This window comes from Streptomyces sp. NPDC059994, from assembly GCF_042737755.1.
In the GTDB taxonomy this organism is placed as follows: domain Bacteria; phylum Actinomycetota; class Actinomycetes; order Streptomycetales; family Streptomycetaceae; genus Streptomyces.
Window position 1 is genome coordinate 57,672 of record NZ_JBHWUR010000017.1, and the last position, 51,822, is coordinate 109,493.

At 72.5% G+C, this 51,822-nt stretch carries 51 protein-coding genes, 1 tRNA gene and 2 pseudogenes (1 of these 54 cut by a window edge); 28 read left to right on the forward strand and 26 right to left on the reverse strand.

The features are described 5' to 3' along the window. Positions 1–701, forward strand: partial view of an aldehyde dehydrogenase family protein gene (locus tag ACFWA7_RS12130; protein WP_385535592.1) — the 3' portion only. The gene continues 694 nt to the left of window position 1, outside the view; only the last 701 of its 1,395 coding nucleotides appear in the window; the start codon falls outside the window, past its left edge; it ends in the stop codon at positions 699–701. Between the two features lie 65 nt (positions 702–766). Continuing rightward, positions 767–1,846 carry a Zn-dependent alcohol dehydrogenase gene (locus ACFWA7_RS12135; protein WP_385822625.1) on the forward strand — a complete coding sequence of 360 codons (1,080 nt, stop codon included), beginning with the start codon at positions 767–769 and terminating at the stop codon, positions 1,844–1,846. Here the strand turns inward: ACFWA7_RS12135 and ACFWA7_RS12140 are convergent. The 3 genes from ACFWA7_RS12140 to ACFWA7_RS12150 all read right to left on the reverse strand — a co-directional run bounded on the left by ACFWA7_RS12140 (position 1,843) and on the right by ACFWA7_RS12150 (position 4,339). Beyond that, positions 1,843–2,862 (reverse strand): DMT family transporter, encoded by a 1,020-nt coding sequence (locus ACFWA7_RS12140; protein ID WP_385822627.1) that lies wholly within the window; start codon positions 2,860–2,862, stop codon positions 1,843–1,845. The two genes, ACFWA7_RS12135 and ACFWA7_RS12140, sit on opposite strands and share 4 nt — an antisense overlap. Before the next feature lie 76 nt (positions 2,863–2,938). Beyond that, the gene (locus ACFWA7_RS12145) at positions 2,939–3,634 is read right to left on the reverse strand and encodes an ArsR/SmtB family transcription factor (RefSeq protein ID WP_385535588.1); all 696 of its coding nucleotides are present in this window, start codon (positions 3,632–3,634) and stop codon (positions 2,939–2,941) included. An 18-nt stretch (positions 3,635–3,652) separates the two neighbouring features. Then, entirely contained in the window at positions 3,653–4,339 is a 687-nt protein-coding gene (locus tag ACFWA7_RS12150) for a TetR/AcrR family transcriptional regulator (RefSeq protein WP_385535586.1), read from the reverse strand. A gap of 149 nt (positions 4,340–4,488) precedes the next feature. On the opposite strand from ACFWA7_RS12150, the gene ACFWA7_RS12155 reads away from it, so the two are divergent. The 3 genes from ACFWA7_RS12155 (at position 4,489) to ACFWA7_RS12165 (ending at position 6,680) form a co-directional block, all read left to right on the forward strand. Next, positions 4,489–5,640, forward strand: coding sequence for an acyl-CoA dehydrogenase family protein (locus tag ACFWA7_RS12155; RefSeq protein ID WP_385535584.1), 1,152 nt, complete (start codon positions 4,489–4,491; stop codon positions 5,638–5,640). A 59-nt stretch (positions 5,641–5,699) separates the two neighbouring features. Beyond that, on the forward strand, positions 5,700–5,987 hold the full coding sequence (locus ACFWA7_RS12160) for a YiaA/YiaB family inner membrane protein (protein WP_385535582.1): 288 nt from the start codon (positions 5,700–5,702) through the stop codon (positions 5,985–5,987). 63 nt (positions 5,988–6,050) lie between these two features. Beyond that, positions 6,051–6,680: a TetR/AcrR family transcriptional regulator gene (locus ACFWA7_RS12165; protein ID WP_385535580.1), complete on the forward strand. Its 630-nt coding sequence runs from the start codon at positions 6,051–6,053 to the stop codon at positions 6,678–6,680. A 16-nt stretch (positions 6,681–6,696) separates the two neighbouring features. Here ACFWA7_RS12165 and ACFWA7_RS12170 read toward each other — a convergent pair whose 3' ends face one another. Beyond that, a complete protein-coding gene (locus ACFWA7_RS12170) occupies positions 6,697–7,158 on the reverse strand; it encodes a MaoC family dehydratase (protein ID WP_385822629.1) in 462 nt (153 codons plus the stop codon). Between the two features lie 128 nt (positions 7,159–7,286). Here ACFWA7_RS12170 and soxR point away from each other — a divergent pair, with 128 nt between their 5' ends. Then, entirely contained in the window at positions 7,287–7,787 is a 501-nt protein-coding gene (gene soxR / locus ACFWA7_RS12175; RefSeq protein WP_385535576.1) for a redox-sensitive transcriptional activator SoxR, read from the forward strand. 78 nt (positions 7,788–7,865) lie between these two features. Here the strand turns inward: soxR and ACFWA7_RS12180 are convergent, their stop codons facing one another. Continuing rightward, positions 7,866–8,477 (reverse strand): hypothetical protein, encoded by a 612-nt coding sequence (locus tag ACFWA7_RS12180; RefSeq protein WP_385535574.1) that lies wholly within the window; start codon positions 8,475–8,477, stop codon positions 7,866–7,868. A 283-nt stretch (positions 8,478–8,760) separates the two neighbouring features. Between ACFWA7_RS12180 and ACFWA7_RS12185 the strand changes: the two genes are divergently transcribed. Further along, entirely contained in the window at positions 8,761–11,538 is a 2,778-nt protein-coding gene (locus tag ACFWA7_RS12185) for a penicillin acylase family protein (RefSeq protein ID WP_385822631.1), read from the forward strand. 94 nt (positions 11,539–11,632) lie between these two features. On the opposite strand, the gene ACFWA7_RS12190 is transcribed toward ACFWA7_RS12185, so the two are convergent. The 3 genes from ACFWA7_RS12190 to ACFWA7_RS12200 form a co-directional block, all read right to left on the reverse strand. Further along, positions 11,633–12,949, reverse strand: coding sequence for a serine-threonine protein kinase (locus tag ACFWA7_RS12190; RefSeq protein WP_385822633.1), 1,317 nt, complete (start codon positions 12,947–12,949; stop codon positions 11,633–11,635). A 119-nt stretch (positions 12,950–13,068) separates the two neighbouring features. Beyond that, positions 13,069–14,394, reverse strand: coding sequence for an erythromycin esterase family protein (locus tag ACFWA7_RS12195; protein ID WP_385822635.1), 1,326 nt, complete (start codon positions 14,392–14,394; stop codon positions 13,069–13,071). A 79-nt stretch (positions 14,395–14,473) separates the two neighbouring features. Then, on the reverse strand, positions 14,474–15,742 hold the full coding sequence (locus ACFWA7_RS12200; RefSeq protein WP_385822637.1) for an exo-beta-N-acetylmuramidase NamZ domain-containing protein: 1,269 nt from the start codon (positions 15,740–15,742) through the stop codon (positions 14,474–14,476). Positions 15,743–15,907: 165 nt separating this feature from the next. Here ACFWA7_RS12200 and ACFWA7_RS12205 point away from each other — a divergent pair, with 165 nt between their 5' ends. From ACFWA7_RS12205 to ACFWA7_RS12215, 3 genes are read left to right on the forward strand one after another with little or no spacing between them, the layout of a single operon-like run. Further along, on the forward strand, positions 15,908–16,681 hold the full coding sequence (locus tag ACFWA7_RS12205; RefSeq protein ID WP_385535564.1) for an SDR family oxidoreductase: 774 nt from the start codon (positions 15,908–15,910) through the stop codon (positions 16,679–16,681). Beyond that, a complete protein-coding gene (locus tag ACFWA7_RS12210; RefSeq protein ID WP_385822639.1) occupies positions 16,678–18,330 on the forward strand; it encodes a class I adenylate-forming enzyme family protein in 1,653 nt (550 codons plus the stop codon). The genes ACFWA7_RS12205 and ACFWA7_RS12210 overlap by 4 nt, the downstream gene beginning before the upstream one ends. Positions 18,331–18,383: 53 nt before the next feature. After that, on the forward strand, positions 18,384–18,977 hold the full coding sequence (locus ACFWA7_RS12215) for a TetR/AcrR family transcriptional regulator (RefSeq protein ID WP_385535560.1): 594 nt from the start codon (positions 18,384–18,386) through the stop codon (positions 18,975–18,977). 5 nt (positions 18,978–18,982) lie between these two features. On the opposite strand, the gene ACFWA7_RS12220 is transcribed toward ACFWA7_RS12215, so the two are convergent. The 7 genes from ACFWA7_RS12220 to ACFWA7_RS12250 all read right to left on the reverse strand — a co-directional run bounded on the left by ACFWA7_RS12220 (position 18,983) and on the right by ACFWA7_RS12250 (position 23,914). Continuing rightward, positions 18,983–20,197 carry an acyl-CoA dehydrogenase family protein gene (locus tag ACFWA7_RS12220; protein ID WP_385822642.1) on the reverse strand — a complete coding sequence of 405 codons (1,215 nt, stop codon included), beginning with the start codon at positions 20,195–20,197 and terminating at the stop codon, positions 18,983–18,985. A gap of 9 nt (positions 20,198–20,206) precedes the next feature. Further along, positions 20,207–21,235: a phosphotransferase family protein gene (locus ACFWA7_RS12225; RefSeq protein ID WP_385535556.1), complete on the reverse strand. Its 1,029-nt coding sequence runs from the start codon at positions 21,233–21,235 to the stop codon at positions 20,207–20,209. A 111-nt stretch (positions 21,236–21,346) separates the two neighbouring features. After that, on the reverse strand, positions 21,347–21,646 hold the full coding sequence (locus ACFWA7_RS12230; protein WP_371651626.1) for a hypothetical protein: 300 nt from the start codon (positions 21,644–21,646) through the stop codon (positions 21,347–21,349). A gap of 85 nt (positions 21,647–21,731) precedes the next feature. Further along, positions 21,732–22,049, reverse strand: a complete 318-nt coding sequence (locus tag ACFWA7_RS12235; RefSeq protein WP_385535554.1) for a DUF202 domain-containing protein — start codon at positions 22,047–22,049, stop codon at positions 21,732–21,734. After that, positions 22,046–22,438: a YidH family protein gene (locus ACFWA7_RS12240; RefSeq protein WP_371651622.1), complete on the reverse strand. Its 393-nt coding sequence runs from the start codon at positions 22,436–22,438 to the stop codon at positions 22,046–22,048. The genes ACFWA7_RS12235 and ACFWA7_RS12240 overlap by 4 nt, the downstream gene beginning before the upstream one ends. Before the next feature lie 23 nt (positions 22,439–22,461). Continuing rightward, positions 22,462–22,995 carry an NUDIX hydrolase gene (locus ACFWA7_RS12245; RefSeq protein WP_385822644.1) on the reverse strand — a complete coding sequence of 178 codons (534 nt, stop codon included), beginning with the start codon at positions 22,993–22,995 and terminating at the stop codon, positions 22,462–22,464. A gap of 25 nt (positions 22,996–23,020) precedes the next feature. Then, entirely contained in the window at positions 23,021–23,914 is an 894-nt protein-coding gene (locus ACFWA7_RS12250; protein WP_385535550.1) for a DMT family transporter, read from the reverse strand. Between the two features lie 1,024 nt (positions 23,915–24,938). On the opposite strand from ACFWA7_RS12250, the gene ACFWA7_RS12255 reads away from it, so the two are divergent. From ACFWA7_RS12255 to ACFWA7_RS12270, 4 genes and pseudogenes are all read left to right on the forward strand, one after another. Further along, positions 24,939–25,919, forward strand: coding sequence for a hypothetical protein (locus tag ACFWA7_RS12255; protein WP_385535548.1), 981 nt, complete (start codon positions 24,939–24,941; stop codon positions 25,917–25,919). 69 nt (positions 25,920–25,988) lie between these two features. Then, positions 25,989–27,518 (forward strand): APC family permease, encoded by a 1,530-nt coding sequence (locus ACFWA7_RS12260; protein WP_385535546.1) that lies wholly within the window; start codon positions 25,989–25,991, stop codon positions 27,516–27,518. 91 nt (positions 27,519–27,609) lie between these two features. Continuing rightward, positions 27,610–28,353: a molybdopterin-dependent oxidoreductase gene (locus ACFWA7_RS12265; protein ID WP_385822646.1), complete on the forward strand. Its 744-nt coding sequence runs from the start codon at positions 27,610–27,612 to the stop codon at positions 28,351–28,353. Then, positions 28,295–28,936: pseudogene (locus ACFWA7_RS12270) on the forward strand (cytochrome b/b6 domain-containing protein); the annotation flags it as partial. The gene ACFWA7_RS12265 and the pseudogene ACFWA7_RS12270, both read left to right, overlap by 59 nt. A 33-nt stretch (positions 28,937–28,969) precedes the next feature. On the opposite strand, the pseudogene ACFWA7_RS12275 reads toward ACFWA7_RS12270, so the two are convergent. Together ACFWA7_RS12275 and ACFWA7_RS12280 are read right to left on the reverse strand one after the other, a co-directional pair. Then, a pseudogene (locus ACFWA7_RS12275) lies at positions 28,970–29,347 on the reverse strand (gluconate transporter); the annotation flags it as partial. 34 nt (positions 29,348–29,381) lie between these two features. After that, entirely contained in the window at positions 29,382–29,891 is a 510-nt protein-coding gene (locus tag ACFWA7_RS12280) for a gluconokinase (protein ID WP_385535537.1), read from the reverse strand. Positions 29,892–30,085: 194 nt separating this feature from the next. Here ACFWA7_RS12280 and ACFWA7_RS12285 point away from each other — a divergent pair, with 194 nt between their 5' ends. The 4 genes from ACFWA7_RS12285 to ACFWA7_RS12300 all read left to right on the forward strand — a co-directional run bounded on the left by ACFWA7_RS12285 (position 30,086) and on the right by ACFWA7_RS12300 (position 34,312). After that, the gene (locus ACFWA7_RS12285) at positions 30,086–30,787 is read left to right on the forward strand and encodes a FadR/GntR family transcriptional regulator (RefSeq protein ID WP_385535535.1); all 702 of its coding nucleotides are present in this window, start codon (positions 30,086–30,088) and stop codon (positions 30,785–30,787) included. Between the two features lie 209 nt (positions 30,788–30,996). Then, on the forward strand, positions 30,997–32,445 hold the full coding sequence (locus ACFWA7_RS12290; RefSeq protein WP_385535533.1) for an amino acid permease: 1,449 nt from the start codon (positions 30,997–30,999) through the stop codon (positions 32,443–32,445). 152 nt (positions 32,446–32,597) lie between these two features. After that, positions 32,598–33,683 (forward strand): S-(hydroxymethyl)mycothiol dehydrogenase, encoded by a 1,086-nt coding sequence (locus ACFWA7_RS12295; protein ID WP_385535531.1) that lies wholly within the window; start codon positions 32,598–32,600, stop codon positions 33,681–33,683. Beyond that, positions 33,683–34,312 carry an MBL fold metallo-hydrolase gene (locus ACFWA7_RS12300; protein WP_385535529.1) on the forward strand — a complete coding sequence of 210 codons (630 nt, stop codon included), beginning with the start codon at positions 33,683–33,685 and terminating at the stop codon, positions 34,310–34,312. The genes ACFWA7_RS12295 and ACFWA7_RS12300 overlap by 1 nt, the downstream gene beginning before the upstream one ends. Here ACFWA7_RS12300 and ACFWA7_RS12305 read toward each other — a convergent pair. From ACFWA7_RS12305 to ACFWA7_RS12325, 5 genes are all read right to left on the reverse strand, one after another. Next, entirely contained in the window at positions 34,296–35,171 is an 876-nt protein-coding gene (locus tag ACFWA7_RS12305; RefSeq protein ID WP_385822648.1) for an amidohydrolase family protein, read from the reverse strand. The genes ACFWA7_RS12300 and ACFWA7_RS12305 overlap by 17 nt on opposite strands. Next, the gene (locus ACFWA7_RS12310) at positions 35,168–35,479 is read right to left on the reverse strand and encodes an L-rhamnose mutarotase (protein WP_385535525.1); all 312 of its coding nucleotides are present in this window, start codon (positions 35,477–35,479) and stop codon (positions 35,168–35,170) included. The genes ACFWA7_RS12305 and ACFWA7_RS12310 overlap by 4 nt, the downstream gene beginning before the upstream one ends. Next, positions 35,476–36,423 carry an aldo/keto reductase gene (locus ACFWA7_RS12315; protein WP_385535523.1) on the reverse strand — a complete coding sequence of 316 codons (948 nt, stop codon included), beginning with the start codon at positions 36,421–36,423 and terminating at the stop codon, positions 35,476–35,478. The genes ACFWA7_RS12310 and ACFWA7_RS12315 overlap by 4 nt, the downstream gene beginning before the upstream one ends. A 70-nt stretch (positions 36,424–36,493) precedes the next feature. Continuing rightward, positions 36,494–37,456, reverse strand: coding sequence for an RluA family pseudouridine synthase (locus ACFWA7_RS12320; RefSeq protein WP_385535521.1), 963 nt, complete (start codon positions 37,454–37,456; stop codon positions 36,494–36,496). A gap of 37 nt (positions 37,457–37,493) precedes the next feature. Next, positions 37,494–37,581: transfer RNA gene (locus ACFWA7_RS12325), tRNA-Leu, on the reverse strand. Positions 37,582–37,771: 190 nt separating this feature from the next. On the opposite strand from ACFWA7_RS12325, the gene ACFWA7_RS12330 reads away from it, so the two are divergent. From ACFWA7_RS12330 to ACFWA7_RS12340, 3 genes are all read left to right on the forward strand, one after another. Next, complete coding sequence (locus ACFWA7_RS12330) at positions 37,772–39,097, forward strand: M20/M25/M40 family metallo-hydrolase (RefSeq protein WP_385822650.1); 1,326 nt, start codon at positions 37,772–37,774, stop codon at positions 39,095–39,097. A gap of 212 nt (positions 39,098–39,309) precedes the next feature. After that, positions 39,310–39,543 carry a chaplin ChpH gene (gene chpH, locus ACFWA7_RS12335; protein ID WP_385535498.1) on the forward strand — a complete coding sequence of 78 codons (234 nt, stop codon included), beginning with the start codon at positions 39,310–39,312 and terminating at the stop codon, positions 39,541–39,543. A gap of 137 nt (positions 39,544–39,680) precedes the next feature. Continuing rightward, positions 39,681–40,481: a chaplin family protein gene (locus ACFWA7_RS12340; protein WP_385535496.1), complete on the forward strand. Its 801-nt coding sequence runs from the start codon at positions 39,681–39,683 to the stop codon at positions 40,479–40,481. A 93-nt stretch (positions 40,482–40,574) separates the two neighbouring features. Here ACFWA7_RS12340 and ACFWA7_RS12345 read toward each other — a convergent pair whose 3' ends face one another. Beyond that, positions 40,575–40,763 carry a DUF5703 family protein gene (locus tag ACFWA7_RS12345; RefSeq protein ID WP_188275129.1) on the reverse strand — a complete coding sequence of 63 codons (189 nt, stop codon included), beginning with the start codon at positions 40,761–40,763 and terminating at the stop codon, positions 40,575–40,577. Positions 40,764–40,810: 47 nt separating this feature from the next. Between ACFWA7_RS12345 and ACFWA7_RS12350 the strand changes: the two genes are divergently transcribed. Beyond that, the gene (locus tag ACFWA7_RS12350) at positions 40,811–41,476 is read left to right on the forward strand and encodes a hypothetical protein (protein ID WP_385535493.1); all 666 of its coding nucleotides are present in this window, start codon (positions 40,811–40,813) and stop codon (positions 41,474–41,476) included. Between the two features lie 104 nt (positions 41,477–41,580). On the opposite strand, the gene ACFWA7_RS12355 is transcribed toward ACFWA7_RS12350, so the two are convergent. Then, complete coding sequence (locus ACFWA7_RS12355) at positions 41,581–43,905, reverse strand: helix-hairpin-helix domain-containing protein (protein WP_385822652.1); 2,325 nt, start codon at positions 43,903–43,905, stop codon at positions 41,581–41,583. After that, on the reverse strand, positions 43,902–44,885 hold the full coding sequence (locus ACFWA7_RS12360) for an aldo/keto reductase (protein WP_385822654.1): 984 nt from the start codon (positions 44,883–44,885) through the stop codon (positions 43,902–43,904). Before ACFWA7_RS12360 ends, ACFWA7_RS12355 begins: the two co-directional genes overlap by 4 nt. 150 nt (positions 44,886–45,035) lie before the next feature. Between ACFWA7_RS12360 and ACFWA7_RS12365 the strand changes: the two genes are divergently transcribed. Further along, positions 45,036–46,091, forward strand: a complete 1,056-nt coding sequence (locus ACFWA7_RS12365) for an LLM class F420-dependent oxidoreductase (RefSeq protein ID WP_385822656.1) — start codon at positions 45,036–45,038, stop codon at positions 46,089–46,091. Between the two features lie 226 nt (positions 46,092–46,317). Continuing rightward, positions 46,318–47,106, forward strand: coding sequence for a ferritin-like domain-containing protein (locus tag ACFWA7_RS12370; RefSeq protein WP_385535487.1), 789 nt, complete (start codon positions 46,318–46,320; stop codon positions 47,104–47,106). A 12-nt stretch (positions 47,107–47,118) separates the two neighbouring features. On the opposite strand, the gene ACFWA7_RS12375 is transcribed toward ACFWA7_RS12370, so the two are convergent. Next, positions 47,119–48,135 carry a magnesium and cobalt transport protein CorA gene (locus ACFWA7_RS12375; RefSeq protein ID WP_385822658.1) on the reverse strand — a complete coding sequence of 339 codons (1,017 nt, stop codon included), beginning with the start codon at positions 48,133–48,135 and terminating at the stop codon, positions 47,119–47,121. 59 nt (positions 48,136–48,194) lie between these two features. On the opposite strand from ACFWA7_RS12375, the gene ACFWA7_RS12380 reads away from it, so the two are divergent. The 4 genes from ACFWA7_RS12380 (at position 48,195) to mshC (ending at position 51,786) form a co-directional block, all read left to right on the forward strand. Then, positions 48,195–48,893 (forward strand): histidine phosphatase family protein, encoded by a 699-nt coding sequence (locus ACFWA7_RS12380; RefSeq protein ID WP_385535483.1) that lies wholly within the window; start codon positions 48,195–48,197, stop codon positions 48,891–48,893. A 95-nt stretch (positions 48,894–48,988) separates the two neighbouring features. Beyond that, complete coding sequence (locus ACFWA7_RS12385) at positions 48,989–49,579, forward strand: DUF3090 domain-containing protein (protein WP_385535481.1); 591 nt, start codon at positions 48,989–48,991, stop codon at positions 49,577–49,579. Beyond that, positions 49,543–50,424 (forward strand): SCO1664 family protein, encoded by an 882-nt coding sequence (locus ACFWA7_RS12390; protein WP_385822660.1) that lies wholly within the window; start codon positions 49,543–49,545, stop codon positions 50,422–50,424. The genes ACFWA7_RS12385 and ACFWA7_RS12390 overlap by 37 nt, the downstream gene beginning before the upstream one ends. 132 nt (positions 50,425–50,556) lie before the next feature. After that, positions 50,557–51,786 carry a cysteine--1-D-myo-inosityl 2-amino-2-deoxy-alpha-D-glucopyranoside ligase gene (mshC, locus tag ACFWA7_RS12395; RefSeq protein ID WP_385822662.1) on the forward strand — a complete coding sequence of 410 codons (1,230 nt, stop codon included), beginning with the start codon at positions 50,557–50,559 and terminating at the stop codon, positions 51,784–51,786. Positions 51,787–51,822 lie beyond the last annotated feature (36 nt).

Below are 51,822 nucleotides of genomic sequence, written 5' to 3' on the forward strand. Positions count from 1 at the left end.
GCGCCACGGCGGGTGCGGCCGTCAAGCGCGTCGCCCTGGAGCTGGGCGGCAAGTCCGCCAACGTCATCCTGCCCTCCGCCGACCTGGCCAAGGCGGTCGCCGTCGGCATCGCCAACGTGATGAGCAACGCGGGTCAGACGTGCAGCGCCTGGACGCGGATGCTGGTCCACACCGACCGGTACGAGGAGGCGGTCGAGCTCGCCAGGGCCGCCGTCGCCAAGTACCCGGCGGGCGACCGCGTCGGCCCGCTGGTCAGCGCCAAGCAGCGGGAGCGGGTGCGCGGGTACATCGCGAAGGGCGTCGAGGAGGGCGCCCGACTCGTCGCGGGCGGCGCCGAGGCCCCGCTGGAGCAGGGGTACTACGTGGCACCGACCGTTTTCGCCGACGTCGCACCCGGTATGACCATCGCCCAGGAGGAGATCTTCGGCCCGGTCGTCTCGCTCATCCGGTACGAGGACGAGGATGACGCGCTGCGGATCGCCAACGGCACGGTGTACGGGCTGGCGGGCGCGGTCTGGGCCGGGGACGAGGCCGAGGCGGTCGCCTTCGCCCGGCGGATGGACACCGGGCAGGTCGACATCAACGGCGGCCGGTTCAATCCGCTGGCCCCGTTCGGCGGGTACAAGCAGTCGGGCGTCGGCCGCGAGCTCGGCCCGCACGGCCTGACCGAGTACCTCCAGACCAAGTCCCTCCAGTTCTGACGTCTCAGCACTTCTGAGCTTCCGCACTTCTGAACTTCCGTACTTCTGAATCCGGGAGCAGCATCGTGGTCCGCGCCGCAGTCCTTCCCTCCGTCGGCTCCCCGCTGGAGGTCACCGAGATAGAACTCCCCGAGCCCGGCCCCGGCCAGGTGCGGGTCCGCCTCGCCGCCGCCGGGGTCTGCCACTCCGACCTGTCGCTCACCAACGGCACCATGCGCGTGCCGGTCCCCGCCGTCCTCGGCCACGAGGGTGCGGGCACGGTCGTCTCCGTCGGCGAGGGGGTCACCTCGGTGGCGCCCGGCGACGGCGTGGTCCTCAACTGGGCGCCTTCGTGCGGCAGTTGCCACCCCTGCTCGCTCGGCGAGGTCTGGCTCTGCGTGAACGCGCTGACGGGCGCGGGTGCGGTGTACGCGCGCACCTCCGCCGGGACCGAGCTCCACCCCGGTCTCAACGTCGCCGCGTTCGCCGAGGAGACGGTGGTGGCCGAGAACTGTCTGCTGCCGCTGCCCGAGGGCATCCCGCTCACCGAGGCCGCCCTGCTCGGCTGCGCGGTCCTCACCGGATACGGCGCGATCCACCACTCGGCCAAGGTGCGCGAGGGCGAGACGGTCGCGGTGTTCGGCGTCGGCGGCGTGGGCCTGGCCACGATCCAGTCGGCCCGGATCGCGGGCGCCGCCAGGATCGTGGCGGTCGACGTCTCCCCGGCCAAGGAGGAGCTGGCGCGGCGGGCGGGCGCCACCGACTTCGTCCTCGCCTCGGAGACGACCGCCAAGGACGTCCGCAAGCTGACCGGCGGCCACGGGGTGGACGTGGCCGTGGAGTGCGTCGGCCGCGCGGTGACCATCCGTACCGCCTGGGAGTCCACCCGGCGCGGCGGGCGCACCACGGTCGTCGGCATCGGCGGCAAGGACCAGCAGGTCTCCTTCAACGCCCTGGAGATCTTCCACTGGGGCCGTACGCTCTCGGGCTGCGTCTACGGCAACAGCGACCCGGCGCGCGACCTGCCGGTCCTCGCCGGCCACGTCCGGGCCGGGCGTCTCGACCTGGGCGCGATGGTGTCGGAGCGGATCGGGCTCGACGGGATCCCGGCCGCGTTCGACAACATGCTCGCGGGCAAGGGCGGCCGGGCGCTGGTGGTGTTCTAGGGGGCCTTGTCGAGGTCCGGCGCAGCCTCGCGCCCCTTCAGGGGCGCGGGGAACTGCGCGACCAGCCAGCCACGGTCCGCAGACGAAGCACGGTACCCGCGGGAGCGTTCCGTACGCCCGGTGCGGCGCCGGGGGCGGGAGCGCGAGACCGCCACGCCCGCGAGGCAGAGGGCGCCGCCGACCAGGGTGAGCCACGCCGGGACCTCGTCGAGGACCAGCCAGGACATCAGCACCACCAGCGCGGGCACCACATAGGTGGTCGCGCCGAGGCGGCCCGCCGTCGAACGGGCCAGGGCGTACGCCCAGGTCGTGAAGGCGAGCGCGGTCGGGAAGACCCCCAGATAGACCATGTTCAGCGTCGCCGTGAGCGGCGCGTCGGCGGCGTCCGACACCAGCTGCGCGCTGAACGGGAGACAGACCACGGCCCCCACCAGACAGCCGAAGAAGGTCACTTGGAGGGCGCTGGCGTGGGCGAGTGCGGGCTTCTGCGCCACGACACCGGCCGCGTACGTCACCGCCGCGAGCATGCACAGCACCACCCCGAGCACATTGGCGCCGCCGTCGCCGGACATCGACAGACCGACGGCCACCGCGCCCGCGAACGAGACGCCCATGCCCGCCACCAGCCGGGGCGGCAGCCGTTCCCCGAGGAACCGGGCGCCGAGCAGCGCGATGAGGATCGGGCCGATGTTGACGACCATGGCGGCCGTCCCCGCGTCGACCTGCTGTTCGCCCCAGTTGAGCACCACCATGTAGAGGCCGAACCACAGCAGCCCGGAGACGGCTATGCCCCGCCAGGCGGCGCGCGGCGGGAGGCCCTCGCGCCGGGCGAGGAGGAGCACGGCGAGCACGGCGGTGCCCGCGAGCAGCCGGCCCAGGGCGAGCGCCCCCGGGGAGTAGGCGTCACCGGCGCTGCGGATCGACACGAAGGCCGAGGCCCACAGCACCACGGAGACCCCGGCGGCGGCGAGGGCGAGCCGTTCCGAACGGCGCCCGGTGTGCGAGGAGTTCGTCATACGCCGACGGTACGGCCACAACTGTTCGGCGCTCACCGAATTGTTCGGCGCCGCCCTCCGTCGCCCCGGACGCCGCTCACCGCAGGCTCGCCTTCTCGATCCCGAGCAGCTCGGACAGGGCCTCCTCGCCCGCAGGCGTCACCCGGACCGCCCGCTCGGAGCCGATCCGTACGCACCACCCGGCGTCCAGCGCGTGCGCGCACAGCACGGCTCCGGCCACCCCGGCCAGATGGGGGCGGCGCTCGGTCCAGTCCAGGCACGAGCGCACCAGCGGGCGCTTGCCCTTGCGGTCGAGGGCGAGCCCCAACTCCTCGTACCAGCCCACCCCTTCGCGCGTCAGCGCGAACCCGGCGTCCTGGGTGAGCAGCCCCCGTACGGTCATCGCGTCCGTGATGGTCATGCCGAGGCGGCCGGCGAGATGGTCGTAGCAGGTGCGCCCGCGGGCCATCGCGCTGCCCGCGGACGCGGTCCGGAGGTCGCGCGGCCGGGCGGGCGCCGTACGGGCCGCCAGCTCCTCGACGAGGTGGGCGACCCCGGCGTCGGCCAGGCGTACGTACCGGTGCCGCCCCTGCCGCTCCTCGGAGAGCAGTCCGCCCGCCACCAGCTTGCCCAGGTGCTCACTGGCCGTGGAAGGGGCGACCTTCGCGTACCGCGCCAGCTCGCCGGCCGTCCAGGCCCGCCCGTCGAGGAGTGCCAGACAGAAGGCCGCCCGGGTCTCGTCGGCGAGCAGCGCGGCGAACGCGGCCAGTCCGGATCCCCTTGTGGTTGTCATGTCTCCAGGATGCCGCCGTCACCCTTCGGCGGGGGCCGAACCGTGGACGGCGGACCGGCGGGGCTGTGCGTCGTACTGCGTCTGGAGCCCGTCCAGGAGCGCCCGCAGCCCCGTCCCGAACGCGCCCTCGTCGATCTCCTCCTGCCGCTCGGCCAGCAGATGCGCCTGGCCGAGGTGGGGGTAGTCGGCCGGGTCGTACGCCGTCTCGTCGTCCACGAAGCCGCGGGCGAAGGAGCCCAGGGCCGAGCCCATGATGAAGTACCGCATCAGCGCGCCGATGCGGGTGGCCTGCGCGGGCGGCCAGCCCGCCGCGACCATCGCGCCGAACACCGCGTCCGCGAGCCGCAGGCCCGCCGGGCGGCGGCCGGGGCCCTGGGCCAGCACCGGGACGATGTTGGGGTGGCGGGTGAGGACCGCTCGGTAGGCGACGGCCCAGTCGTGCAGCGCGGTGCGCCAGCCCCGGGCGTCGCCCGCCTCGAACATCGACAGGTCGACCTGCGCGGAGGTCGCGTCCGCCACCGCCTCCAGGATCTCGTCCTTGGTGCGGAAGTGGTTGTAGAGGGAGGGCCCGCTGACGCCCAGCTCGGCGGCGAGGCGGCGGGTCGAGACGGCCGCGAGCCCCTCGGCGTCCACGAGCGCGCTAGCCGCGGCGACGATGCGGTCGTGGCTGAGGAGGGGCTTGCGCGGTCGGGCCATGCGGCACATAGTAGGCCTGCGTACGGAAAACTAGCAGTGGTAATTAAATGGAGACCGGGCCGGCCGCCCGACCGGACAACCCGGGGTGCGAGCGACCCCGGGCCGGCCGCCCGACCGGACTACCCGGGTGCGAGCGACATGAACCTGGAGCTGCCGGCATGAACCTGGAGCTGAGCGAGGAGCAGGCCGCGGTACGGCGGCTCGCCGAGGACTTCACCGCCCGCGAGGTCACTCCGTACGCCGTCGCCTGGGACCGCGCCGAGAACGTCGACAGGTCGATCGTGAAGAAGCTGGGCGCGCTCGGGTTCCTCGGGCTCACCATCCCCGAGGAGTACGGCGGCTCCGGCGGCGACCACCTCGCGTACTGCCTGGTGACCGAGGAGCTGGGGCGCGGCGACTCGTCGGTGCGCGGCATCGTCTCCGTCTCGCTCGGCCTCGTCGCCAAGACGCTCGCGCACTGGGGCAGCGAGGAGCAGAAGCGGGCCTGGCTGCCGCGCCTGGCCTCCGGCGAGGCGCTCGGCTGCTTCGGTCTGACCGAGCCCGGCACCGGCTCCGACGCCGGGAACCTCGCCACCCGGGCGGTCCGCGACGGCGGCGACTACGTCATCAACGGCTCCAAGATGTTCATCACCAACGGCACCTGGGCCGATGTGGTGCTGCTCTTCGCCCGCACCAACGACACCCCCGGACACCGGGGCGTCTCCGCCTTCCTGGTGCCGGCCGACACCCCCGGTCTCTCCCGCCGCCCCATCCACGGCAAGCTCGGCCTGCGCGGCCAGGCGACCGCCGAGGTGGTCCTCCAGGACGTGCGCGTCCCCGCCGACGCGCTGCTCGGGCCGGAGGGCAAGGGCTTCTCGATCGCCATGTCCGCGCTGGCCAAGGGGCGGATGTCGGTGGCGGCGGGCTGTGTCGGCATCGCGCGGGCGGCCCTGGACGCGGCGGTCGCGTACGCCGGGCAGCGCGAGCAGTTCGGCCGGACCATCGCGCACCACCAGCTGGTCCAGGAGCTGATCAGCGACATCTCCGTGGACGTGGACGCGGCCCGGCTGCTGACCTGGCGGGTCGCCGATCTCATCGACCGGGGCGAGGAGTTCGCCACCGCCGCCTCCAAGGCGAAGCTGTTCGCCTCCGAGGCCGCGGTGCGCGCGGCCGGCAACGCCCTTCAGGTGTACGGCGGTTACGGCTACATCGACGAGTACCCGGTCGGCAAGCTGCTCCGCGACGCGCGCGTGATGACGCTCTACGAGGGCACCAGCCAGATCCAGAAGCTGATCATCGGCCGGGCGGAGACGGGAGTCTCGGCGTTCTGAGTACGACCTGAGTACGCGAGCGGATGTGGCCCCGGCCACATCCGCCGCATCCTGGGCGCATGAGTGAGACACCGGTCAAGCAGCAGAACACGGCCGCGTACTACGGGCAGGCCGTCGCGTCCTTCGCCGTCGCCATCGGGGCCACGGCCATCGGCATCACCCGGCTCCAGGCCGACGCCTGGGTGCGCGCCTTCCTCGGGATAGCCGTCCTCTACCTCGTCACCTCCGCCTTCACGCTCGCCAAGGTGGTCCGCGACCGCCAGGAGGCCGGGCAGATCGTCAGCCGGGTCGACCAGGCCCGCCTGGAGAAGCTGCTCGCCGAGCACGACCCGTTCCAGAAGCTGTAGGCGCGACCCTAAGCGCTTGCTCACCTTCGGGGTATGGTGTTCGTCCGAAGAAAGGGGCAGGCGATGGACGCGGCTGAGCAGACGGTGGGCGGCGAGGACAAGCCGTGGGGCGAGGTCACGCCCGAGGCCGCCCGGAGGCTGCTCGTCGCCGCCGTGGAGGCCTTCGCGGAGCGCGGCTACCACGCCACGACGACCCGCGACATCGCGGGCCGCGCCGGAATGAGCCCGGCCGCGCTCTACATCCACTACAAGACCAAGGAAGAGCTGCTCCACCGGATCAGCCGGATCGGCCACGACAAGGCCCTGGAGATCCTGGAGACGGCGGCGGACGCCCCGGGAACCGCCGCCGACCGGCTCGACGGCGCCGTGCGCTCCTTCGTACGGTGGCACGCCGGGCACCACATGACCGCCCGAGTGGTCCAGTACGAGCTCGACGCGCTCGGCGCCGAGCACCGCACCGAGATCGTGGGCCTGCGCCGCCGCAGCGACGCCGCCGTGCGGCGCATCCTCAACGAGGGCGTGGCGACGGGCGAGTTCGACGTCCCGGACGTCCCCGGCACCACGCTCGCGGTCCTGTCGCTCTGCATCGACGTGGCCCGCTGGTTCAACACCCAGGGCCGCCGCACCCCGGACGAGGTCGGCGCGCTCTACGCGGACCTGGTGCTGCGGATGGTGGGGGCGCAGCCGAAGTAGCGGCCCGAGGGTCCGCTCAGAAGAAGTACCGGGACACGGACTCCGCCACGCACACCGGCTTCTCGCCGCCCTCGCGCTCCACCGTGACCTTCGCGGTCACCTGTACCCCGCCGCCCGCCTCCACCACGTCCGTCAGGACGGCGGTGGCGCGCAGGCGGGAGCCGACCGGGACGGGGGCGGGGAAGCGGACCTTCTCCGTGCCGTAGTTGATGCCCATCCTCATGCCCTCGACGCGCAGCACCTGCGGTACCAGGGCCGGGAGGAGGGAGAGCGTCAGATAGCCGTGCGCGATCGTCGTGCCGAACGGGCCGGCCGCGGCGCGGGCCGGGTCGACGTGGATCCACTGGTGGTCTCCGGTGGCGTCGGCGAACAGGTCGATGCGGTGCTGGTCGATCTCCAGCCAGTCGCTGTACCCGAGCGGCTCGCCCACTCCGGCCTTCAGCTCGTCGGCGGAGGTGAAGATCCTCGGCTCTGCCATGCCCGGTTCCTGCCTCTCTCGCATGTTTCGGCTGCCTTTGCGCCTCACCTGTCCAAGCGCTTGCTCAGCATGCTGGGGGCGGTGCCCGCTGTCAACGGCGATCGCACCCGCGCAGTAGGGTTCGAGGAGTGCCGCAGATTCCAGAGAAGGTCCATGAGCTCACGGTCGGTCAGCTGTCCGCCCGCAGCGGGGCCGCCGTGTCCGCCCTGCACTTCTACGAGTCCAAGGGTCTGATCAGCAGCCGCCGCACCTCGGGCAACCAGCGCCGCTACAGCCGCGACGTGCTGCGCCGGGTCGCCTTCGTGCGGGCCGCGCAGCGTGTGGGCATCCCGCTCGCCACGATCCGGGACGCCCTCTCCGAACTCCCCGAGGAGCGCACCCCGACCCGCGAGGACTGGGCGCGGCTCTCCGAGACCTGGCGCTCCGAACTCGACGAGCGCATCAAGCAGTTGAACCGGCTGCGCAACCATCTGACGGACTGCATCGGCTGCGGGTGTCTGTCGCTGGAGACCTGTGTCCTGTCCAACCCGGACGACATCTCCGGCGACCGCCTCACCGGGTCGCGGCTGCTGCCCGAGCGCAAGAAGAAGCAGACCCCGGTCAACGCCCCGTCGTGCGAGGCCTGTTAGCGGTCGTACGGCCAGTGGTGCCCCGGCATCGCGGGGGCGGCCCCCTGCGGCCCGCGGCCGCCTCCGCCCCCGCGTGCCTCATGCCACTGATGCCAGCGCTCCGCGCCGTACCGACTTGGCGCGCACCAGCGCCTCGGCGGTCAGCACGGGCTGCGGCACCAGGATTCCGCAGCCCGTGCAGACCGGCCCGCACCACGGATCGTGGGCCAGGTCCCGCTGCCACACCAGCGCCCGTCCGTCGCACACCGGGCAGCCCGCGCCCGGCACCGTCCGCAGGGCCGCGATGATCCGGCCGAGCACCTCGGCCAGCGGCTGCGCCGGATGCACCGACGGATCGTCGCACCAGGCGACCCCGAACCCGCCCCAGGTGCGCCGGTGCCAGTCGTCGAAGGAGCCGGGGTTGCGCAGGCCGGCGTGCTTCTCACGCTTCCTGCGGGCCGCGAACTCCGCTTCGTATCCGAGCCAGACGGCCCGCGCCGCCTCCAGCTCGTCGAGCGCGGCCACCAGCCGCGCAGGATCGGGCGCCCGGTCCTCAGGCCCGATGCCATGCCGCGCACACAGATGGTCCCAGGTCGCCCGGTGTCCATAAGGGGCGAACCGTTCAAGGCACTTGCGCAGCGAATACCGGCGCAGCGCGAGATCGTTCCCTGGGTCGCGCACCTGTCTCGCAAGGCTGCGGAAACCAGCCATGGCCCTGCCACCTCCGTCGCTCGTACTTCGGCGAATGCTCGGCGTCGAGGAATGGACGTACGGCTACCCGATCCGGCTCCATCGAAAATCCGATGGGCCCCATCAGACAGCGCTGACCGGAATCCGTCGCACGCCCCCCGCGTGCTCCGGGCGCCCCGCCTCCGTCGCCCTGTGGGGATTCCGGGAAGGTCACGCACGTTCGGGAAAGGTGACGTGTGTTCATCTTCCCTCCGGCGGTACCCCTCAGTAACCTCCGCCGCATCGGTCCTCACAAGGAGCACGCATGCGACGACCCACCGCACGGCTCAGAACCGCCACCGCCGCCACCGTGATCGCCCTCTCGGCCGCCCTGCTCGCCCCCCTCAGCCAGGCAGGCGCCGCCGAACCCCCCAACAGTGACTACTGCCTCGGGCGGTGTGGTGACATCCTGCCGCCCGGCGAGAACGGCAACGCCACCCTCGTCGAGATCCTCGGCAACAAGGCCTTCGGCACCCATCCCGCGCACAGCGACGACCAGCTCGGCAAGTACGACGCACTCGTCGCCGGCCAGTCCTCGCTCACCGACGACAAGCTCAACTCCTTCTTCAACGACGCCTCGTTCGGGGTGGACAGCGGCCAGGTGGCCTCCACCAGCTCCCCGCGCCCCGACGTCACCATCACCCGCGACAAGGCCACCGGCGTCCCGCACATCAAGGGCACCACCCGCTACGGAACCGAGTTCGGCGCCGGGTTCGCGGCCGGCCAGGACCGGCTCTGGCTGATGGACCTGTTCCGGCACATCGGGCGCGGCGAACTCACCTCGTTCGCGGGCGGCGCGCTCGCCAACCAGGGCCTGGAGCAGGAGTTCTGGCCGCAGGCCCCGTACACCGAGGCCGACCTCCAGACCCAGGTCGACCGGATCCGCACCGCCAACGGCCCGCGCGGCGAGCAGGCGATGACCGACGCGCAGGCGTACGTGGACGGCATCAACGCCTACGCCAAGCAGTCCAAGGACGGCCGGTACTTCCCCGGCGAGTACGTCCTCACCGGCAAGATCGACGCCATCACCAACGTGGGGGAGATCCAGCCGTTCAAGGTCACCGACCTGATCGCGCTCGCCTCCGTCGTCGGCGGGCTCTTCGGCGGGGGCGGTGGCGGCGAGGTGCAGGCCGCGCTCTCGCTGCAGGCGGCCCAGGCCAAGTACGGCGTCGCCGAGGGCACCAAGGTCTGGGAGTCGTTCCGTGAGCGCAACGACCCCGAGGCCGCCCTCACCGTCCACGACGGCACCAGCTTCCCGTACGCCACCAAGCCCGCGAACGCGCAGGGCACCGCGATGCCCGACCCCGGCACGGTCGTGCCCGAACAGCTCGTCTACGACCGCACCGGCTCGGCCGTCACCAAGGCCAGGGCCGAGGTGCGCGTGCCCGAGCAGCTCAAGCCGCTCAAGGGCATCTTCAACAACGGCGCGCTGCCCGGCTTCGACATCGGCAAGCCGCGCGGGATGTCCAACGCGCTGCTCGTCTCCGGCAGCCGCACCGCGAGCGGCAACCCGGTCGCCGTCTTCGGGCCGCAGACCGGCTACTTCGCGCCACAGCTGCTGATGCTCCAGGAGATCCAGGGTCCGGGCATCAGCGCCCGGGGCGCCTCCTTCGCGGGCGTCGGCATGTACGTCCAGCTCGGCCGGGGCCAGGACTACGCCTGGTCGGCCACCTCCGCCGGACAGGACATCACCGACACCTACTCCGTCGAGCTCTGCCAGGACGCGGCCCACTACCTCTACCGGGGCGTGTGCACCCCGATGGAGAAGCTGGAGAAGACCAACGCCTGGAAGCCGACCACCGCCGACAACACGGCCGCCGGCTCCTACCGGATGCAGGTCTGGCGCACCAACTACGGCATCGTCACCGCCCGCGCCACGGTCGGCGGCAAGCAGATCGCGTACACCGCACTGCGCTCGACCTACCGCCACGAGGCCGACTCGATCATCGGCTTCCAGATGTTCAACGACCCCGCCTACGTCAAGGACGCGGCCACCTTCCAGCAGGCCGCCCAGCACGTCGACTACGCCTTCAACTGGTTCTACGCGGACTCCCGCACCGCCGCCTACTACAACAGCGGCAAGAACCCGGTCCGCAACCCCGCCGTCGACCCGTCGCTGCCGATCGCGGCCGACCGGGCCTACGAGTGGCAGGGCTTCGACCCCGCGTACAACACCGCCGACTACACCCCGCCCGCCCAGCACCCGCAGTCCGTCGGGCAGGACTACTACATCTCCTGGAACAACAAACAGGCCAAGGACTACACGGCCGCCGGGTTCGGCAACGGCTCGGTGCACCGGGGCAACCTGCTCGACGACCGGGTCAAGGGGCTGGTCGCGCAGGGCGGGGTGACCCGCGCCGCGCTCACCCGGGCGATGGCGCAGGCCGCCGTCACCGATCTGCGCGGCGAGGACGTGCTGCCCGAGCTCCTGAAGGTCATTCGCAGCGCCCCCGTCACCGATCAGCGACTGGCCACCGCCGTCCAGCAGTTGGAGTCGTGGAAGGCCGACGGGACCCAGCGCCGCGAGACCGCGCAGGGCTCGCACACCTACACCCATCCCGAGGCCGTACGGCTGATGGACGCCTGGTGGCCGCTGATGATCGAGGCCGAGTTCCGGCCGGGCCTCGGGGACGGGCTCTACTCGGCGCTCACGTCGAACCTGTCCACCGACGAGGCGCCGTCGGCCGGGCACGGCCCGACCGGGGCGCACGCCGGATCCGCCTTCCAGTACGGCTGGTGGAGCTACGCGGACAAGGATCTGCGTACGGTGCTGGGGGAGCCGGTGGCGGGGCCGCTGGGCCGGGCGTACTGCGGCGGGGGGCAGCTGTCCGCCTGCCGTGACGTTCTGCTCAACACGCTTGGGCAGGCTGCCGCGAAGACGCCGGCGCAGGTCTATCCCGGCGACGCCGGTTGCGTGGCGGGCAACCAGTGGTGTGCCGACTCGATCGTGCAACGCCCGTTGGGCGGGATCGCGCAGAACGCGATCAACTGGCAGAACCGGCCCACCTATCAGCAGGTGGTCGAGTTCGCGTCGCACCGGTAGCCCGGCTGGAAGTGCGTCTTCCGGCTGCGGACCGAATGTGGCTGGTCGCGCAGTTCCCCGCGCCCCTTGAGGGGCGTACATGGTCGCGGGTTGGTCAGGCGTAGCCGATCCGGCCCGCGGCCAGTACCACCCTCGCCAGTTCCGGATGGCAGATGTCGCTGTGGGCGCCCGCCGGTGGGCCGCCCGCGCGGACCACCGACTCCGCGTTCACGCTCACGCACCCGGAGCCGGGGACGCCGTCCCGCAGCACCTCCGCCAGGGTGAGTTCGGTGCACGGCGCCACCGACTGGATGCCGTCGTGGCCGATCGCCCACCAGCGGCGGTCGAGCTCCAGCATCCCCCGGTAGTCCCCGGCGAGCTTGGACGCCAGCGGGTAGATCACCCCGAGGGCGGTGTCGAAGCGCGAGTAGCAGGAGACCACCGGGCCGTCGACGCGCCGCTGGAGCGCCGCGAGCGCACCTGCCCCGGCGAGCCCCGACGGCAGCCGCTCGGCGAACGCGTAGTGCGAGAAGGCCCCTTCGAGCAGGGTCACCGACTTGATGTTGCGCGCCCCCTCCGGCAACCCCTTCAGCGCGAACGCGACCAGCCGCCCGCCCTGGCTGTGCCCGACCAGATGGACCCGCATCGTGGGTCTGGTCCGGGCGAGCTCGCCGAGCAGCGGCCCGAGCCCGAGCTGGCCGACCTTGCCCGACCGGCGCTTCATCTCGTAGTACGTGGTCTGCCGCAGCACCTCCTTGGCGCCGTCCCACAGGTGCTTGAGCGAGTCGCCGAGCGAGAACGAGGGGCCGGGCGGGCCCGGTTCGACCCGCATACCGGTGTCGGACAGGGCGAGCGTGAACTCCCGGCACAGCCCGAGCGTGTCGTCCGTGAGGAGTGTCGCGCCGCCCGCGCCGTGGTTCACGGTGTCGGCGGCGAATCCGGACGAATCCGCTTCATCCGCCACCAACCGCCGGGTGAGAAGACCGAATTGGCGGAATGCCTCCTCCGAGTCCGGCTGTTCGTCGAGCAGCCGGGCCAGCGCGTCGACGGTCACCTCGTGCCCGGGGAACACCCGCTTGAGCGCGTCCACGGTCGCCGCGTCCAGTCCCGCGCCCGGCTCCACGCCCAGGGGGGCGTGCGGGAAGTTCGGGATGTGCTCGTCGGCGAAGCGGATGGAGGGCCAGACGATGCCCGCGTACCCGAGGCGCACCCGCGCCCCGGCCGGGCCGGACTGGGCCAGCAGGCCGGGGAAGGGGGCGAAGAAGTGGCGGTACAGGGCCGTCGCGATCGACGGGGTGTTGTTCCAGCCGTGCGAGAACATCACCAGATCGGTGACGTTCGGATCCGCGAGGGCCGCGCGCTCGGCCGGAGCGGCGTCGCCGTCCGCGTCGAAGGTGATCTCCCGATATGGCTCGACTCCGATGTCGGGCATGGCGTGGCCCTCCGGTCCGTTCGCTGACGATGGGGCGGGGCTGAGGCCTCACATCGTCCCGCCGGACCGGAGGGCTGACCATACGCAGGACATCGCAGAAAGGATGAGATCGGGGGAGGTCAGAGCCGGTGCGCCGCCGTCACCCGGTGCAGGTGCACCAGTACGTCGAACGAGGGCCCGAGCCGCACCTGGTCGGCGTCCTGGGGCCAGGAGTTGCCGATGGACCGCGTCGGCCGGAAAGTGCCCAGCCAGTCCTTCGCCGGCTTCGCCACCTTGCGCAGATCGAGGTAGTAGTCGCGCGGCGAGACGCGTTCGAGGACCTCCTCGTTGCTGCCCGGCTCGGGCGGCCCGACGGTGAACTCGCGGATCGGCTCGGCCGGGTCGTTGAGGTCGAGGGCGTTGAACGAGCCCTGCCCGAAGGTGAATCCGATGTTCATGTAGGCGGCGCCGACCGCCTCCCGGATGAAGGCGCCCTGCGGCTCCGGGTACTCGCCGCTGAGCGTCGGGGCGTACCCGACATGGCCGTTGTGCGCGGAGAGCAGCATCTTGTGCCCGGTCCGGCGCTGCCACCACACGGTGTTCTCGGCCATGATCCGGTCCCGGTAGAGCCGGGACTCCTTGAGCTGGTCCGCGTCGAAGAAGTCGAATGCCCACATGGCGCCGGTCTGCGCGATGGTGCGCGCGTACTGGAGGATCCAGGCGTGCTCGGCCCGGTCGGGGCCGGGCCGCTGGGCCGCGAGCAGCTCGTAGGCACGGCGCACCTCGTCGGCCTGCCGCCTGCGCTCGGCCTGCGGGCGCTTGAGCGTGCTGTTCATGGTGTCGCCGACGCCCGCGGTGGGCCGGGACGCCTTGTAGAGCGCGGTGACGCGGGGCAGCAGCGCGGGGTAGCGCTTCGCGGTGTACGCGGTCACCTTGGTGAAGGGCTCCGGGCCCGCGTACCCCATGTCGTCGCCCATGAACTGGACCTTGCGGCTGTGGTGCAGGTTGTAGCCGCGCATCCAGCGGATCAGGTCCAGGTACTCCCGGGTCTCCCACATCGCGTACGAGCTCTGGAACTCCTCGCGCACGATCCGCTCGGGGTCGCCCTCGCCGCGCAGCACATAGTCGTTGACGCGCATCCCCGAGGACCAGGCCGTCTCCAGGGCGAAGGTGGTGAAGCCCTTCTTCTCGACGAGGTACTGGAACACGCGCCGCTTGGTCGCGAAGAACTCGTGCGAGTTGTGCGTCGCCTCGCCGAGGCCCACGATGTCCGCCGGGCCGACCATGCGGCCGAGCGGGCGCAGATCGTCGAGTGGGTGCGCCGATCGCGCCAACTGCCGTTCCGGGGTGGGGGGTTCGGTGGCCCGGGCCGCCGGGGTGCCCGCCGTGAACACGCCTAGCGTCAGACCGAGCAGCAGGAGTAAGGCCTGGCGCGGACGGTGGTGTGTGTCGTGGAACAGATGCATGGCCCCAGCCTGTCGGCCGGGCCGGGGCCGGGCCCATCCCGCCAGCCACCGTCCGCCCCCGGGGGTTTTCCCCCGGCCCTCACCGGTACAGCAGATACCGTGCCCGTGTCGCGCGGAACGCCGTGAGCCCGCCCTGCCAGGCGCCCACCACCTCGTCGGTGCCCGCGCCCGCGTCGATCAGGGTGCGCACCGCCGCCGACCCGGTGAGCTTGTCGATCCAGTGGTCCGGCCGCCATGCGAAGCCGTTCCACGCCTTCTTCACCGTCACCAGGAGCGCGACACCGGTGCGCACCGGGTCGTACGACTCGCGGTCGTGGACGTGGAGCTGGACGCCGCCGACCGTCTTTCCCTGGAACTTGGAGAACGTGGGCGTGAAGTACGCCTCGCGGAAGCGCACCCCCGGCAGCTCCAGGGCGTTCACGGCGGCCGCCCAGCGTGCGTCGATCCCCTCGGCGCCGAGCAGCTCGAACGGGCGGGTGGTGCCGCGCCCCTCCGAGAGGTTCGTGCCCTCGAACATGCAGGTGCCCGCGTAGACGAGCGCCGTGTCGGGGGTCGGCATGTTGGGGCTCGGCGGGACCCAGGGCAGCCCCGTGGAGTCGTGGAAGCCGTCACGCCGCCAGCCCGTCATCCGTACGGTCTCCACCCGTACGCGCCCGCCCAGGAACTCGGCGTCGAAGAGCCCGGCCAGCTCGCCCACCGTCATCCCGTGCGCCTGCGCGATCGGCTCGCGCCCGACGAAGGTCGCGAACGCCTTGTCGAGCACGGGCCCGCTCGCCGCCCGGCCGGTCACCGGGTTCGGCCGGTCCAGGACGACGAACCGCTTCCCGGCGATGGCGGCGGCTTCCATGCAGTCGTAGAGCGTCCAGATGTACGTGTAGAAGCGCGCCCCCACGTCCTGGATGTCGAAGACGACCGTGTCCACGCCCGACTCGGTGAACACGGCGGCGAGCTTCTCTCCGCTCACGCCGTACGTGTCGTACACCGGAAGGCCGGTCGCCGGGTCGTCGTGGCGGCCCTCGGAGCCGCCCGCCTGCGCGCTGCCCCGGAAGCCGTGCTCGGGCCCGAACACCGCGACCAGGTTCACGCGCGGGTCGGCGTGCATGACGTCCACGATGTGCCGGACGTCCGCCGTCACCCCGGTCGGGTTGGTGACCACGCCGACCTTGCGGCCCTCCAGCGCCCGGTATCCGTCGGCGGCCAGCCGGTCGAAGCCGGTCCGCACGGGCTTGGGGAGGTGGTGGGCGCAGGAGGAGGCGGCCGGGGCGGGGGAGGGCGCCGCGCCCGCCACCGCCGCGCTCGCCGCCACTGTCCCCGTCCCCGCCAGCAGGCCCCGTCTGGACAGGCTCATCGGCGTACCTCCAAGGCCGCTCGCGGTGTCATGGCCACGCACGCTAGCGCGCGGGCGCGCGAGGGGGAACGAGCCGCACGGGGCGGTTCGCGACGGCCCCTTCCGTCCGTACATACCGACTGGTTAGTCTGCACACCAGTCGGCATGTGGAGAGGCGGATTCTCGATGGGTTCGGTTCAGGGCGTCCAGGGCGCGGCAGTGGTGGTCACCGGGGCGGGCGGCGGTATCGGCGCCGCGCTCGCGCGCAGATTCGCGGCGGAGGGCGCCCGGGTCGTCGTCAACGACCTCGACGAGGCCAAGGCCCGCAGGACCGCCGAGGAGATCGGCGCGATCGCCGTCCCCGGGGACGCCTCGGGCGTCGTCCCGCTCGCCCGCGAGGCGCTCGGCGGGATCATCGACGTCTACTGCGCCAACGCGGGCCTGGGCTCCGGAGGTTCCGAAGCCGCGCCCGAGGACGTCTGGGCGGCCGCCTGGGACGTCAACGTGATGGCCCACGTCCGCGCCGCCCGCGAGCTGCTGCCCGAGTGGCTGGAGCGCGGCGGCGGCCGGTTCGTGTCGACGGTGTCGGCGGCCGGGCTGCTCACCATGATCGGCGCGGCCCCGTACAGCGTCACCAAGCACGGCGCCCTCGCCTTCGCGGAGTGGCTCTCGCTCACCTACCGCCACCGGGGCGTCCAGGTGCACGCGATCTGCCCGCAGGGCGTGCGCACCGACATGCTGGCCGCCACCGGCTCGGCCGGGGACCTGGTGCTCGCGCCGACCGCGATAGAGCCCGCGGCCGTGGCCGACGCGCTCTTCGAGGCGATGGCCGAGGAGCGCTTCCTGGTGCTGCCGCACCCGGAGGTCGCCGGCTACTACGGCGCGCGGGCCGGCGATCCGGACCGCTGGCTCACCTCCATGAACCACCTCCAGCAGAAGTGGGAGGCGGACGGCGCATGAGTTCCCTCTACGCGGCCAAGCCCTGGCTCGGGCAGCTCACCGAGGCCCAGCGGGCGCCGGTCAGCCCGCCCGCGAGCGTGGTGCACGCCTTCCGCGCGGCCGTCCTGCGCGCCCCCGACCGCACCGCGCTCGCCTACTTCGACGGGCGGCTCAGCTACCGCGAGACCGACGCGCTCTCGGACTCGGTGGCCGGCCATCTCGCCGCCCGGGGCCTCCAGAGCGGCGACCGGGTCGCGATCATGCTCCAGAACACCCCGCACTTCGTGATCGCGCTGCTCGGCGCCTGGAAGGCGGGCGCGACCGTCGTCCCGCTCAACCCGATGTACAAGTCGGCCGAGGTCGGGCACGTCCTGGGCGACTCCGAGGCCGCCGCGCTGATCTGCTCCGACCGGTCCTGGGAGGCGTATCTGCGGGACACCGCGGCCGCCTCGACCGTCCGGATCGCGCTCACCGCCTGCGAGCTCGACCTGCAGAGCCGCGACGACGCGCGCGTGCTCGCCTTCGAGCGGCTGCCCCGCCCCGCCGACACCGACGACCTGCTGGCCGTCGCCCGGCAGGGCCTGCCCGCGCCGGGCGGGCGCGAACCGGCCCCCGACGCCACGGCGTTGATCAGCTACACCTCGGGGACCAGCGGCACCCCCAAGGGGGCCATGAACACCCACCGGGGCATCACCTACAACGCCGAGCGCCAGCGCACCGGGCACCCGATAGCCGAGGGCGCGGGCTACTTCGCGCTGGCCCCGCTCTTCCACATCACCGGCATGGTCTGCGAGCTCGCCGCGTGCGTCGCCAACGCGGGCACGCTGATCCTGGCCTACCGCTTCCACCCCGGCGTGGTCCTGGACGCCTTCGCCGAGCACCGGCCCGCGTACACCGTGGGCCCGTCCACCGCCTTCATGGCGCTCGCGGCCGCGCCCGGTGTCACCCGCGAGCACTTCGACTCCTTCCGGGTGATCTCCTCGGGCGGCGCGCCGGTGCCGCCCGCGCTGGTGGAGAAGTTCCGGGCGGCGTTCGGCCCGTATCTGCGCAACGGCTACGGGCTGACCGAGTGCACCGCCCCCTGCGCGTCGGTGCCGCCGGAGCGGGAGGCCCCGGTCGACCCGGTCTCGGGCACCCTCTCGGTCGGTCTGCCCGGCCCCGAGACGGTCGTACGGATCGTCGACGAGGAGGGCGAGGAGGTGGACTTCGGCGAGCAGGGCGAGATCGTGGTGCGCGGCCCGCAGGTCGTACCCGGCTACTGGCGCCGCCCCGAGGCCACCGCCGAGACCTTCCCGGACGGCGAACTGCGCACCGGCGACATCGGGTTCATGGACCGGGACGGCTGGCTCTACGTCGTCGACCGCAAGAAGGACATGATCAACGCGTCCGGCTTCAAGGTGTGGCCGCGCGAGGTCGAGGACGTGCTCTACGGTCACCCGGCGGTGCGCGAGGCGGCCGTCGTCGGTGTCCCCGACCCGTACCGGGGTGAGAACGTCAAGGCGTACGTGAGCCTGCGCCCCGGCGCCGAGGCCACGCCCGGCGAGCTCTCCGCGTACTGCGAGGAGCGGCTGGCCGCGTACAAATATCCCCGGCAGGTCGAGGTACTCGCGGAGCTTCCCAAGACGGCGAGTGGGAAGATCCTCAGGCGGGAACTGCGTTCCCGCCACTAGAACGGCGTAAAAACGCGGGTAAGACGCGGGACCACGAGAGAGGCGGCGACGGCATGGCCAGGACGACGGACGGGAGCGGCACCCCCGTCCCCCAGAGGCTGCTGGCCGCCGCCACCCGCCTCTTCGCCGAGAACGGGTACGACAGGACCTCGGTCCAGGAGATCGTCGAGGCGGCGGGCGTCACCAAGGGAGCGCTCTACCACTACTTCGGCTCCAAGGAGGACCTGCTCCAGGAGGTGTACGCGCGCGTGCTGCGCCTCCAGCAGGAGCGGCTCGACGCGTTCGCGGACGCGGACGCGCCGGTCGAGCGGCGGCTGCGCGACGCGGCCGCCGACGTGGTGGTCACCACCATCGACAACCTCGACGACGCGTCCATCTTCTTCCGCTCGATGCACCACCTCAGCCCCGAGAAGAACAAGCAGGTACGGGTCGAGCGGCGCCGCTACCACGAGCGGTTCCGGGCCCTGATCGAAGAGGGCCAGTCGGCCGGGGTCTTCTCCACGGCCACCCCGGCGGACCTGGTGGTGGACTACCACTTCGGGTCGGTCCACCACCTGTCCACCTGGTACCGGCCGGACGGCCCGCTCACCCCGCAGCAGGTCGCCGACCACCTCGCCGACCTGCTGCTTCGGGCGCTGCGCCCCTGAGGGGGCTACAGGTACTTCTTCAGCTCCCGGCGGGCCAGCGAGCGCTGGTGGACCTCGTCGGGGCCGTCCGCGATGCGCAGGGTCCGCGCCGCCGCCCACAGCTCGGCCAGCGGGAAGTCCTGGCTGACGCCGCCCGCGCCGTGGACCTGGACGGCCTTGTCGAGGATGTCGAGGACCGTCCGGGGCGTGGCGATCTTGATGGCCTGGATCTCGGTGTGGGCGCCGCGGTTGCCCACGGTGTCCATCAGCCAGGCGGTCTTCAGGACGAGCAGCCGCAGCTGCTCCACCGCCACGCGCGCGTCCGCGATCCACTCCTGCACCACGCCCTGCTGGGCGATCGGCTTGCCGAAGGCGGTCCGGGCCACCGCCCGGCGGCACATCAGCTCGATGGCCCGCTCGGCCATGCCGATCAGCCGCATGCAGTGGTGGATCCGGCCGGGCCCGAGGCGGGCCTGGGCGATGGCGAAGCCGCCGCCCTCCTCGCCCACCAGGTTCTCCACGGGCACCCGCGCGCCGTGGAAGACGACCTCGGCGTGGCCGCCGTGCGAGTGGTCCTCGTACCCGTACACCTGCATGGCGCGGCGGACCTCGACGCCCGGGGTGTCGCGCGGCACCAGCACCATCGACTGCTGGCGGCGGACGTCCTCGTTGTCCGGGTCGGTCTTGCCCATCACGATGAAGATCTTGCAGTCGGGGTTCATCGCGCCGGAGATGTACCACTTGCGCCCGGTGATGACGTATTCGCCGTTTTCCCTGGCGATCCGGGTCTCGATGTTGGTGGCGTCCGAGGAGGCCACCTCCGGCTCGGTCATCGCGAACGCGGACCGGATCTCCCCGGCCAGCAGCGGCTCCAGCCACCGCTTCTTCTGCTCGTCCGAGCCGAACTGGGCGAGCACCTCCATGTTCCCGGTGTCCGGCGCCGCGCAGTTCAGGGCGGTGGGCGCCAGGTGCGGGGAGCGGCCGGTGATCTCGGCGAGCGGCGCGTACTGGAGGTTGGTGAGTCCGGCGCCGTGCTCGGCGTCCGGCAGGAAGAGGTTCCACAGCCCCTGGCCGCGCGCCTCGGCCTTCAGCTCCGCCACCACGGCGGGCGTGTCCCACGGCGACTTCAGGAGGAGGCGCTGCTCGTGCGCGGTGGTCTCGGCCGGGTAGACGTACTGCTCCATGAAGGTGAGCAGCTTGGCGCGCAGCTCTAGGGTCCGTGCGTCGAATGCGAAGTCCATGGCGGGAGTTCAGCCTTCCTGCGGTGACTGGAGGGTGGTGAGGCCGTGGTCGATGAAGACGGGCACCAGGTCCCCGATGCGGTCGAAGCCCGCGCCGACGGTCTGGCCCAGGGTGTAGCGGTAGTGGATGCCCTCCAGGATCACGGCGAGCTTGAACCAGGCGAACGCCGTGTACCAGGAGATGGCCGAGGTGTCCCGGCCCGAGCCGGCGGCGTACCGCTCGATCAGCTCGGCGGGGGTGGGGTGCCCGGCCGCCCCGGCGGTGGTGGAGACCGGGGAGTTCTTCACCGTCAGCTCGGCGCTGTACATCACGAGCAGACCGAGGTCGGTCAGCGGGTCGCCGAGGGTCGACATCTCCCAGTCGAGGACCGCCTTGATCTCGTCGTCGTCCCCGACCAGGACGTTGTCGAGCCGGTAGTCGCCGTGGATGACCGTGGGGGCGGGGGAGACGGGGAGCTCACGGCCGAGCGCCGCGTGCAGCTCGTCGATGCCGGCCAGCTCCCGGTTGCGGGAGGCGTCGAGCTGCTTGCCCCAGCGCCGCAACTGGCGGTCGAGGAAGCCCTCCGGGCGCCCGAAGTCCCCGAGACCGACCGCCTCGGGGTCCACCGCGTGCAGCTCGACCAGCGTGTCCACCAGGCCGAGGATCGCGGCCCGGGTGCGCTCCGGGCCCAGCGGAGCCAGCTGCTCCGCCGTGCGGTACGGGGTCCCGGCCACGTACTCCATCACGTAGAACGGCGCGCCGAGCACCGAGTCGTCCTCGCACAGGAGCAGCGGCTCCGGCACCGGGACCGACGTCGGGTGCAGGGCGCTGATCACCCGGTGCTCGCGCTTCATGTCGTGCGCGGTGGCCAGGACATGCCCCAGCGGCGGCCGCCGGACCACCCACTGGCCCGTGCCGTCGGTCACGATGTACGTGAGGTTGGACCGGCCGCCCTCGATCAGCCGGGCGCTGAGCGGCCCGGTCACGAGCCCCGGCCGCTCGCGGTCGAGATGGGCGCGCAGCCGCTCCGGATCGAGACCTGGCGGGACTGTGCTCATGGCGGGCTACCTCCGGGAACGGCGATCGTGTCACGGACACGCTACCGACCAGTCGGTATGTCGTCCAGATGCCGTCGCTCCCGGATCCGGCCCGCCGTGGGGGAGGAGGCCTCAGTGGTCGTCCCAGTGGCCCTCGTGCTCGGCGTGGCGGTGACCGTCGTGGACGTAGTCCAGGTGGTCGCCGTGCTCCACGGACTGGTGGCCGCAGCCGACGCCGTGCTCGTGCGCGTGCCCGTCGTGGGCGACGTGGCCGGCCGGCTCGCACTCGTCCCAGTGGCCCGAGTGCTCGCGGTGCATATGCCCGTCGTGGGCGTAGTCCGTGTGGTCGCCGTGCGGCACGGCCCGGTGCCCGCAGGTGGGGCCGTGCGCGTGCTCGTGGGTGGTGGGGTGTTCCTCGTGGCTCACGGTCATGGCGTTCACCCTCAAGATCGCTCACTTCTCAGGCTAATGCGCAGGGCGCGGCCCCGCCTGCGAGGGCGCGGGGCCGTGCTGCCGTTCAGAGCAGCATCGCCACCGCGAACAGCGCCAGCGCCGCCACACACGCCATGGCCGCGACCGCCTCGCGGGCCCGCAGCACCCCGGGGCGGGCCGAGCGGGTCAGGGACTGGATGCGGTGGTGGGCCACGGCAAGGAAACCCAGCCAGACCAGACCGCTCAGGGCCACGGCGACCAGGCCGAGGGCCGTCCTGCCGCCGTGCAGGCCCTGCTTGGCCGCGAGGACCGCCGCCACCGTGCAGGACAGCGTCGTACGGCGCCAGGCGAGCCGGGTCCGCTCGGGCTGGAGGCCGGGGTCCCGGTCGGGCGCGCCCGTCACCCGGCCCAGCCGAAGACGACGACCACCACCATGGCGACGGCGACCACCGCCACCGCCACGCTCAGCAGGGTGGGGAAGCGCGACACGGGCAGGTCCTCGCCGCGCCGCATCGCCCGCTCGCACCGCACCCAGTGGTTCACGGCCCGCAGCGCGCACAGCACCCCGGCCGCCAGCAGCGCGAGGGCGAGCCCGACCCGTACGCCCCAGCGCAGGTCCGGCAGGAACTGGTCGACCGCGAACCCGCCGCCGACCAGGGCGAGCGACGTCCGGATCCAGGCCAGGAACGTACGCTCGTTGGCGAGCGAGAACCGGTAGTCCGGCGTCTCGCCCTCCTCGGAGATGCGCTCGGGCGCGAACCACAGCCGCAGGGTCTGCGCGATGCTGATCACCTTTGCACACTACCCGCAGTGGATCATCCGGCCCGGTGCGCGCGCAGCCGCCGGTACGCGTCGAGCCCGTCCGGCACCCACTCCCAGTCGGCGAGCCGCCGCTCCACCTCGGCCTCGGGCAGGAAGTCGTGCCAGGCGACCTCCTCGGGCTGCGGGCGTACGGGAAGCGTGCAGCGCACTTCATACACAGCCGACCACCATGTCTGCCGCCCGTCCGCCCCGCCCTCGTAGAGGAACGTGAACAGCGGTACGGGCCGTGGCAGCCCGGAGACGCCGAGCTCCTCCTCGGCCTCCCGCAGGGCGGCGTCGTCGTAGCTCTCGCCCGCGCCGACGACACCGCCGACGAACATGTCGTACAGCGAGGGGAAGACCAGCTTGGTCGGGGTGCGCCGGTGGACGAAGATCCGGTCCTCGGCGTCCCGGACGAGGATGAAGGCGCAGCGGTGGCGCAGCCCCCGGGCGTACGCCTCGCCGCGCGGGGCCTGGCCGACGACGCGGTCGTGCTCGTCGACGATGTCGAGGATCTCCTCGGCGGGGGAGGACGGAGATGAGCTCATGAGGCTCATCCAACCACCGGGCTGTTCAGTGCGGCTGAAGGTCGCGGATCGGCTCCTTCGGCCCTGTGCCGGACGGCATCGCCGGATGGAGCCCGAGCAGGATGATGCCGGCCACGATGGCGGCGAGCCCGCACACCTCCCAGGCGAGCGCTGCCGCGTCGGTACGCAGCTGGTCACCCAGGAAGCCGACGCCGCAGGCGATCCCGGCGAGCGGCTGGGCGGCGGTGAGCGCGGGCAGCGACATCCGCAGCGGGGCGGTCTCGAAGGCGCTCTGCACCAGGATCAGGCCGGTCACGCCGAGCGCCAGCACGCCGTACGGCTGCCAGCCCGTCAGCATGTGGGCGAAGCCGTCGGCCCTGAACCGTTCGCCGCTGACCCGGGTGAGGGCGTCCTGGAGGCCGTAGAGGAGCCCCGCGGCGACGGCGAGGAGGGTGGGGCCGGCGCTGAGGCGGGACCGCTTGGCGTACACGGTGAGGATGAGCGCGATCCCGACGACGATCCCGACGATCAGCCAGTGCCGCAGGGGCCCGGAGACGTCGTTGCCGCCGCGCGGCTGGCCCGCCACCATGAAGGCGGTCACCCCGCCCGCGAGGAGGGTGATCCCCGCCCAGCCCTGGCGGCCCAGGGACTGCTTGGTCTGCCAGCGGGACAGGGCCATGGCGAAGAAGAGGTTGGTGGCGAGGAGCGGCTCCACCTGGGAGACCTCGCCCTGGCCCAGCGCCAGCGCGCCGAGCACCATGCCCGCGACCATCAGCCCCATTCCGGCGAGCCAGCGGGGCACCCGTACCAGGTCCAGCAGCAGTCGCGGCGAGAGGAAGTCGCCCAGCGGGGCGCGCTGGGCGGCGTTCTGCTGGAGCACAAACCCGAAGCCCAGACAGCAGGCCGCGCCCACGGCGAGAGCGAGGACGAGAACCGACACGTGGGACACCTTCAAGTGCGGCCGGGGGTTGCGAACTTGCTCGACGATAGCGCCCCAGGCCCGCTGACGCCTCCCGAGTACCCGCTGGGCGTGGCCCAGACCCCTTTCGGCCCAGGGTTTTCTGCCAGGCCCCGTCGCCAGGCCCCGTCGCCGGGGGCTTCGCCCCGGACCCCTTTTCTTTCCGGCCGAGGGCTTCGTTGCCGGTGCTTCGCCCTGGACCCCTTTTCTTTCCGGCCGAGGGCTTCGTTGCCGGTGCTTCGCCCTGGACCCCTTTGTCTGCGGGCCGGTGGGGGCTGGTCGCGCAGTTCCCCGCGCCCCCTTTTGGCCCGGGGTTTGTCTGCGGGCCGGTGGGGGCTGGTCGCGCAGTTCCCCGCGCTGCTTTTCGGCCCGGGGTTTGTCTGCGGGCCGGTGGGGGCTGCTCGCGCAGTTCCCCGCGCCCCTTTTTGGCCCGGGGTTTGTCCGCCGGTCGGCTGTGGTTGCTGGCGCAGTTCCCCGCGCTGCTTTTCGGCCCGGGATTTGTCTGCGGGCGGTGGGGGCTTGTCGCGCAGTTCCCCGCGCCCCTAACCCCCTAGGGGCGCGGGGAACTGCGCGATCAGCCCAAGACGGCCCGCGGACGAACGGGGTCCGGGGCGGGGCCCCGAAGCGGGGGCGGGGGCGCAGCCCCCGTAAACGGGGTGCAGGGGCCGCAGGCTCCGCCAGGGGTGCAGGGGTGCAGCCCCGCTGGGGGTGCAGGGGCGGAGCCGCTGCCTCGGGGGGCCGGGGGCGCAGCCCCCGGGGGAGCCGCCTCAACCCCCCCACCCACCCCCGGAGGGTTTAGGGAAGGGGCGGGGTGGGGGTCAAACCCCGCAACCACCCACCAAGTTGAACCCCGAAGCCCGCTCACCCGACCTTGACGTGGAGCCTTGGGTACCGCTTTGCTGTCCGCGATCACCCTGTCACCCGGCCCAATAACCACACCCACCACACCCGCATCACACCCGCACCACACCCGCATCACACCAACCACCCCCCGGGAAGTACGCGGATGCCGCCCCCGCCCCCGCCCCCGCTCGGCCGCCCCCGCAAACGCGGCGGACGAGCCTTCGACCCGGCGCTCGACGACGCCGAACTCGTCGCCGTCCGCGCCCAGTTGGCGCAGGGACGGTGGACCAGGGTCCGCTCGCTGCTGGTCGCGACCGGCGACGACTGGGACCGCCGCGGCCACCGCCTCACCGTCCTCGGCGAGCCCGCCACCTCCGCGGCCTGGGCCCGCGAGTGGCTGCTCGCCGAGCCGGACAGCGCCGACGCCGCCGCCCTCTACGCCTGCGCCCTCGTATCCCGCTGCCTCAGCGAGAAGGGGGGAAAGGGCGGAAAAGGCGGCAACGGCCACATGGACCGCGCCCGCGACGCCTGCCTGGAGGCGGCCCGGCTCGCCCCCGCCGACCCCACCCCCTGGCTCGCCCTGCTGGCGCTCTCCCGCAGGCTCGGCTCGGACAACGAGACCGAGCAGATCTTCGCCGAGGTGTGCTCCCGGCACCCGGACCACCACCACGCCCACCACCTGATGGCCGCCCGGCTGGCCGAGCGCCGTCCGGGCGACGGCGCCGACCCGATGCACGAGGTGTACGCCTTCGCCGCCGCCTCCGTCGCCCGCGCCCCCGCCGACTCCCCGCTCGCCCTGCTCCCGCTGGTCGCCCACGCCGAGCGGTACCGGGTGCTCGCGGCCGGGGGCGCCGCGCCGGGCGACCCCGTCGACTCGGAGCACTGGACCGGCCGCCGCGCCCGCCAGGTGATCAAGTCCGCGTTCGACTGGTGGCTGGAGTGGGAGCGCGAGGACCACCCCCGGGCCGGCGTCGACCTCAACTTCCTCGCCCACGCCAAGCACTGCGAGGGCCGCCCCGCCGAGGCCGCGGCCCTCTTCCACCGCATCGGCCGGCACTTCACCCCCGCCCCCTGGTCGTACCCGGACCGGGACCCGTACCGCGCCTTCCAGGCCGCCCGCAGCGCCGCACTCGGCACCGTCTAGCCACGCCCAGCATCTCCCAGTACCCCCTCGGCACCACCCCCCGCGTCCCACCGAAAGGGCACCCCCGCCATGTCGAGCGACACCGATGAGATCCGTACGTACAAGGGGCAGGAGAGAGCCCTGCGAGCCGACCGGCTCGGCACTTCGGGCCTGCTGCTCTCGGTGCTCGCCGCGAGCGCCCCGCTGATGGTGGTCGCCGGTGTCATGCCCACCACGTACGGCGTGATGGGCATCGTCGGCCAGCCCCTGCTCTTCCTCATCCTCGGCGCCGTCCTGGTCCTGTTCAGCTTCGGGTACGCCGAGATGAGCCGCCACGTCCACAACGCCGGCGCGTTCTACGCGTACATAGCCAGGGGCCTCGGCCCCACCGCCGGCGCGGGCGCCGCCTTCGTGGCGCTCGTCGCGTACAGCACCCTCCAGGTCGGTATCTACGGCATGTTCGGCTTCGAGGTCTCCAGCCTCTTCGCCACCTACCTGGACACTGAACTCGCCTGGTGGATCCCGGCGCTGGCCGCCGTAGCGCTGGTCGGCGTGCTCGCCTGGCTGAAGATCGACCTCAACGCCAAGGTCCTCGGTGTGCTGCTGGTCATCGAGGTCGCCCTGGTCGTCGTCTTCGACTTCGCCGCCGTCGCCGACCCCGCCAAGGAAGGCCTGTCGCTGCACGCCTTCAACCCGTCCACCCTCTCCGGCGCGGGCATCGGCACCGCCCTGTGCTTCTGCATCGCCGCGTTCACCGGCTTCGAGCAGGCGCCGGTGTACGCGGAGGAGACCAGCCGCCCGCATCTGGTCGTCTCGCGCGTGATGTTCCTGGCCGTCGGCTTCACCGCCGTGTTCTTCGCGCTCAGCTCCTGGGCGCTCACGGTGGCCACCGGGCCCTCCGGCATCATCGACGCCTCCCGCAAGAACGGTCCCGGCCTGCTGTTCGGGCTCACCGAGGACCGGCTCGGCACCACCTTCACCGACGTCCTGCACGTCCTCTTCGTCACCGGCATGTTCGCCGCGCTGCTCAGCTTCCACAACGTCGTCTCCCGGTACGTCTTCGCCATGGGCCGCGAGGGCCTGCTGCCCGCCGCGTTCGGCCGTACCAACCAGACGAGCGGCGCCCCGGGCACCGGCTCGCTGCTCCAGACCGCGATCTCGCTCGTGGTCGTCGTCGCCTTCGCCGCCACCGACGACAAACCCACCGGCGACCCGACCGCCGCCGTCCTGCACCTGTTCACCTGGATGGGCAACGTGGGCGCGCTCGGCGTGATCGTGCTGATGGCCGCCGCCTGCTTCGCGGTCATCGCCTTCTTCGTCCGCCGGGGAGCGGCCGCGGCCCAGCTGTGGCGGCTGCTCGCCTCCGGCGTCGCCGGGGTCGCGCTCGTCGTCATCGCGGTCTACACGGTCAAGGACTTCGACGTCCTCGTCGGCGCGGGACCGGACTCCTCGCTCAGCTGGATCCTGCCCTCGGTCATCGCGCTCGCGCTGGCGGCGGGTGTGGCGTACGGCCTCTTCGTACGGGCGGTGCGGCCCGAGGCGCACGCCCGGATCGGCCAGGGCAACGAGGCCTTCCAGCTGGAGAAGCTGGAGAGGGCGGCGGGACGCGCCCAGGCGTAGGCCGCGCTCGGGCCCGAGCGAACTCTGACCAAACGATGACGGTGTGCCGCGGCCCCTGGTGTCCGGGGGCCGCCGGTGCTCGAATCGGAGGGTGAAACCCGAACCACCCGAACCACCCGAACCGTCCACCGCCGAGAGCGCCCCCGTCGGCCGCCGCATCGTGCTCGGCATGCTCGGCCTCGGCGTCGCCGGGGTCGCCGCCGCCCCGGTCCTCCAGCGCGGCCTGGAGTCGGTCCTCGGCGCCGCCGCCGGGAAGGACCCCACCGGCCTGACCGGCCTGCTGCCCCACGGCGGCGGCTTCCGTTACTACTCGGTCGCCGCCTCCGTACCGCACAAGGGCGCCGCCGACTACCGGCTCACCGTCGACGGCCTGGTCGAACGCCCGGCCACCTACACCCTTGACGCACTGCGGGCGCTGCCGCAGACCCGGCTGGTCCGGGACGTGCAGTGCGTGACGGGGTGGCGGGTGCCCGGCACCCCGTTCGCGGGGGTGAGGCTGTCCCGGCTCCTCGACGCCGCGGGGGTGCGCCCAGGAGCCGGGGCGGTCCGCTTCACCTGCTTCGACGGCACGTACACCGAGAGCCTCACGCTCGAACAGGCCCGCCGCGACGACGTGCTGGTCGCCCTGAGCATGCGGGACAAGCCCGTGTCGCACGCCCACGGCGGCCCGGTCCGCCTCTATGTGGCGCCCATGTACTTCTACAAGTCGGCGAAATGGCTCTCCGGGATCACCGTGACGGGCAAGGTGCGGCGGGGATTCTGGGAGGAGCGGGGCTATGACACGGATGCCTGGGTCGGCCGGTCCAACGGGCGCGACGACCACCCCACGAGCTGAACCCGCCGCGCGCGTACGGCGGTTCACCCGGGCCGAGCGCTGGGTGCACCGGACCAACGCCCTGGTGTTCGGCGTGTGCGTGCTGTCGGCCGCCGTGCTCTATCTGCCGCAGCTCGCCGAGGCCGTGGGGCGCCGGGAGCTGGTGGTGCGGGTGCACGAGATCTCGGGCGTGCTGCTGCCCGTACCGGTCCTGGCGGGGCTCGTCTCCCGCGCCTTCCGCGCCGATCTGCGCCGCCTCAACCGGTTCGGGCCGCACGACCGGCGCTGGCTGCGCTCGGCGCTCACCCGGGACGAACATCCGCGTACGGCGGGCAAGTTCAACGCGGGGCAGAAGGTCTACGCCGGGTGGATCACCGGGGCCGCGCTCGTCCTGCTCGGCACCGGTCTGCTCATGTGGTTCACGCGTCTGGCGCCGCTGGCGGTGCGGGTCGGCTCGACGTTCGTCCACGACTGGCTGGCGCTGGCCGTCGGGATCGTACTCACCGGCCATGTGACCATGGCGCTCCTCGACCCGGAGGCACGCCGTGGCATGCGCACCGGGTCAGTGGGGCGTCCGTGGGCCCGGCGCGAGCACGGGCTGTGGCTGGAGGAACTGGAGGGCCGGGGGAGCGCTGGTCGCCCACGGCATCGCGCGCCCGCCGGACTTCCCGGCCTTCGCCAGGATCGTGTCGACGATCTGGTCCGCGCCGCCCGAGTCGGCGAGCAGTTTGCCGAGGATCGCGCCGAGAGCGATGAGCACCCCGACACCGGCGACGGTGTTGCCCAGGCCGGTGGTGAAGCTGGTGATCGCCTTGTCCAGCGGCGCCCCCGCGAAGGCGCCGAGCGCCAGCGAGCCGATGGTCAGGGCGAGGAACGCGTGCAGCTTGAACTTGGTGATGAGCAGGACGATGACGGCGATGCCGGCGAGTACGGCGATCCCCAGCCGGGCGTTGCCTGCCGAGGTGATCGGCTCGGCCGCGCCCGCTGCCAGGATCTCGACGCTGAGACTGGTCACGGTGTGGTCCTTGGCTGGTGAGTTGGCCGGCGGGTCAGTCGGCGAGCCGGCGCAGTGCGGCGACGGCCCGGTCGGTGATTTCCTCGGGGGTCCCGGCGATGTCGACGGCCACCCCGGCCTCGTCCGCCCCGAGCGGCTGGAGCGTGGCGAACTGCGAGTCGAGCAGTGCGGTGGGCATGAAGTGCCCCTTGCGCTCGCTCATCCGCCGCTCGATGAGCTCCCGGTCGCCGGTGAGGTGCAGGAAGACGAGGCCGGGGGCGGCCGCCCGCAGCCGGTCGCGGTAGGCCCGCTTGAGCGCGGAGCTGCTCACCACCCCGCCGAGGCCGGCCCGGCGGTGCGCCCACTGCCCGATCGCGTCGAGCCAGGGCCATCGGTCGCCGTCGTCCAGCGGGACGCCGGCCGACATCTTGGCGACGTTGGCCGCCGGGTGGAAGTCGTCGCCCTCGGCGTACGGAACGCCGAGCGCGGCGGCGACCAGGGGGCCGATCGTGGTCTTGCCGGTGCCGGCCACGCCCATCACCACGACGACGTGGGGGGTGCTCATAGCGGTGCCTCGCTGTCTTCGTCGACATCGATGTGTTCCGGGCCGGGGCCGTTTCCGGCCATCCGCCCGTCGCGCTACTGAAACCCAAAGGTGCGACGTATTCAAGAGCTCGTGATTAATAAGTAATACTTGTTCGACGGCGGCCCTCGCGCGCCCGTCCTGCCCCGGCCCCGCCTCCCCGTACCCTTACGGCCATGACCACACAGGCCCGGGGACTGCACGCGCAGGTGCTCGACACCCTCGGCCGCGCGATCACCGCAGGCGAATACCCGCCCGGCAGCGTGCTGCGCGGCGACGAGCTCGCCCAGCGCTTCGACGTCTCGCGCACCGTGATCCGCGAGGCGATCCGGGTCCTGGAGTCCATGCAGCTGGTCGAGTCCCGGCGCCGGGTCGGGGTGACCGTCCGGGCCACCGAGCAGTGGAACGTGTACGACCCCCAGGTCATCCGCTGGCGCCTGGCCGGATCCGACCGGCCACGCCAGCTGCGCTCACTGACCGTGCTGCGCTCGGCCGTGGAGCCGGTCGCCGCCGGGCTCGCCGCCCACCACGCCACCCCCGAGCAGTGCGCCGCCCTCACCGAGCAGGCGCTCGGCATGGTCGCCACCTCGCGCGGGCGCCGGCTGGAGGGCTACCTCGTCCACGACGTCGCCTTCCACCGGATCGTCCTGAACGCCTCCGGCAACGAGATGTTCGCCCGGCTCGGCGACGTGGTCGCCGAGGTCCTGACCGGCAGAACCCACCACCAGGTGATGTTCGAGGACCCCGATCCGGCAGCCGTCACCCTGCATGTCCAGGTGGCCGAGGCGGTCCGGGAGCGGGACGCGGAGCGGGCCGAGAGACTCACGCGAGAGATCGCCGTCGGGGCCCTCAAGGAATTGGACGTACTCGCCCCCTAAAGCTCAGATTTACCTCAGATTCATCACAGATCTGCCCGTACGTGACATTGGCCACTGCCAAATGCCCCGTCGAGCCGCGACCATGTCCCGAATCAGCCACGCCGCGGTGACCCCAGTACTCACCCGCATCACCGGCCATAGCCGGGACGGCACCGGCACAGCCCGGTATCGCACGACCGCATGACCCCTCACGAAGGCGATACAGCTACATGAGTGACCGCACCATGCCTGCGGCCGAGACGTCGGCGTCCGCGCCGGCGCAGGGCACCCCCCACATCGATGCCGGTGACGCCGGTTACAGCAAGGACCTCAAGTCCCGCCATATCAACATGATCGCCATCGGCGGCGCGATAGGCACCGGCCTGTTCCTCGGCGCCGGTGGCCGGATGGCGGGCGCCGGCCCCTCGCTCGCGATCGCCTACGCGGTCTGCGGCGTCTTCGCGTTCTTCGTCGTCCGGGCCCTCGGCGAGCTCGTGCTCTACCGGCCCTCCTCCGGCGCCTTCGTCTCCTACGCCCGTGAGTTCATGGGCGAGAAGGGCGCCTACACGGCGGGCTGGCTGTACTTCCTGAACTGGTCGACCACCGCCGTGGCCGACATCACGGCCGCCGCGACCTACGCCCACTTCTGGGCCATGTTCAGCGACATCCCGCAGTGGGTCCTCGCCCTGATCGCCCTGGCCGTGGTCCTCACCGCCAACCTGATCTCGGTGAAGTACTTCGGCGAGATGGAGTTCTGGTTCGCGATCGTCAAGGTCGCGGCCCTGGTGGCCTTCATGCTGGTGGGCATCTACCTGGTCGCCACCCAGCACGGCGTCGACGGCAACACCCCGGGCCTGGCCAACATCACCGACCACGGCGGCATCTTCCCGATGGGCATGCTGCCGATGCTCCTGGTCGTCCAGGGCGTCGTCTTCGCGTACGCCTCGGTCGAGCTCTGCGGTGTCGCGGCGGGCGAGACCGAGAACCCGCAGAAGATCCTGCCCAAGGCGATCAACTCGATCATGTGGCGCGTCGGCATCTTCTACGTCGGCTCGGTCGTCCTGCTGGCGCTGCTCCTGCCGTACACCGAGTACTCCGGCGAGCAGAGCCCCTTCGTCACCGTCCTGGACAAGCTCGGCGTGCCGGGCGCGGCCGGTGTGATGAACCTGGTGGTCCTGACCGCCGCGCTCTCCAGCCTCAACTCGGGCCTGTACTCCACCGGCCGCATCCTGCGCTCGATGGCCGTGGCGGGCTCCGCGCCCAAGTTCACGGCCCGGATGAACAAGGGCCAGGTGCCCTACGGCGGTGTCCTGCTGACCGCCGCCTTCGGTGCCGCCGGTGTCGCCCTGAACAAGCTGATGCCCGACGACGCCTTCGAGATCGTGCTGAACTTCGCCTCGATCGGCATTCTCGGCACCTGGGCGATGATCATGATCTGCTCGCTGCTGTTCTGGCGCCGCGCCCAGGAGGGCCTGCTCACCCGCCCCTCCTACCGGCTGCCCTGGGCCCCGTACACCCAGATCGTCACGCTGGTCTTCCTCGCCACCGTGCTGTACCTGATGTGGTACGGCGGCGGCGTGGGCCGCACCACCGTCTACTGCCTGCCCGTGATCCTGGGCATGCTGGTCGGCGGCTGGTACCTGGTCCGCAGGCGGGTCGCGGAGATCGCGGCCAAGTAGCGGACGCACCGCGTACGTACGAGAAGGGCGGCATCCCGGCGCGGGGTGCCGCCCTTCGCCATGCACCCGGTAACGTGCGGAGGTCCGGCCCGTACACGTCTCCGCCCCTGCGCGTCCGCGCGTACCGGCGGTGCCAGAAAGGAAGTTCACGCATGCCGCAGCAGGTCCGAGGGGTCATCGCGCCGGGGAAGGACGAGCCCGTACGGGTGGAGACGATCGTGGTGCCGGACCCGGGGCCCGGCGAGGCCGTGGTGAAGGTCCAGGCGTGCGGGGTCTGCCACACCGATCTGCACTACAAGCAGGGCGGGATCAACGACGACTTCCCCTTCCTGCTCGGCCACGAGGCCGCCGGTGTGGTCGAGTCGGTCGGCGCCGGGGTGACCGACGTGGCGCCCGGCGACTTCGTGATCCTCAACTGGCGCGCGGTGTGCGGCCAGTGCCGCTCCTGTCTGCGCGGCCGCCCCCAGTACTGCTTCAACACCCACAACGCCAAGCAGAAGATGACCCTGCTGGACGGCACCGAGCTGTCGCCCGCGCTCGGCATCGGCGCCTTCGCCGAGAAGACGCTGGTCGCCGCCGGGCAGTGCACCAAGGTCGACCCGTCGGTCTCCCCGGCCGTCGCGGGGCTGCTCGGCTGCGGTGTCATGGCGGGCATCGGCGCCGCCCTCAACACCGGCAACGTCGGCCGCGGCGACACGGTGGCCGTCATCGGCTGCGGCGGGGTCGGGGACGCGGCGATCGTGGGCGCCCGGCTCGCGGGCGCGGCGAAGATCGTCGCCGTGGACATCGACGACCGCAAGCTGGCCACCGCGAAGACCATGGGCGCCACCCACACCGTCAACTCGCGCACCGAGGACGCCGTCGAGGCCGTCCGCGCCCTGACCGGGGGCTTCGGCGCCGATGTGGTCATCGAGGCGGTCGGCCGCCCCGAGACCTACAAGCAGGCGTTCTACGCCCGCGACCTGGCCGGAACCGTGGTCCTGGTCGGCGTGCCCACCCCGGACATGAAGCTGGAGCTGCCGCTGATCGACGTCTTCGGACGCGGCGGCGCGCTCAAGTCGTCCTGGTACGGCGACTGCCTGCCCTCGCGGGACTTCCCGATGCTGATCGACCTGCACCAGCAGGGCCGGATCGACCTCGCCGCCTTCGTCACCGAGACCATCGCGCTCGACGAGGTCGAGACGGCCTTCGAGCGCATGCACGAGGGCGATGTGCTGCGCTCGGTGGTGGCGTTCTGATGGCCGCCCGCATCGAGCACCTGGTCACCTCGGGCACGTTCGCGCTGGACGGCGGCACGTGGGACGTCGACAACAACGTCTGGATCGTCGGCGACGACGAGGAGGCGGTGGTCATCGACGCCGCCCACGACGCGTCGGCGATCCAGGCCGCGCTGGGCGGCCGCACCCTGCGCGCGATCGTCTGCACCCACGCCCACAACGACCACATCGACGCCGCCCCGGAACTCGCGGAGGCCACCGGGGCGCCGGTGCTCCTTCACCCCGGCGACCTGCCGCTGTGGAAGCTCACCCACCCGGACCGCGCCCCCGACGGCGAGCTGGCCGACGGGGAGGCCGTGACGGTCGCGGGCACGACGCTGACCGTGCTGCACACCCCGGGCCACGCCCCGGGCGCGGTGTGCCTGTACGCCCCCGAGCTGGGCACGGTGTTCACCGGCGACACCCTGTTCGCCGGGGGCCCGGGCGCGACCGGCCGGTCCTTCTCGCACTTCCCGACGATTGTCGACTCGATCCGCGAGCGGCTGCTCACCCTGCCGCCCGAGACAGTGGTACGGACGGGCCACGGCGACTCCACCACGATCGGCGACGAGGCACCCCACCTGGACGAGTGGGTCAGGCGCGGCCACTGAGCCCGTAGACGCGGTCCGCCGTGCCGCCGAGGACCTGGGCCCGTTCGTGCGGGCCCAGGTCCTCGGTCAGCAGCCGTGCTACGTCCAGGACTTCGCCGTACGAGGCGGCGAGCAGGCACACAGGCCAGTCCGAGCCGAACATCAGCCGTGCCGGTCCGAACGCCTCCAGGACCGTGTCCGCGTACGGCCGCAGACCGGCCGCGCTCCAGTCCGGGCCCGCCTCGGTGACCAGGCCCGACAGCTTGCAGACGGTGTTCGGGAGGGCGGCGAGCGCGCGGACCGCCGATCCCCAGGGCCCGGTGTCGCGCGCGCCGATCGGCGGCTTGCCCAGGTGGTCGAGGACGAAGACGAGTCCGGGGTGGAGTCCGGCGGCCCGTACGCAGGCGGTCAGCTGGTGGGGGAGGACCACCAGGTCGTACGCCAGCCCCGCGTCCGCGACGGCCGCAAGCCCCCGGGCCACGTCCGGCCGCAGCAGCCACTCGGGGTCGCGCTCGCCCTGCACCTGATGGCGGATCCCCACCAGCCGCTCCCCGCCCGGCAGTTCCCTCAGCCGGGCCAGTTCGTCGGCCACCCCGGGCGCGGTGAGATCGGTCCAGCCGACGACGCCGCGTACGAGAGGGTCGTCCTCGGCGAGCGCCAGGAACTCCGGGGTCTCCTCGGCCACGGTCACGGTCTGCACAAGGACGGTGGCCGCCACCCCGGCGGCGTCGGCCTCCACCCGCAGCTCGTCGAGGGTGAAGGTGCGCCGCAGCGGGGCGAGTTCGGGCTCGGCGAGCCACTCCTGGTCGCGCACGGAAAGGTCCCACACATGGTGGTGCGCGTCGACGACCCGCGCGCCCGTCCCCCGGTGGGGCGTCACAGCTCCCACACCACCGGCAGCCCGGCGTCCGCGCCCGCGCCGGAGTAGTCGTGGACGACGTCGAGCAGCTCGGCCATCCTCGCCTGCCAGGCGATATTGACCGGCAGCCGTTCCAACTCGGCGAGCAGCCGCCCGTAGTCGGCGCACTCGATCAGATGGAACAGCTCGGTGCCGCTGCGCCAGATCGTCCACTCGGTGACCCCGGCGGCCCGGATCGCCGCCGTCAGCTCCGCCGGGACCTCCCGGTGCGCGGCCTCGTACTCCTCGATCCGGTCACCCCGGACCCTGGTGTGCAGTGCGACCCTCATACGCCCAGCTCCTCCCACAGCGCCTGCGGCACCGGCCGCCCGAACTGTTCGGCCGTGTCCCGGACCTCGGCCGCCGAGCGCGCCCCCACCAGCACGCTCGCCACCGCCGGGTGCCGCAGCGGGAAGGCGAGGGCCGCGGCCCGCAGCGGGACGCCGTGCGACTCGCAGACCGCCTTGATCCGCAGCGCCCGCTCCAGGAGGGCCGGGGGCGCGGCCGTGTAGTCGTAGGGGGCGCCCGGCCGGGGATCGGCGAGCAGCCCCGAGTTGAAGATCCCGCCGACGACCACGCTCTTGCCGCGTGCGGCCGCCTCGGGCAGCAGCTCGACGCCCGCCCGCTGGTCGAGCAGCGAGTACCGCCCGGCGCACAGCACCGCGTCCACATCCGTCTCCCGTACGAACCGGGCCAGCAGCCCGGCCTGGTTCATCCCGGCCCCTATGGCCCGTACGACACCTTCCGCACGCAGCCGTTCAAGGGCCGGATAGGCCTCGTCCAGGGCCTGTTCGGCGTGGTCGTCGGGGTCGTGCAGGAAGACGACGTCGATCCGGTCCAGGCCGAGGCGCCCGAGGCTGTCCTCGATGCTCCGCCGCACCCCGTCCGCGCTGAAGTCCCAGCGGCGGCGATGGGTGGCGGGTACGGCGAACCCCTCGGCGAGATCGTCACCGGCCGGTTCGGCCAGCGGCTCCAGGACGCGGCCGACCTTGGTGGACACGGTGTACGCGTCCCGGGGGCGGTCCCGCAGCGCCGCGCCGACGCGGCGCTCGGAGAGGCCGAGGCCGTAGTGCGGGGCGGTGTCGAAGTAGCGGACGCCGACGTCCCAGGCGGCGTCGACCGCAGCCCGTGCGTCGGCGTCGGACACCTCGCCGAGGAGGTTGCCGAGCCCGGCCGCGCCGAGGGAGAGCGTACTGACGGCACAGCCGCTAGCACCGAGCTTTGTGACGCGCATACGAGCACATTTATCAGATGTCTCAGGGGTTGAGGTACCCCTTAACCCCCAATTTCCCTTCGCGCGGCCTCTATTGATCCGATGTATTACGGTCATCGTCGTCCGGACGCCACGCGGCGAGCCGCAGCCCGCTCTCGAACCTCCGCTCCCGCCCGTCCACCGGATCCGAGAACTCCAGTACCTTCGCCAGCAGTTGCAGGGGACTGGTGAAGTCGTCCGGGCCGGGCTCCTCGGCCAGTACCGGATAGACCGGGTCGTTGAGGATCGGCAGCCCGAGGCCGTTCATATGGACCCGCAGCTGATGGGTGCGCCCGGTCGCCGGAAGCAACCGGTAGCGGCCGAGCCGGCCCCGGTGTCCGATCAGCTCGATCCGGCTCTCGGCGTTCGGCTCGCCCGCCTCCTCGCGCGCGGCGATCACCCCGCGCTCCTTGACGATCCGGCTGCGCACGGTCACCGGCAGCGCCACGCCCGCGTCGTACGGGGCGATCGCCTCGTACTCCTTGCGCACCCGCCGCTCGGCGAACAGGCTCTGGTACGCGCCCCGGTCCTCGGGGCGCACGACGAACAGGGCGAGACCGGCGGTCAGCCGGTCGAGGCGGTGCGCGGGCTGGAGCGCGGGCAGACCGAGCTCGCGCCGCAGCCTGGCGACGGCGGTCTCGGTGATGTGCCGGCCCCGGGGCGTGGTGGCCAGGAAGTGCGGCTTGTCCGCGATCACGATCCGCTCGTCGCGGTGGACGATCCCGATCCCGAACGGCACGGGCACCTCGGGAGCGAAGTCCCGGTGGAACCAGACGTACATCCCCGGCCGGTACGCCAGCTCGTCGTCCACGGGCCCGTCGGCGGTCAGGAACCGCCCACCGCGGATCATCTCCTCCACCCGCGCGGCACCGATCGCGCCCCGGAACCGCTCGACCAGATGCTCCCGGACCGTCCCCCAGGCCCCGTCCGGGTCCACGGGCAGCCGCACCCGCACCGGGTCGATGCCGCCGCGCTGGGGGAGCGGGGCGGCCGGGATCTTGGCTCTACGTCTCACAAAACAAGAAAACCCCAGCTCAGCTGGGGTTTTCAAGTGGTGTCCGAGGGGGGACTTGAACCCCCACGCCCGATAAAGGGCACTAGCACCTCAAGCTAGCGCGTCTGCCATTCCGCCACCCGGACAAGGTGTCTGTCTCGCGGGCCGTGCCCGTTCCGACGTGGAAAACAATAGCAAACATCTGGGGGTGCTCGATCACCCCCGTGGCCTGCGTGAACGCCGTATGTCGACGGGAAGCCGCCCTTGGGCGGGCGGGGGCGCGGGGGGAGGATGAGGTGGACTCTGGAAGCGGCAGCGGCAACGGGAGGAAGCAGCGTGAGCGAGTCGAAGGCGGCGCGGGGCGTGACCGGCGAGGACGAGGTCGTCGACCTCTGTCGCGATCTGATCAGGATGGACACCAGCAACTACGGGGACCACTCCGGTCCCGGCGAGCGGGCGGCGGCCGAGTACGTGGCCGAGAAGCTCGCGGAGGTGGGGCTCGAACCGAAGATCTTCGAGTCGCACACCGGACGGGCCTCCACCGTGGCCCGGATCCAGGGCGAGGACCCGTCGAGGCCCGCGCTGCTCATCCACGGCCACACCGACGTCGTCCCGGCCAACGCCGACGACTGGACGCACCACCCGTTCTCGGGCGAGATCGCGGACGGCTGCGTCTGGGGGCGCGGCGCGGTCGACATGAAGGACATGGACGCGATGACCCTCGCGGTCGTCCGGGACCGGCTGCGCAGCGGCCGCAAGCCCCCGCGCGACATCGTGCTCGCCTTCCTCGCCGACGAGGAGGCGGGCGGCACGTACGGGGCCCGCTACCTCGTCGACAAGCACCCCGACCTGTTCGAGGGCGTGACGGAGGCGATCAGCGAGGTCGGCGGCTTCTCGTTCACCGTCAACGAGAACCTGCGGCTCTACCTCGTGGAGACCGCCCAGAAGGGCATGCACTGGATGAAGCTGACCGTGGACGGCAGCGCCGGGCACGGTTCGATGATCCACAAGGACAACGCCATCACCGAGCTCTCCGAGGCGGTCGGCCGGCTCGGGCGGCACAGGTTCCCGGTCCGCGTCACCAAGACGCTGCGGCACTTCCTCGACGAGCTCGGGGACGCGCTGGGCACCGAGCTCGACCCGGAGAACATGGACGAGACCCTGGCCAAGCTCGGCGGCATCGCCAAGCTCATCGGCGCCTCGCTCCAGAACACCGCCAACCCGACCCGGCTGGGCGCCGGCTACAAGGTCAACGTGATTCCGGGGCAGGCGACCGCGCACGTCGACGGCCGCTTCCTGCCGGGGTACGAGGAGGAGTTCCTCGCCGATCTCGACCGGATCCTGGGACCCCGGGTGCGGCGCGAGGACGTGCACGCCGACAAGGCGCTGGAGACCACCTTCGACGGGGCGCTCGTCGACGCCATGCAGACGGCCCTGGTGGCCGAGGACCCGATCGCGCGGGCCGTGCCGTACATGCTCTCGGCCGGCACCGACGCCAAGTCCTTCGCGGACCTCGGGATCCGCTGCTTCGGCTTCGCGCCGCTGAAGCTGCCGCCGGAGCTGGACTTCGCCGGGATGTTCCACGGCGTGGACGAGCGGGTGCCGGTGGACGGTCTGAAGTTCGGCGTACGGGTCCTCGACCGGTTCATCGACGCCTCCTGACCTGGGAAGGTCCACGGGTGCCGGCACGCACGGCACCCGTGGACCGTGCGACGGCCGCTTTGCCGAAACGACAAGCCAACAATCGTCCAGGCGTGCGCAGTTGACTGAGAAGAGTGAATGCGTTCATAAGCTCGTAGCCCCATAACTTCCCCGTCGTTACAGGGTGTGCGGTCCGCGGCTGGGATCGCACCTTTGCCAACAAGGAGGAAGTAATGATCAAGAAGGTCGTCGCTGCTGCGGCTGTCACTGGTGGTCTGGTTCTCGCGGGCGCGGGCCTGGCCGTCGCCGACGCGGGTGCCCAGGGTGCCGCTGTGCACTCCCCGGGTGTCGCTTCCGGCAACGTCGTTCAGGTGCCCGTCCATGTGCCGGTGAACGTCTGCGGTAACACGATCTCGGTGATCGGGCTGCTGAACCCCGCGTTCGGCAACACCTGCGTCAACAAGTGACGTCGAGCCTGAACCCGTGAGGGTCTGAGTCGGGCGGCCCCGGAGTGCGCGCCATGCACTCCGGGGCCGCCAGGCACCCACTCCCGGGCGCAACGGTGTCCGGGAGCATCCGGAAGGTAGAAGGCAGGGAACAACCTATGCGACAGGTCACCAGAAAAGGCCTGATCACCATGGCCGCCGCCACCGGCGTCATCGCCATGGGCAGCGGCTACGCGCACGCCGACTCGAACGCGAACGGCTCCGCGACCAACTCCCCGGGCGTCCTGTCCGGCAACGCGGTCCAGGCACCGGTCCACGTGCCGGTCAACGCGTGCGGCAACACCGTCAACATCATCGGGCTGCTCAATCCGGCGATGGGCAACACCTGTGTCAACAAGGGCGGTTCGCACCACGGCGGCGGCGGTGCCAAGGCCCACGGCCACGCGAGCGACTCGCCCGGTGTGGGCTCCGGCAACAGCGTCCAGGCGCCCGTCGACGTGCCGGTCAACGCCTGCGGCAACGGCGTCACCGTGATCGGGGCGCTCAACCCGGTCTTCGGCAACGACTGCGCCAATGTGTCCGGCGACGGTCACCACGCCGGCACCCCGCACCACCCCGGCAAGCCCGGCCACCCGGGAAAGCCGGGCCACCCCGGCAAGCCCGGTGAGCCGTGCGAGGGCGAGCACCCGGGCACTCACCACCCCGGCACGCCGCACCACCCGGGCAAGCCCGGGGACGCGGTCAAGCCGATCCACCGGACCAAGCCCGGCCAGCACCCGCACACCCCGGGGGCCCCGGCCGCTCCGCACGGCCCGGGCGCGCAGGCCGTGACGGCCCCGCAGGCCGCAGGCGCGCTGGCGCACACCGGGTCGGACGCGGTGGGCATCGCCCTCCCGGCCGGCGCGGGTCTGCTGCTCGCCGGTGCCACGCTCTACCGCCGCGCCCGCTCCGGCGCGTAAGCGGAGCCGCGGCACCAGAGCGGCAGGAATCAGACAGAACGGATCGGGCCTCGCGACCGCGGGGCCCGATCCGTTTTCCTCACACGATGTCCGTCACCACGTGGCGCGCAGCTGGCGGATGATCCGCCTGCGCAGCCGCACCCTGCGGCTGCCGTCACGCAGCAGGCTCAGTCGCTCCAACTCCCAGTGTCCGTACTCGGCGTGGTCGGTCAGCAGGCGTGTGGCGTCCTTGCGGGAGACCCCGCGAGGCACATACACGTCGACAAATTCGTATTCCGGCATCGCATCTATTGTGCGGGCAGAGCCCTGGTACGGATAGCGTCTGCACTATGTCTGATGCTGCGCAGCCCTCCGCTGCCGAGGTACGTGCCGCCGCCGACGCGGTCAAAGCCGCGCTGGACCGCCACCTGGAGGCGGTGGAACGCCGCACCGGGGACGACGATCCGGCCGTGTACGACGCGTTCAACGCCCTGGCGGCCGCTGCCGAGGCGTACGACGAGCGGCTCTACGACCGGTACGACGAGGTCACCCCCTTCGAGATCCCGGGCGCCGACGACTCCCTGCCGCCCTATACGGGCCCGGAGGAGCCGAACGCGCTGAGCGTGCTCATCCGCCGCGACTACGCGGTGGTGGAACCCCAGCGGCTGCTCGCCCAGGCCCAGCGGATCGCGGACCTGGACCCGGAGGCGAGCGACTCGGCCGAGGAGGACCGGGCGGCCGCCGTGGTCGGCGCGAGCGTGCACGCGGCGCTCGGGGTGCTCTTCGGGGAGTACGAACCGGACGAGATCGCCTCCCGGCACAAGGAGTTCGGCCTGGAGGAGGGCGACTCCACGCTGTGGGTGTCGGCGGCGGACGAGCCGCCGGAGCCGGGGGAGTGGCTGAGCACGCCGTTCGACCACGCGGATCCGCAGCGGGTGGTGTGCCGGTTCGACGTCAGCGCGGTGTTCGACGAGGAGGAGCTGGAGGACGAGGACGACCTGCCGGGGGCTTCGTGACACCTCCGGCGTTCTGACTCTCGGGCGTTCTGACGCCTTGCCGACAGCCTCCGTGTCCCGTACGGGCACGGAGGCTGTCGCGTATCGGCGGCGGGGGGCCGGGGCTACTCCGCCTCGGGCGTCCGCAGCAGGGCCGTCAGAAGGGGCGTGAGCCGGGTCGTACGCGCGGGGGCGGGCACCTCGGCCACCGCGCGCGGGAGTGCCTGGTCCACGCCGTGCACCACGGACAGATGGCGCTCGGCGCGGCCGAACGCCGTGTAGACCCACGCCCGGCTGAGGCCCTGCGCCGCGTCCCCGGGCAGCACCGCCACGACCGCCGGCCAGCGCGTCCCGGCCGCCTGGTGGGCGGTGAGGGCCCAGCCGTGCCGCAGCGCCGACTCGACCCGCTCCTTCGGGACGACGAGCGGCTCACCGCCGCAGTCGAGGTGCAGCCCGTCCGGGCCCGCCGAGCCGACCACGCCCACCGAGGTGCGTCCGGGCGCCTCCGCGTACGCCACGCGGTCGCCCGGGTCGAAGCCCGCGAACCGGCCGGGGCCCGGGTTGAGCCGCTCCTTCAGGGCCGCGTTGAGCGCCCGCGTACCCGCCGAGCCGCCGTGGCCGACCGTGATCACCTGGGTCTGCTCGGTCGGCACGCCGATCGCGCGCGGCACCGAGTCCGCGACCAGCTGGACGCAGCGGTGCACCGCCTCGCCCGCGTCCCGCACCGGGACGATCACGACCTCCTTGCCCGGCGCCTCGACCTGGCCGAGCTCACCGGCGCCGATCCCCGAGACCAGCTCGCCGATCGGGCCGGGGTCCGGGGTGCGCGACGCCACGTGCGGGACCGCCCGGGCCGCCAGCACATCGGCGAACACCCGGCCCGCGCCCGCCGAACCCAGCACCTCCGGGTCCCCGCCGAGCACCAGACGGCAGCCGTCCGGCAGGGACTCGACGAGCATCGCCGCGCCCTCCACGTCGAGCTGCGGGGCGTCCTGCACGACCAGCACGTCCAGCGCGAGCGCCCCGTCCTCGTCCCGGCCCGGCCCCTCGGCCCCGGAGAGCAGCGCGGCCAGGGTGAACGCGCGCTCGGCCCCCACCGCCCCGGCGAGCCGGCGCCGCCCGTCCCGGGTGTGCGCGGCGGCGGCCGCCCGCAGGCCGAGGCCGTGTGCGGCGGCGACCACGGCCGCGGACTCGGCACGGGCGGCCTCGCCGCCGGAGTGGGTGACCAGGCCGTTGCCCGCCACCGCCCTGATCAGCTCGGCGGCCGACGGCGTCGGGGCGGCCGCCGCGGCGCCCGACCAGTCCGCACCGTCGTCCTTCACGGGGGCGTTGGCGAGCCGGGCCAGGCCGTCGGCGAGGCTCTCCTCCGCCAGTGCGTACCGGTCGAGGCCGAGCAGCACCTCGACGGGGGCGGTCTCCTCCGCCTCGTCCTCCGCCTCGTCCTCTTCGGCGTCGGCCGTCTCACCGTCCAGCGCGGCCACCCCGTCCTCGAAGACCAGCACCACGCCCTCGCTGATCGCGTGCCGCACGGCCTCGTCCGGGTCCGGCACCGCACGCTCGGCCAGGGCCGCCTTCACCGCCGCGATCGGCAGCGCGGTGTGGCCCTGGACCGACGCGCGCTCCAGGGTCCAGGCGACCAGCGCGGCCGCCCGGCGCGGGTCGTCCGGGCCGCACTCCGCGCCGAGCAGCGCCCGGGCGAAGCCGTCGGCCTGTTCGGGGCGGACCCCGGGCACGGCGAGCAGCTGCCAGGGGTCGGTCCGCAGCACGTCGGCCGCCTGCTCGCCCAGGGCGTCGGTGACCTGCGGGGCCAGCGAGTCCGGCGCGCCGCCGTCGCTCAGCACGGCCCGCACCGCGGCCAGCGCCTCAGGCCCGGCGGCCACGCGCGCGGGCTGCGACGCCTGCGTCCGTACAGGAGCGGGGGCGGCCGGTACCGGGGCGGGGCGGCGCGGGGCCGGGGCGGAGGCGAAGAACGACGCTCCCGGCTTCTCACCGCTCTCGACCGCACGGACGGCCGCGAGCAGGTCGGCGGCCTGCCCGCTGAGCTTGGTCCCGGCCGCGACGGTCCCCTCCTTCTCGGCCTTCCGCGCCTCGATCCGCGCCCGCAACTCCCGCTGCGCGGCGAGCTCGGCCTGGGCCTCGGACAACTCGGCGGAGCCGTCACCGGTCCCGGCGGCGCCGTCGGCGCCCGGAGCAGGGGTGTCGGCGCCTTCGGGTGCCGGACCCGCCTGGTCTGCGGCTTCGCCCGCGTCCTCGGGCGCGGCGCCGTCCTCGGCCGGGCCGTCGGCCGCACCGGCCACGTCCTCGGCGGCCGGAGCCGAGTCCTCCGCAACCTCCCCCGCGCCTTCGGGCGTGTCGGCTGCCTCGGCCACTTCGGCCGCACCGGCTTCTTCGGCGCCTTCGGCGCCATCGGCCCGGGTTCCGGGGGCCGTCCCCGGGGGAAGCGCGGTCACAAGGTGCTCCAGTCCTGGTCGGGATAGCGGTGCACGGGCGCCGACACATCGTCCAGCGCCCGGCAGATCTCGTCTGGAAGACTAAGCGCCTCCACTGACAATGCCGCCGCGAGCTGCTGCGCGTTGCGCGCGCCGACGATCGGCGCGGCCACTCCGGGCCGGTCCCGCACCCACGCGAGCGCGACTTGCAGCGGCGTCGCCGCGAGGCCGTCCGCGGCTATCGTCACCGCGTCGACGATCCGGCTCGCCGCGTCGTCCAGATACGGCGCGACGAACGGCGCCAGCGTCTCCGACGCCCCGCGCGAGTCCGCCGGGGTGCCGTTGCGGTACTTCCCCGTCAGCACCCCCCGCCCCAGCGGCGAGGACGGCAGCAGCCCGATCCCGAGGTCGATCGCGGCCGGCAGCACCTCCCGCTCCACACCGCGCTGGAGCAGCGAGTACTCCATCTGCGTACAGGCCAGCCGGGTCCGCACGCCCGGCGCGCCCAACTGCCAGGTCGCGGCCTTCGCGAGCTGCCAGCCGCAGAAGTCGGACACGCCCGCGTACCGCACGCGGCCGCTGCTCACCGCGATGTCCAGGGCCTGGAGCGTCTCGTCGAGCGGGGTGAGCGGATCGAAGGCGTGGACCTGCCAGATGTCCACGTAGTCCGTGCCGAGACGTTCCAGCGACTCGTCGAGCGCGGCGAGCAGATGGCCGCGCGAGCCGTCGAAGCGCCGGTCCGGGTCGGGCACGCTGCCCGCCTTGGTCGAGATGACCAGATCGCGGCGCGGCACCAGCCGCTCCACCAGCTGCCCGAGCAGATATTCGGCGTCCCCGCCCCCGTACACGTCCGCCGTGTCGACCAGTGTGCCGCCGGCCTCCCAGAACGCCTTCAACAGATCGGCGGCGTCGTGCTCGTCGGTGTCCCGGCCCCAGGTGAGAGTGCCGAGCCCGATCCGGGATACGCGCAGGCCCGTACGGCCCAGGTGCCTCTGCTCCATGGGCGCTGAGATTACTGGCCATGGCGCGAGCCGGTGAGGCCCTGTGGACAACTCAGGGCCTGTCCGGACTCCAGGAGCCCTGCCGCCCCGTCCGCCCGCGCGCTAGAGTCCCCCGGAACAGGGACGTTACTGATCAGTAAGGGGACCGTCATGCGGCTCGGGATCAACCTCGGCTACTGGGGCGCCGGAATGGACGGCGACAATCTCGCCGTCGCCCAGGAGGCCGACCGGCTCGGCTACGACGTCTGCTGGGCCGCCGAGGCCTACGGCTCGGACGCGCCCACCGTCCTGGCCTGGGTCGCCGCCCAGACCGAGCGCATCGACGTCGGCTCCGCGATCCTCCAGATCCCGGCCCGCCAGCCCGCGATGACGGCGATGACCGCCGCCACCCTCGACTCGCTCTCCGGCGGCCGCTTCCGCCTCGGCCTCGGCGTCTCGGGTCCGCAGGTCTCCGAGGGCTGGTACGGCGTCAAGTTCGACAAGCCGCTCGCCCGCACCCGCGAGTACGTCGAGATCGTCCGCCGGGCGATGACCCGCGAGCGGCTCTCCTACGAGGGCGAGCACTGGACGCTGCCGCTGCCCGACGGCCCCGGCAAGTCCCTCAAGCTCACCGTCCACCCCGAGCGCGAGCACATTCCGCTCTACATCGCCGCGATCGGCCCCAAGAACCTGGAGCAGACCGGCGAGATCGCCGACGGCGCGCTGCTGATCTTCCCCTCCGCCGACCACCTGGAGGACACCGCGATCCGCCACATCCGGGCGGGCCGCGAGAAGGCGGGCAAGACCCTGGAGGGCTTCGACGTCTGCCCGACCCTGCCGCTGGCGCTCGGCGCGGACGCCGACGTCCCCGCGCTGGCCGACATGTTCCGCCCGTACACCGCGCTCTACGTCGGCGGCATGGGCAGCCGCAAGCAGAACTTCTACAACCAGCTCGCGCAGCGCATGGGGTACGAGAAGGAGGCCGCCGAGATCCAGGACAAGTACCTCTCCGGCGACAAGGCGGGCGCGGCCGCCGCCATCCCGCAGCAGCTCATCGACTCGACCACGCTGCTCGGCTCGGTGGAGCGCATCGCCGACCGGATGCGGGCCTACGCCGCCGCCGGGGTCACCACCCTCACCCTCGCCCCGGCCGGCTTCACGCTGGATGAGCGGGTGGCGGCGCTGCGGGCGGGCACCGAGGCGCTGGAGCACGCGGGCCTGGCGTAACGCGGAACGGGAGGTCTGCGGCCGTGGTGGGGGCTCGGGGGGTCTTCCCCGCCACGGCCGTCACCCCGAACAACGCGCCGTGCGCCGGATGGGTTACGGGCCGGCACGCCCTCGTGCGTTCCTTCGTTCGGCCCAGCCAAGAGGCGCCCCTGTTGCCCCGTTCTGTCCTCCGCACTTGACTTGCCCTTTGCGGATGTCTGTACGGGAGTCATGCGGAGGTACGGCGATGCTTTCGGCCAAGAGCCTGTTCCAGGAGATCCTCGACCACGACGAGTCGTTCCGGCTCTTCTGCTCGATCGCGGCCAGCGGCGAGACCCAGGGCGGCTGGGAGAACGGCCGTATCTCCGCGCTGGTCCCACCGGAGCAGCACGACCTGGCCCCCAAGATCGCCCGGCACGGCGCCGACGAGGACAAGCACGGGCGGATCTTCCACGCGCTGCTCAAGAGGCGCGGCCTCACCCCGGTCCCGGTGCCGGCCGACACCGACTACACGATGCTCCTGGAGCGGCACGGCATCGGGCTCGCCCATGAACGGCTGCGGGCGCAACGGCCGCTGGCCGAGCAGGACATCGTCACCTACCTCTCGCACAGCCGCGTCACCGAGCAGCGGGCCGCCGACCAGATGGTGATGCTGGTCAGGTACTTCGGGGACCACCCCGACGTCGGCCGGGCGATCCGGATGATCAGCAACGACGAGGACAACCACCTCGCCTACTGCCACGAGGAGCTGCTGCGCCTGGCGTACGCCGGGCACGGCCGCACCATCCAGCGCGTGCTGCGCGAGTGCGCGCTCGCCGAGATCCGCGTCTACCGGGACGTCAGCCTCGCCGTGATGGGGCACATGGGCCGCATCCTCGGCTGGCCGAAGGCCAAGTCGGCGGCGCTGACGGCCGGGATCCACGGCGTGTACGCCTACGAACGGGCCGGCGGCTGGCGGCGCATGGTCAGCCTGACGATGCCGGAGCGCCGCGACGTGCTGGGCGGACCCGCCGCCCCGGCGCCCGAGTTCGCGTGACCGCCCGGCCCCCTAGAGCCAGCCGCGGCGTTTGAACGTGCGGTACAGCAGCACTTCGAGCCCCGCCATCAGCGCCAGCACCGCCGGATACCCCCAGACGTATCCCAGCTCCGGCATGTGCTCGAAGTTCATGCCGTAGATCCCCGCGACCATCGTCGGCACCGCGGCCATCGCCGCCCACGCGGAGATCTTCCGCATGTCGTCGTTCTGCCGCACGCCCATCTGCGCGAGATGGGCGGAGAGGATGTCGGAGAGCAGCCGGTCCAGGCCGTCCACGCCTTCGTTGACGCGGGTGAGGTGGTCGCTCACATCGCGGAAGAACGGCTGCGCCTTGTCGTGCACGAACGGCACCCCGGCCCCGGAGAGCCGCTGCATCGGCTCCGCCAGCGGACCGCTCGCCCGGCGGAACTCAAGCACCTGCCGCTTGAAGGTGTAGATCCGCGACGCGACCGTGCTCCCGTCGCCCGGGGCGCGGCCCTTGCCCTCGCGGCCGACCGGCGCGAAGACCTCCGCCTCCAGCTCCTCCAGGTCCGTCTGGAGCTCGGCGGCCACCTCCGTGTAGTGGTCGACGACGGCGTCGCTCACCACGTACAGGACGGTCGTCGGACCGTGCCGGAGCAGTTCGGGCTCGGCCTCCAGGCGCATGCGCACATCGTGCAGCGGCGAGCTCTCGCCGTGCCGGACCGTCACCACGAACGAGTCGCCGATGAAGAGCATCAGCTCGCCGGTGCTGACCTTGTCGCTCTCCTGCTCGTACGTCACCGGCTTGAGGACCACGAACAGCGAGTCGTCGTACACCTCCAGCTTGGGCCGCTGATGGGCCGTCAGCGCGTCCTCGACCGCCAGCGCGTGCAGCCCGAACTCGCTGCTGACCAGGTCGAACTCGTCCTCGGTGGGCTCGTACAGGCCCAGCCACACAAACGCGTCCCCGGCCGCCCGGGCCTCTTCCAGCGCATCGGAGTAGTCCGGCGGGCCCTCGGTGCGGCGGCCGTCCCGATAGATGGCGCAGTCGACGATCACGGCGCGCATTCTTCCGCGAACCCGTACCGGGCGCACCCGCTCTCGCCGCTCGGCCTACGCTGGCGGACATGGCCACGCTGATCCTCGTACGTCACGGACGCTCCACCGCCAACACCTCGGGCGTGCTGGCCGGGCGCACGCCCGGTGTGCTGCTCGACGAGCGCGGCGCCGCCCAGGCCGCCGCGCTGCCCGCCCGGCTCGCCGGACTGCCGCTGGCCGCAGCCGTCTCCAGTCCGCTGGAGCGCTGCCAGGAGACCCTGCGGCCCCTGCTTGAGGCGCGGCCCGGGCTGGAACTCCACACCGACGAGCGCATCAGCGAGTGCGACTACGGCGACTGGTCGGGCCGCAAGCTCGCCGAGCTCTCCGAGGACCCGCTGATGGAGGTGGTGCAGCAGCACCCGTCGGCCGCGGCCTTCCCGGGCGGCGAGTCGATGCCGGCCATGCAGCGGCGAGCCGTCGAGGCGGTGCGCGAGTGGAACGCGCGCGTGGAGGCCGGGCACGGCCCGGACGCCGTGTTCGTCATGTGCTCGCACGGGGACATCATCAAGTCGGTCGTCGCCGACGCCCTCGGAATGCATCTGGACCTCTTTCAGCGGATCTCGGTGGAACCGTGTTCCCTGACCGCGATCCGCTACACCCGGCTGCGCCCGTTCCTGATGCGCCTGGGAGAGACCGGGGACTTCGGCTCGCTGGCGCCGCGGGCGGCCAAGGAAAACGAGGCCGCCGACGACCGGGCCGTCGTCGGGGGTGGCGCGGGAGCACCGTGATCGCCGGGCGCAGTAGGGTGGACGGGCCGAAAACACCGCGCTCCGCCCCGGCGGGCCCGCACTCACCGCTCATTCCGACATAGGGAGACCAGGACGTGTCCCGTCAGGTGTTCTTCTACGACCCACCGGACCGCTTCGTGGCCGGTACGGTCGGGCTGCCCGGGCGCCGTACGTTCTTCCTCCAGGCGTCCGCGGGCAGCCGTACCACCAGCGTCGCCCTGGAGAAGACCCAGGTCGCGGCCCTCGCCGAGCGGATCGACGAGCTCCTGGACGAGGTCGTGCGGCGCACCGGCGGCAACGCGCCCGTCCCGGCCGTAGCCCCCGCCGACGTCACCGACACCGCGCCGCTCGACTCGCCCGTCGAGGAGGAGTTCCGGGTCGGCACCATGGCGCTCGCCTGGGACGGCGAGGAGCAGCGCATGGTCATCGAGGCGCAGGCCCTGGTCGAGCTCGACGCCGACTCCGACGAGGACCTCGCGGAGGCCGAGGAGCGGCTGCTCCAGGACGACGAGAACGGCCCGCCGATGCTGCGGGTGCGCCTCACCGGCGCCCAGGCCCGCGCCTTCGCCAAGCGCGCCCTGGACGTGGTCAACGCGGGCCGCCCGCCGTGCCCGCTGTGCAGCCTGCCGCTCGACCCGGAAGGACACGTATGCCCGCGCCAGAACGGATACCGACGGGGAGCCTGACGGCGGTGGAACTGCTCGCCAAGGGTGAGCTCACCGTCCGCGGCCGGATCCGCGAGGCGTCCAACGCGGTGCTGTACTGCTCCGTCGCGTACGAGGGCGAGAGCGCCCACTGCGTCTACAAGCCGGTGGCCGGGGAGCGCCCGCTGTGGGACTTCCCGGACGGCACGCTCGCCCAGCGCGAGGTCGCCGCCTACGAGGTCAGCGCGGCCCTCGGCTGGGACCTGGTGCCGCCGACCGTGCTGCGCGACGGGCCGTACGGCGAGGGCATGGTCCAGCTGTGGATCGAGACGCCGGCCGAGGGCGCCGAAGACGTTGACGGAGCCGAGAACGCCGAGAACGCCGAGGACGCCGAGCAGGCCGACGGCGGGCTGCTCGCGCTCGTCGACGGCGACGAGCCGGGCGAGGGCTGGAAGGCGGTCGGGCTCGCGGATGTGGGGGAGGGCCGCACGGCGCTCCTGGTGCACGCCGACGACGAGCGGCTGCGGCGGCTCGCCGTGCTCGACGCCGTGATCAACAACGGCGACCGCAAGGGCGGCCATCTGCTGCCCGCCGAGGGCGACCGCCTCTACGGCATCGACCACGGTGTCACCTTCAACGTCGACGACAAGCTGCGCACGCTGTTGTGGGGGTGGGCGGGCGAGCCGCTGACCGCGGAGGCGGTGGCGGCGCTGACCCGTCTCGCGGCCGTCCTCGCCCCCGGCGAGCCGCTGGCCACCCGACTGGCGGAGCTGATCACCGCGGCCGAGCTGGACGCGCTGCGGGACCGGGTGGCGGGCCTGCTGGCGGACGGGGTGCACCGCAGCCCGTCGGGCGAGTGGCCGCCGATTCCCTGGCCGCCGGTGTAGGCCCGGCACCGGTGACGTAACGGGACAAGAGGGATCCATGCATGGTGGGCCGGGTCCGCGCAAGACCCCGTATTCGGCCAAGAGCGCACATCCGGTTCGAATATGGAGCGTGCGTCCGGTTACGCTCATGACATGCATGCCTGGCCCGCTTCTGAGGTCCCCGCCCTGCCCGGCAAGGGCCGCGACCTCCGGATCCACGACACCGCGACCGGCGGTCTTGTCACCCTCGACCCCGGTCCCGTCGCCCGTATCTACGTCTGCGGCATCACCCCGTACGACGCGACCCACCTGGGTCACGCGGCGACCTACAACGCGTTCGACCTCGTTCAGCGCGTGTGGCTCGACAACAAGCGGCAGGTTCACTACGTCCAGAACGTCACCGACGTGGACGACCCGCTCCTGGAGCGCGCCATCCGCGACGGGCACGACTGGACCGCGCTCGCCGAGCGCGAGACCGCACTCTTCCGCGAGGACATGACCGCCCTGCGGATGCTTCCCCCGAAGCACTACATCGGAGCCGTCGAGGCGATACCCGGCATCGTGCCGCTCGTCGAGCGGCTGCGGGACGCGGGCGCCGCCTACGAACTCGACGGGGACGTCTACTTCTCCGTGGAGAGCGACGCCCACTTCGGGCAGGTCTCCCACCTGGACGCCGAAGCCATGCGGCGGCTCTCCGCCGAGCGCGGCGGCGACCCCGAGCGCCCCGGCAAGAAGAACCCGCTCGACCCGATGCTCTGGATGGCCGCCCGCGAGGGTGAGCCGAGCTGGGACGGCGCGAGCCTGGGCCGCGGCCGGCCGGGCTGGCACATCGAGTGCGTCGCCATCGCCCTCGACCATCTGGGCATGGGCTTCGACGTGCAGGGCGGCGGCTCCGACCTCGCCTTCCCGCACCACGAGATGGGCGCCTCGCACGCCCAGGTGCTCACCGGCGAGTTCCCGATGGCCAAGGCGTACGTCCACGCCGGCATGGTCGCGCTGCACGGCGAGAAGATGTCGAAGTCCCGGGGCAACCTGGTCTTCGTCTCCACGCTGCGCCGCGACGGCGTCGACCCGGCGGCGATCCGGCTCGCGCTGCTCTCGCACCACTACCGGGCCGACTGGGAGTGGACCGACCAGGTCCTCCAGGACGCCCTGGAGCGGCTCGCCCGCTGGCGCGCGGCCGTCTCCCGCCCCGACGGGCCGTCCGCGGACGCGCTGGTCGAGGAGATCCGCGACGCCCTCTCCCACGACCTGGACGCCCCGACGGCGCTCCTGGCCGTGGACCGGTGGGCCGCTCTGCAGCAGTCCGAGGGCGGTACGGACGAGGGCGCGCCCGGCGTGGTCTCGCGCGCCGTCGACGCGCTGCTCGGCGTGGCCCTCTAAGACCTTCGAGCAGGCGCCGGGTGGGCACTGCCCACC

Coding starts and splice junctions, on each gene's coding strand:
- ACFWA7_RS12185 (WP_385822631.1), top strand. CDS start 8,761: ATGCGACGACCCACCGCACGGCTCAGAACCGCCACCGCCGCCACCGTG.
- ACFWA7_RS12220 (WP_385822642.1), bottom strand. CDS start 20,197: ATGGACTTCGCATTCGACGCACGGACCCTAGAGCTGCGCGCCAAGCTG.
- ACFWA7_RS12345 (WP_188275129.1), bottom strand. CDS start 40,763: ATGCCGGAATACGAATTTGTCGACGTGTATGTGCCTCGCGGGGTCTCC.
- ACFWA7_RS12225 (WP_385535556.1), bottom strand. CDS start 21,235: ATGAGCACAGTCCCGCCAGGTCTCGATCCGGAGCGGCTGCGCGCCCAT.
- ACFWA7_RS12365 (WP_385822656.1), top strand. CDS start 45,036: ATGCGGCTCGGGATCAACCTCGGCTACTGGGGCGCCGGAATGGACGGC.
- ACFWA7_RS12380 (WP_385535483.1), top strand. CDS start 48,195: ATGGCCACGCTGATCCTCGTACGTCACGGACGCTCCACCGCCAACACC.
- ACFWA7_RS12195 (WP_385822635.1), bottom strand. CDS start 14,394: ATGCATCTGTTCCACGACACACACCACCGTCCGCGCCAGGCCTTACTC.
- ACFWA7_RS12375 (WP_385822658.1), bottom strand. CDS start 48,135: ATGCGCGCCGTGATCGTCGACTGCGCCATCTATCGGGACGGCCGCCGC.
- ACFWA7_RS12295 (WP_385535531.1), top strand. CDS start 32,598: ATGCCGCAGCAGGTCCGAGGGGTCATCGCGCCGGGGAAGGACGAGCCC.
- ACFWA7_RS12165 (WP_385535580.1), top strand. CDS start 6,051: ATGGACGCGGCTGAGCAGACGGTGGGCGGCGAGGACAAGCCGTGGGGC.
- ACFWA7_RS12315 (WP_385535523.1), bottom strand. CDS start 36,423: ATGCGCGTCACAAAGCTCGGTGCTAGCGGCTGTGCCGTCAGTACGCTC.
- ACFWA7_RS12290 (WP_385535533.1), top strand. CDS start 30,997: ATGAGTGACCGCACCATGCCTGCGGCCGAGACGTCGGCGTCCGCGCCG.
- ACFWA7_RS12150 (WP_385535586.1), bottom strand. CDS start 4,339: ATGTGCCGCATGGCCCGACCGCGCAAGCCCCTCCTCAGCCACGACCGC.
- ACFWA7_RS12370 (WP_385535487.1), top strand. CDS start 46,318: ATGCTTTCGGCCAAGAGCCTGTTCCAGGAGATCCTCGACCACGACGAG.
- ACFWA7_RS12190 (WP_385822633.1), bottom strand. CDS start 12,949: ATGCCCGACATCGGAGTCGAGCCATATCGGGAGATCACCTTCGACGCG.
- ACFWA7_RS12300 (WP_385535529.1), top strand. CDS start 33,683: ATGGCCGCCCGCATCGAGCACCTGGTCACCTCGGGCACGTTCGCGCTG.
- ACFWA7_RS12245 (WP_385822644.1), bottom strand. CDS start 22,995: ATGAGCTCATCTCCGTCCTCCCCCGCCGAGGAGATCCTCGACATCGTC.
- ACFWA7_RS12215 (WP_385535560.1), top strand. CDS start 18,384: ATGGCCAGGACGACGGACGGGAGCGGCACCCCCGTCCCCCAGAGGCTG.
- ACFWA7_RS12260 (WP_385535546.1), top strand. CDS start 25,989: ATGTCGAGCGACACCGATGAGATCCGTACGTACAAGGGGCAGGAGAGA.
- ACFWA7_RS12200 (WP_385822637.1), bottom strand. CDS start 15,742: ATGAGCCTGTCCAGACGGGGCCTGCTGGCGGGGACGGGGACAGTGGCG.
- ACFWA7_RS12205 (WP_385535564.1), top strand. CDS start 15,908: ATGGGTTCGGTTCAGGGCGTCCAGGGCGCGGCAGTGGTGGTCACCGGG.
- ACFWA7_RS12280 (WP_385535537.1), bottom strand. CDS start 29,891: ATGAGCACCCCCCACGTCGTCGTGGTGATGGGCGTGGCCGGCACCGGC.
- ACFWA7_RS12255 (WP_385535548.1), top strand. CDS start 24,939: ATGCCGCCCCCGCCCCCGCCCCCGCTCGGCCGCCCCCGCAAACGCGGC.
- mshC (WP_385822662.1), top strand. CDS start 50,557: ATGCATGCCTGGCCCGCTTCTGAGGTCCCCGCCCTGCCCGGCAAGGGC.
- ACFWA7_RS12230 (WP_371651626.1), bottom strand. CDS start 21,646: ATGACCGTGAGCCACGAGGAACACCCCACCACCCACGAGCACGCGCAC.
- ACFWA7_RS12160 (WP_385535582.1), top strand. CDS start 5,700: ATGAGTGAGACACCGGTCAAGCAGCAGAACACGGCCGCGTACTACGGG.
- ACFWA7_RS12360 (WP_385822654.1), bottom strand. CDS start 44,885: ATGGAGCAGAGGCACCTGGGCCGTACGGGCCTGCGCGTATCCCGGATC.
- ACFWA7_RS12170 (WP_385822629.1), bottom strand. CDS start 7,158: ATGGCAGAGCCGAGGATCTTCACCTCCGCCGACGAGCTGAAGGCCGGA.
- ACFWA7_RS12310 (WP_385535525.1), bottom strand. CDS start 35,479: ATGAGGGTCGCACTGCACACCAGGGTCCGGGGTGACCGGATCGAGGAG.
- ACFWA7_RS12155 (WP_385535584.1), top strand. CDS start 4,489: ATGAACCTGGAGCTGAGCGAGGAGCAGGCCGCGGTACGGCGGCTCGCC.
- chpH (WP_385535498.1), top strand. CDS start 39,310: ATGATCAAGAAGGTCGTCGCTGCTGCGGCTGTCACTGGTGGTCTGGTT.
- ACFWA7_RS12210 (WP_385822639.1), top strand. CDS start 16,678: ATGAGTTCCCTCTACGCGGCCAAGCCCTGGCTCGGGCAGCTCACCGAG.
- ACFWA7_RS12145 (WP_385535588.1), bottom strand. CDS start 3,634: ATGACAACCACAAGGGGATCCGGACTGGCCGCGTTCGCCGCGCTGCTC.
- ACFWA7_RS12340 (WP_385535496.1), top strand. CDS start 39,681: ATGCGACAGGTCACCAGAAAAGGCCTGATCACCATGGCCGCCGCCACC.
- ACFWA7_RS12180 (WP_385535574.1), bottom strand. CDS start 8,477: ATGGCTGGTTTCCGCAGCCTTGCGAGACAGGTGCGCGACCCAGGGAAC.
- ACFWA7_RS12285 (WP_385535535.1), top strand. CDS start 30,086: ATGACCACACAGGCCCGGGGACTGCACGCGCAGGTGCTCGACACCCTC.
- ACFWA7_RS12390 (WP_385822660.1), top strand. CDS start 49,543: ATGCCCGCGCCAGAACGGATACCGACGGGGAGCCTGACGGCGGTGGAA.
- ACFWA7_RS12140 (WP_385822627.1), bottom strand. CDS start 2,862: ATGACGAACTCCTCGCACACCGGGCGCCGTTCGGAACGGCTCGCCCTC.
- ACFWA7_RS12350 (WP_385535493.1), top strand. CDS start 40,811: ATGTCTGATGCTGCGCAGCCCTCCGCTGCCGAGGTACGTGCCGCCGCC.